General features: G+C 68.8%; 44 protein-coding genes (2 of these 44 cut by a window edge). 26 read left to right on the top strand and 18 right to left on the bottom strand.

Annotation, left to right across the window (positions count from 1 at the left end):
• From AB0M24_RS01840 to AB0M24_RS01830, 3 genes are all read left to right on the top strand, one after another.
• Nucleotides 1–1,023: the 3' portion of a hypothetical protein gene (locus AB0M24_RS01840; protein WP_363759490.1), read on the top strand. The gene continues 612 nt to the left of window position 1, outside the view; the window shows 1,023 of its 1,635 coding nt (coding positions 613–1,635); the start codon falls outside the window, past its left edge; it ends in the stop codon at nucleotides 1,021–1,023.
• Between the two features lie 14 nt (nucleotides 1,024–1,037).
• On the top strand, nucleotides 1,038–1,400 hold the full coding sequence (locus AB0M24_RS01835; protein ID WP_363759487.1) for a hypothetical protein: 363 nt from the start codon (nucleotides 1,038–1,040) through the stop codon (nucleotides 1,398–1,400).
• A 158-nt stretch (nucleotides 1,401–1,558) separates the two neighbouring features.
• The gene (locus tag AB0M24_RS01830; protein WP_363759484.1) at nucleotides 1,559–2,077 is read left to right on the top strand and encodes a GNAT family N-acetyltransferase; all 519 of its coding nucleotides are present in this window, start codon (nucleotides 1,559–1,561) and stop codon (nucleotides 2,075–2,077) included.
• On the opposite strand, the gene AB0M24_RS01825 is transcribed toward AB0M24_RS01830, so the two are convergent.
• Nucleotides 2,074–2,976, bottom strand: a complete 903-nt coding sequence (locus AB0M24_RS01825) for a S1 family peptidase (protein WP_363759481.1) — start codon at nucleotides 2,974–2,976, stop codon at nucleotides 2,074–2,076. The two genes, AB0M24_RS01830 and AB0M24_RS01825, sit on opposite strands and share 4 nt — an antisense overlap.
• Nucleotides 2,977–3,112: 136 nt before the next feature.
• On the opposite strand from AB0M24_RS01825, the gene AB0M24_RS01820 reads away from it, so the two are divergent.
• The gene (locus tag AB0M24_RS01820) at nucleotides 3,113–3,835 is read left to right on the top strand and encodes a dienelactone hydrolase family protein (protein ID WP_363759478.1); all 723 of its coding nucleotides are present in this window, start codon (nucleotides 3,113–3,115) and stop codon (nucleotides 3,833–3,835) included.
• Nucleotides 3,836–3,839: 4 nt separating this feature from the next.
• A complete protein-coding gene (locus tag AB0M24_RS01815) occupies nucleotides 3,840–4,442 on the top strand; it encodes a TetR/AcrR family transcriptional regulator (RefSeq protein ID WP_363759475.1) in 603 nt (200 codons plus the stop codon).
• Here the strand turns inward: AB0M24_RS01815 and AB0M24_RS01810 are convergent.
• The gene (locus tag AB0M24_RS01810) at nucleotides 4,429–5,280 is read right to left on the bottom strand and encodes a hypothetical protein (protein ID WP_363759473.1); all 852 of its coding nucleotides are present in this window, start codon (nucleotides 5,278–5,280) and stop codon (nucleotides 4,429–4,431) included. The genes AB0M24_RS01815 and AB0M24_RS01810 overlap by 14 nt on opposite strands.
• Nucleotides 5,281–5,581: 301 nt before the next feature.
• On the opposite strand from AB0M24_RS01810, the gene AB0M24_RS01805 reads away from it, so the two are divergent.
• From AB0M24_RS01805 to AB0M24_RS01795, 3 genes are read left to right on the top strand one after another with little or no spacing between them, the layout of a single operon-like run.
• Nucleotides 5,582–6,286, top strand: coding sequence for a PAS domain-containing protein (locus AB0M24_RS01805; protein WP_363759470.1), 705 nt, complete (start codon nucleotides 5,582–5,584; stop codon nucleotides 6,284–6,286).
• Complete coding sequence (locus AB0M24_RS01800) at nucleotides 6,283–7,206, top strand: ornithine cyclodeaminase family protein (protein ID WP_363759467.1); 924 nt, start codon at nucleotides 6,283–6,285, stop codon at nucleotides 7,204–7,206. Before AB0M24_RS01805 ends, AB0M24_RS01800 begins: the two co-directional genes overlap by 4 nt.
• Nucleotides 7,203–8,318, top strand: coding sequence for an alanine racemase (locus AB0M24_RS01795; RefSeq protein WP_363759464.1), 1,116 nt, complete (start codon nucleotides 7,203–7,205; stop codon nucleotides 8,316–8,318). The genes AB0M24_RS01800 and AB0M24_RS01795 overlap by 4 nt, the downstream gene beginning before the upstream one ends.
• Before the next feature lie 6 nt (nucleotides 8,319–8,324).
• Here the strand turns inward: AB0M24_RS01795 and AB0M24_RS01790 are convergent, their stop codons facing one another.
• Nucleotides 8,325–9,296: an NAD(P)H-dependent oxidoreductase gene (locus AB0M24_RS01790; RefSeq protein ID WP_363759461.1), complete on the bottom strand. Its 972-nt coding sequence runs from the start codon at nucleotides 9,294–9,296 to the stop codon at nucleotides 8,325–8,327.
• Between the two features lie 121 nt (nucleotides 9,297–9,417).
• On the opposite strand from AB0M24_RS01790, the gene sigJ reads away from it, so the two are divergent.
• Nucleotides 9,418–10,290, top strand: coding sequence for an RNA polymerase sigma factor SigJ (gene sigJ / locus AB0M24_RS01785; protein ID WP_363759458.1), 873 nt, complete (start codon nucleotides 9,418–9,420; stop codon nucleotides 10,288–10,290).
• On the opposite strand, the gene AB0M24_RS01780 is transcribed toward sigJ, so the two are convergent.
• Nucleotides 10,283–12,601, bottom strand: coding sequence for a hypothetical protein (locus AB0M24_RS01780; protein ID WP_363759455.1), 2,319 nt, complete (start codon nucleotides 12,599–12,601; stop codon nucleotides 10,283–10,285). The genes sigJ and AB0M24_RS01780 overlap by 8 nt on opposite strands.
• Before the next feature lie 61 nt (nucleotides 12,602–12,662).
• On the opposite strand from AB0M24_RS01780, the gene AB0M24_RS01775 reads away from it, so the two are divergent.
• Together AB0M24_RS01775 and AB0M24_RS01770 are read left to right on the top strand one after the other, a co-directional pair.
• Nucleotides 12,663–13,652 carry a LacI family DNA-binding transcriptional regulator gene (locus AB0M24_RS01775; protein ID WP_363759452.1) on the top strand — a complete coding sequence of 330 codons (990 nt, stop codon included), beginning with the start codon at nucleotides 12,663–12,665 and terminating at the stop codon, nucleotides 13,650–13,652.
• A 203-nt stretch (nucleotides 13,653–13,855) separates the two neighbouring features.
• Nucleotides 13,856–16,873, top strand: coding sequence for a S8 family serine peptidase (locus AB0M24_RS01770; RefSeq protein ID WP_363759449.1), 3,018 nt, complete (start codon nucleotides 13,856–13,858; stop codon nucleotides 16,871–16,873).
• Nucleotides 16,874–16,954: 81 nt separating this feature from the next.
• Here AB0M24_RS01770 and AB0M24_RS01765 read toward each other — a convergent pair whose 3' ends face one another.
• Genes AB0M24_RS01765 through AB0M24_RS01755 form a run of 3 tightly spaced genes read right to left on the bottom strand, consistent with a single transcriptional unit; the run spans nucleotide 16,955 to nucleotide 20,843 of the window.
• Complete coding sequence (locus AB0M24_RS01765) at nucleotides 16,955–17,554, bottom strand: hypothetical protein (RefSeq protein WP_363759446.1); 600 nt, start codon at nucleotides 17,552–17,554, stop codon at nucleotides 16,955–16,957.
• 39 nt (nucleotides 17,555–17,593) lie between these two features.
• Nucleotides 17,594–19,666: a tetratricopeptide repeat protein gene (locus AB0M24_RS01760; RefSeq protein WP_363759443.1), complete on the bottom strand. Its 2,073-nt coding sequence runs from the start codon at nucleotides 19,664–19,666 to the stop codon at nucleotides 17,594–17,596.
• Nucleotide 19,667: 1 nt separating this feature from the next.
• Entirely contained in the window at nucleotides 19,668–20,843 is a 1,176-nt protein-coding gene (locus AB0M24_RS01755) for a hypothetical protein (RefSeq protein ID WP_363759440.1), read from the bottom strand.
• A 389-nt stretch (nucleotides 20,844–21,232) separates the two neighbouring features.
• On the opposite strand from AB0M24_RS01755, the gene AB0M24_RS01750 reads away from it, so the two are divergent.
• Together AB0M24_RS01750 and AB0M24_RS01745 are read left to right on the top strand one after the other, a co-directional pair.
• The gene (locus tag AB0M24_RS01750) at nucleotides 21,233–21,628 is read left to right on the top strand and encodes a helix-turn-helix domain-containing protein (RefSeq protein WP_363759437.1); all 396 of its coding nucleotides are present in this window, start codon (nucleotides 21,233–21,235) and stop codon (nucleotides 21,626–21,628) included.
• Between the two features lie 119 nt (nucleotides 21,629–21,747).
• Entirely contained in the window at nucleotides 21,748–21,918 is a 171-nt protein-coding gene (locus tag AB0M24_RS01745) for a Sec-independent protein translocase subunit TatA (protein ID WP_363759434.1), read from the top strand.
• 55 nt (nucleotides 21,919–21,973) lie between these two features.
• On the opposite strand, the gene AB0M24_RS01740 is transcribed toward AB0M24_RS01745, so the two are convergent.
• A complete protein-coding gene (locus AB0M24_RS01740) occupies nucleotides 21,974–23,818 on the bottom strand; it encodes a S8 family serine peptidase (RefSeq protein ID WP_363759431.1) in 1,845 nt (614 codons plus the stop codon).
• A gap of 289 nt (nucleotides 23,819–24,107) precedes the next feature.
• Between AB0M24_RS01740 and AB0M24_RS01735 the strand changes: the two genes are divergently transcribed.
• On the top strand, nucleotides 24,108–27,947 hold the full coding sequence (locus tag AB0M24_RS01735; protein ID WP_363759428.1) for a TIR domain-containing protein: 3,840 nt from the start codon (nucleotides 24,108–24,110) through the stop codon (nucleotides 27,945–27,947).
• 1 nt (nucleotide 27,948) lies between these two features.
• Here the strand turns inward: AB0M24_RS01735 and AB0M24_RS01730 are convergent, their stop codons facing one another.
• Both AB0M24_RS01730 and AB0M24_RS01725 read right to left on the bottom strand, forming a co-directional pair.
• The gene (locus AB0M24_RS01730) at nucleotides 27,949–28,209 is read right to left on the bottom strand and encodes a hypothetical protein (RefSeq protein ID WP_363759425.1); all 261 of its coding nucleotides are present in this window, start codon (nucleotides 28,207–28,209) and stop codon (nucleotides 27,949–27,951) included.
• 14 nt (nucleotides 28,210–28,223) lie between these two features.
• Nucleotides 28,224–28,541 (bottom strand): helix-turn-helix domain-containing protein, encoded by a 318-nt coding sequence (locus AB0M24_RS01725; protein WP_363759422.1) that lies wholly within the window; start codon nucleotides 28,539–28,541, stop codon nucleotides 28,224–28,226.
• A gap of 63 nt (nucleotides 28,542–28,604) precedes the next feature.
• On the opposite strand from AB0M24_RS01725, the gene AB0M24_RS01720 reads away from it, so the two are divergent.
• Entirely contained in the window at nucleotides 28,605–29,069 is a 465-nt protein-coding gene (locus AB0M24_RS01720; protein WP_363759419.1) for a group II truncated hemoglobin, read from the top strand.
• Here AB0M24_RS01720 and AB0M24_RS01715 read toward each other — a convergent pair.
• Nucleotides 29,066–29,413, bottom strand: a complete 348-nt coding sequence (locus AB0M24_RS01715; protein ID WP_363759416.1) for an antibiotic biosynthesis monooxygenase family protein — start codon at nucleotides 29,411–29,413, stop codon at nucleotides 29,066–29,068. The two genes, AB0M24_RS01720 and AB0M24_RS01715, sit on opposite strands and share 4 nt — an antisense overlap.
• A gap of 59 nt (nucleotides 29,414–29,472) precedes the next feature.
• Between AB0M24_RS01715 and AB0M24_RS01710 the strand changes: the two genes are divergently transcribed.
• Nucleotides 29,473–32,172: an AAA family ATPase gene (locus AB0M24_RS01710; RefSeq protein WP_363759413.1), complete on the top strand. Its 2,700-nt coding sequence runs from the start codon at nucleotides 29,473–29,475 to the stop codon at nucleotides 32,170–32,172.
• 100 nt (nucleotides 32,173–32,272) lie between these two features.
• Nucleotides 32,273–33,022, top strand: a complete 750-nt coding sequence (locus tag AB0M24_RS01705; protein WP_363759410.1) for an SDR family oxidoreductase — start codon at nucleotides 32,273–32,275, stop codon at nucleotides 33,020–33,022.
• On the opposite strand, the gene AB0M24_RS01700 is transcribed toward AB0M24_RS01705, so the two are convergent.
• Nucleotides 33,023–33,970 carry a hypothetical protein gene (locus AB0M24_RS01700; protein ID WP_363759408.1) on the bottom strand — a complete coding sequence of 316 codons (948 nt, stop codon included), beginning with the start codon at nucleotides 33,968–33,970 and terminating at the stop codon, nucleotides 33,023–33,025. It lies immediately after the preceding gene.
• Nucleotides 33,971–34,299: 329 nt separating this feature from the next.
• Between AB0M24_RS01700 and AB0M24_RS01695 the strand changes: the two genes are divergently transcribed.
• Entirely contained in the window at nucleotides 34,300–36,720 is a 2,421-nt protein-coding gene (locus AB0M24_RS01695; RefSeq protein ID WP_363759405.1) for a CapA family protein, read from the top strand.
• A gap of 8 nt (nucleotides 36,721–36,728) precedes the next feature.
• Here the strand turns inward: AB0M24_RS01695 and AB0M24_RS01690 are convergent, their stop codons facing one another.
• Nucleotides 36,729–37,589 (bottom strand): hypothetical protein, encoded by an 861-nt coding sequence (locus AB0M24_RS01690; protein ID WP_363759402.1) that lies wholly within the window; start codon nucleotides 37,587–37,589, stop codon nucleotides 36,729–36,731.
• 26 nt (nucleotides 37,590–37,615) lie between these two features.
• Here AB0M24_RS01690 and AB0M24_RS01685 point away from each other — a divergent pair, with 26 nt between their 5' ends.
• The 6 genes from AB0M24_RS01685 (at nucleotide 37,616) to AB0M24_RS01660 (ending at nucleotide 46,472) form a co-directional block, all read left to right on the top strand.
• Nucleotides 37,616–39,679: a cache domain-containing protein gene (locus AB0M24_RS01685; RefSeq protein ID WP_363759400.1), complete on the top strand. Its 2,064-nt coding sequence runs from the start codon at nucleotides 37,616–37,618 to the stop codon at nucleotides 39,677–39,679.
• Nucleotides 39,679–40,911, top strand: coding sequence for a poly-gamma-glutamate synthase PgsB (pgsB, locus tag AB0M24_RS01680; protein ID WP_363759397.1), 1,233 nt, complete (start codon nucleotides 39,679–39,681; stop codon nucleotides 40,909–40,911). Before AB0M24_RS01685 ends, pgsB begins: the two co-directional genes overlap by 1 nt.
• Nucleotides 40,908–41,390, top strand: coding sequence for a poly-gamma-glutamate biosynthesis protein PgsC/CapC (locus tag AB0M24_RS01675; protein ID WP_363759394.1), 483 nt, complete (start codon nucleotides 40,908–40,910; stop codon nucleotides 41,388–41,390). Before pgsB ends, AB0M24_RS01675 begins: the two co-directional genes overlap by 4 nt.
• Before the next feature lie 10 nt (nucleotides 41,391–41,400).
• Entirely contained in the window at nucleotides 41,401–42,354 is a 954-nt protein-coding gene (locus AB0M24_RS01670) for a hypothetical protein (RefSeq protein ID WP_363759391.1), read from the top strand.
• A gap of 201 nt (nucleotides 42,355–42,555) precedes the next feature.
• A complete protein-coding gene (locus AB0M24_RS01665) occupies nucleotides 42,556–44,817 on the top strand; it encodes a cellulose binding domain-containing protein (protein WP_363759388.1) in 2,262 nt (753 codons plus the stop codon).
• The gene (locus AB0M24_RS01660; protein ID WP_363759385.1) at nucleotides 44,817–46,472 is read left to right on the top strand and encodes a cellulose binding domain-containing protein; all 1,656 of its coding nucleotides are present in this window, start codon (nucleotides 44,817–44,819) and stop codon (nucleotides 46,470–46,472) included. The genes AB0M24_RS01665 and AB0M24_RS01660 overlap by 1 nt, the downstream gene beginning before the upstream one ends.
• Here AB0M24_RS01660 and AB0M24_RS01655 read toward each other — a convergent pair.
• Together AB0M24_RS01655 and AB0M24_RS01650 are read right to left on the bottom strand one after the other, a co-directional pair.
• Nucleotides 46,469–47,494 carry a hypothetical protein gene (locus AB0M24_RS01655; protein ID WP_363759382.1) on the bottom strand — a complete coding sequence of 342 codons (1,026 nt, stop codon included), beginning with the start codon at nucleotides 47,492–47,494 and terminating at the stop codon, nucleotides 46,469–46,471. The two genes, AB0M24_RS01660 and AB0M24_RS01655, sit on opposite strands and share 4 nt — an antisense overlap.
• Nucleotides 47,495–47,562: 68 nt before the next feature.
• Nucleotides 47,563–48,000, bottom strand: a complete 438-nt coding sequence (locus tag AB0M24_RS01650) for a hypothetical protein (protein WP_363759379.1) — start codon at nucleotides 47,998–48,000, stop codon at nucleotides 47,563–47,565.
• A 118-nt stretch (nucleotides 48,001–48,118) separates the two neighbouring features.
• On the opposite strand from AB0M24_RS01650, the gene AB0M24_RS01645 reads away from it, so the two are divergent.
• Both AB0M24_RS01645 and AB0M24_RS01640 read left to right on the top strand, forming a co-directional pair.
• Complete coding sequence (locus AB0M24_RS01645; RefSeq protein ID WP_363759376.1) at nucleotides 48,119–49,378, top strand: hypothetical protein; 1,260 nt, start codon at nucleotides 48,119–48,121, stop codon at nucleotides 49,376–49,378.
• Nucleotides 49,379–49,479: 101 nt separating this feature from the next.
• On the top strand, nucleotides 49,480–52,182 hold the full coding sequence (locus AB0M24_RS01640; RefSeq protein ID WP_363759373.1) for a GH92 family glycosyl hydrolase: 2,703 nt from the start codon (nucleotides 49,480–49,482) through the stop codon (nucleotides 52,180–52,182).
• Here AB0M24_RS01640 and AB0M24_RS01635 read toward each other — a convergent pair.
• The 3 genes from AB0M24_RS01635 to AB0M24_RS01625 all read right to left on the bottom strand — a co-directional run.
• On the bottom strand, nucleotides 52,155–52,607 hold the full coding sequence (locus AB0M24_RS01635) for a GyrI-like domain-containing protein (protein WP_363759370.1): 453 nt from the start codon (nucleotides 52,605–52,607) through the stop codon (nucleotides 52,155–52,157). The genes AB0M24_RS01640 and AB0M24_RS01635 overlap by 28 nt on opposite strands.
• 21 nt (nucleotides 52,608–52,628) lie before the next feature.
• Nucleotides 52,629–53,891, bottom strand: coding sequence for an RICIN domain-containing protein (locus tag AB0M24_RS01630; protein WP_363759367.1), 1,263 nt, complete (start codon nucleotides 53,889–53,891; stop codon nucleotides 52,629–52,631).
• A gap of 229 nt (nucleotides 53,892–54,120) precedes the next feature.
• Nucleotides 54,121–57,671 carry the 3' portion of a glycosyl hydrolase family 18 protein gene (locus tag AB0M24_RS01625; protein WP_363759364.1) on the bottom strand. It continues 661 nt past the right edge of the window, so 3,551 of the gene's 4,212 nt are visible here — the last part of the coding sequence; the start codon falls outside the window, past its right edge — the gene reads right to left on this strand; its stop codon occupies nucleotides 54,121–54,123.

Raw genomic sequence — 57,671 nt, 5'->3', positions numbered from 1 at the left:
GACGCGTGGCTGACCGAGCGGCTGGAGGCCATCGACGAGACCGAGCGCGGCAATGTGACCGTGTACGACGGTTTCACGCCGTTCATCGGCCACGGAGAGCTGGTCTCCACGTGGTCGTTCGCGTTGCCGTCGCTGAGCAGTGACGGCGAGAGCGTGGTGCCGCTGGACGCCGTCGACCTCGTCAGCTTCGTGCAGGAGCGCTTGGCCGGCATCGGAGTCCAACCGGACGAGCTGCCGGGGCTGTTCCTCACCGAGCGGGCCTTCGTCAGCGGCAACGCGCTCGTCATGCACCCGGCGCTGCTGCCGGAGCGCGACCACGCACCCAAGCAGACGCTGGAGACCGAGGACCTGGCCCGGCTCGCCGCCCGCCCGCACGGTTCGGCGCGGCACTACCTGTGCGCGCAGGTGCCCTCGTGGGGCGGCGAGGTCGTCGCCAGCACGTTCCTGCACTTCTCCACCGACGGACGGCTGCTCTACCTGCAGTGCGACCGGACAGTGCTGGGACCGTTGTGGCAGCAGTACCACGACGTGGACCGGATCAGCCCGGTGCTCACCGCGGGCGCGGTCGGCCGGCTGCTGGCACGGGCGGCGAGCACCGTGCCGAAAGCGGTGCCGCTCGCTCCGGTCCGGGTGGTGCGCGACGCGACGTTCTACTGGCGCTGGCAACGGCACCGCGTGATCGAGCGGACGATCGCCGAGCAGGACCTCGGCTACAGCTACGGCGCCCGGTTCAGCGTCCGCGAGGAAGCCACGGACACCAACTACCACAACTACTTCCAGAAGACCGACGCCGCGAAGCACCTCAAGCTCATCGAACGGCACGTGCTGGCCGCGTTGCTGGACTTCCTCGACGAACGCGGCGTCGACACCACCGAGTTCCGCAACCGCCAGATGACGATCCTCAACCAGGGCATCATCCAGACCGGCGGCATCAGCAACGTCGGCAACCAGGCCGTCGGCAGCGAGGCCACGGCGACCGCGCAGTTCGCCACACCCGAGCCCGCGGCAGGGAAACCCGCGTGACAGAAGGGAAAGCAATGCCGGAAAGCTCCCCGAACTACGGCATCCAGCAGTCCGGCGGCACGATGAACGTCGGCAACCAGGCCGTCGGTCAGAACGCCCGCGCGGTCAGCCACGGACTCAGCTTCACCGCCGCGCCGGGGAACGCCGAGCTGATGACGCAGCTCGTGGAGTTGCTGGAACGCCACCGCGCGGAGGTTCCGGAGGAGGCTGCCGAGGCCGCGGAGGAGCTGCAGGACGAGCTGGACTCCCCCGAACCCGATCGCGGTGTGATCGCGCGGATTCTGGAGCGGCTGACCAACATGGTGAAGCCGGTCGCCCCGCTGGTCGAGACGGTCGGCGAGCTGACCAAGGCGATCGAGTCGTTCGGCGGCGCTTAGTTCAGGCCGTTCTCGTAGGCGAACACGACGAGCTGGACGCGGTCGCGCAGGCCGTCGCGCTCAACCCCCAGCTGAGCGCGACGGCACGACCGAGCCGGTCGTCGCCGGCCGCGACCTGTTCGACGTACGACTCAGGTCATCCGGCTAGCCTGTCGGGCGTGATCCTCACCAGCGCCCGCCTGACGATCCGGCCGTTCCGTCTCCAGGACGCCCAGACGCTCGCGGACTACCGGTCGGATCCGGACGTGGCGCGGTACCAGGGCTGGAGCACACCGTTCACGGTCGACGAAGCCACTCGACTGATCGCGGAAACGCCGGATCCCGCCGCACCGGGCTGGTACCAGTACGCGATCGACCTCGACGGCACCGTGATCGGTGATGTCGGCGTCAACACGCACGAGAACCTGATGCAGGCCGACCTCGGCTACACGTTCGCCACCGCGCACCAGGGCCAGGGTTATGCCACCGAGGCCGTGGGACGCGTGGTGCGACACCTGTTCACCGATCGCGGCCTGCACCGGGTGTCCGCGGAGTGCGACGCCCGCAACGAGCGGTCCGCCAAGTTGTTGACAAGGCTGGGTTTCCGGCAGGAGGGCCTGCGCGTCCAGCACACCTGGATCAAGGGCGAGTGGACGGACGACCTCCTGTTCGGACTGCTCGCTCAGGACTTCCGTTAGGGGATGCGGGCGCCGACCTGTTCCAGAGCTTCCGTCACGGGTTGGAAGAACGTGACACCACCGGACCGGCAGTCGCCGCTGCCGCCCGAGGTCAGGCCGATCGCGTCGCCGTTGCGGGAGAACAGCGGCCCGCCGCTGTCGCCGCCCTCCGCGCAGACGGTGGTCTGGATCAGGCCCGTCACCGCGCCTTCCGGGTAGTTGACCGTGGCGTTGAGACCGGTCACGCGACCGGAACGCAGGCCTGTCGTGCTGCCCATCCTCTGCACCTGGCTGCCGACCCGTGCCTCGGCGGCACGTCGGATCCGGACTGTGCGGCCGTTTCCGGTGTCGACCTCGCTGGGAGCGTTGGTGTTGCGGTTGTTGTAGGTGAGCAGGGCGAAATCGCCGTTGCCCGGGAAGGTCGACTCGGTGACGGTGGCAGCCGGACGCCCGCCCGCGGTCAGGGAGAGCTGGCGTCCCGCGGCCGTGCAGTGGCCCGCGGTGAGGATGCCGGGACGGTTGTCGTCGGTGATCACGTTGAAGCCGAGCGAGCAGCGGCTGTTGCCCGCGAAGATCGCGTCGCCCCCTTCGGCGAACAGGCGGAAGGTGCCGGACGTGCGTTGCAGGGTGGCGCCGTCGCCCATGGCCTTCACCGTGGACACCAGGTTGTCCCACCGCGCCCCGGTGACCGTGCTGTCGGCGGTGACGAGGACCTTGTTCGTGCTCGGGTCGACGGCCCACGCGGTGCCGGTGGTGGAAGCCTTCTCACGCAGCACCGCTGTCGCCTGGGCCGGGTCGAGCTTCTCCTGCGGTGCGGCCTGGCTGGCGGTGAACGTCGTGGCGGTGATCGTGACGGCCACCAGCCCGACCGCGGCCGCGATGGCCTTGGCCCTGCGGTTGTCGTCGTGGTGTTTGCCCATGTGCTCCCCTTTCGTAACCGCTTGTGTTCAGGGGTACGTATGGCGTGACTGTCCGGTTTAGGTTGCTGTGGACCAGTGACGCCGCTAGCCTGCAAAAAGCAACGATCGTTTCCGTTTGACGTTGGCAGGAGCCTCGATGAGCGACCTCGACCTGTCCGGACTCGCCGCCGAGCTCGGCGGCTCACCCTCGCTGCGCGGCTACCTGGCCACCCCGTCCGGAGAAGGCCCCTGGCCCGGCGTGGTGCTCTTGCACGAGGCGTTCGGCATCGACGACGCGATGCGCCTGCACACCGACCGCATGGCGCGCCTCGGCTACCTCACGCTCGCGGTCGACCTGTACAGCGAAGGCGGCACGCGCAAGTGCCTCGTGTCGACCATCCGGGCGATGCTGAGCGGCCGTGGTCGCGCGTTCACCGACATCGAGGTGGCGCGCCGCTACCTCGCCGAGTCCGCGCAGTGCACCGGGAAGATCGGGGTCATCGGCTTCTGCATGGGTGGCGGGTTCGCGTTGCTCACCGCCCGATCGGGCTTCGACGTGGCGTCCGCCAACTACGGCCAGCTGCCCAAGGACCTCGACGAGACGCTCAACGGCGCCTGCCCGATCGTCGGCACGTTCGGCCGCAAGGACTTCACGCTGCGCGGTGCGGCCGCGAAGCTGGAGAGCGCTCTCTCCAAGGCTGGCATTCCGCACGACGTCAAGGAGTACCCGAACGCCAGCCACGCGTTCCTCAACGACATCGAGAACGGCCCTCGGATGTTGCGACCGCTCGCCCGCATCACCGGCTTCGGCCCGGAACCGGAGTCGGCGGCCGACGCGTGGCAGCGCATCGAAGCGTTCTTCCGCACCCACCTCGCGTGAGCCCGTGCCCAGGCTCAGCGAGAAGACCCGCGCGGAACGCCGTCAGCACATCCTGACCAGCGCGTGGAAGTGCTTCTCCCGCAACGGCTTCCACGCCACGTCCATGGACGACGTGATCACCGAGACGGGCATGTCGTCGAGCGCGGTCTACCGGTACTTCCGCAGCAAGGACGAGATCATCGACACGACGACGGAGGAAGGGCTCACCAATGTGCGCGCGATGATCGCCGGCATCCTCGACCGGAACCCCTCCCCCGCCGAGACCCTGGTGCTGATCACCGCCGAGCTGGACCGCAAGACCGGCCATCCGGACCTCGACATGACGCGCATCGGCCTGCAGGCGTGGGCCGAGGCGTTGCGCAACCCACGCCTGCTCGGCCGCGCACGCGCGATCTTCTCCGACACGCTCGGCCTCCTCGACGAGCTGGCTCAACGGTGGCGCGACGCCGGCCACCTGCCCGCGGACGCCGACACCCGTGCCGCCGCGGCCACGCTGTTGTCCTTGATGCACGGGCTGATCGTGATGCACCACCTCGTCGAGGACGTGCCGGCCAACACCCTCCACACCGGACTCACCCTGCTCGGCACCGGACTCAGCCACCGCTGAGCCTGCGGCGCAACGCGACCGCGATGCCGCACCCGTCGCCGGGATCCAGCGCGGCGTAGATCAGTGCCTGCACGGACGTGACGAAGAGGTCGCGGTTCTCCCTGGTGTCCTCGGCGGCGCCCGCCACGTGCTGCGCGAAGCCCGACGTCTGCGCGGACACCATCATGCTGAGCTTCCTCGCGGTGACACCGGGACGGAACCGGACGTTCAGCAGCCGCAAGCCTTCCTCGTACACCGGCACCCAGCGCGAGGAATAGGCGTCCAGCATCTCGCGGTAGGCCTTCGTGGCCACGTTCTGCCACTTCGCGTCGATCGTCAGCGAGAGCTGGAAGAGCCAGTACTTCGCGAGCCGGATGCGCATCCGCAGGTCGTGGGTCGCGATCTTCGCGATGAGGTCGCCGAGGTCCAGCTCTCCCTTGCGCACCTTGGGAAGGTCCGCCAACGCCCGGCGCGGCCCGTAGTCCAGGAACGTGCCCCAGCGCGGTGCCGTGCAGGTGTACTTGATGAGGCACATGAAGAAGTTCGCCATGCCGCCGGGCCCGTCCCAGCGATCCTTGAACGCGCCCTCGCCGACACTGATGGTGCACGGCACCTCGGCCGCGACTCCCGCGGCGCGCTTCAGCACGATCTCGCGGGTCAGCCTGGCACCCGCGAGCTCGTCCCGGCTGCGCGAGTTGCGGCCGGCGAGCTGGTCCTCGATCTCCTTGAGCCCGCCCTCCAGGAACACCATCGTCGTGACGTACACGGACCGCCGCGGGTTGCGGGGATCAGCAAGGCTGGGCCGGGAGATGTGCTCGCCGAACACCTCCGGCCAGTCGACTTCGTCGTTGAAGTGCACCGAACCTCCTGGAGATCACTTCATTGCAGCACGGCGCGCAACCTCCTGAACAGGAGGATGACGGGCCCGATCACGTCCCCCATCGTGGAGTCACGTGGAAACGGCCCGAACCGGGGAGCTGACTATGGAAGTCACGGTGGACACCTCGTTGCTGACAGCCAGGGTGATCGAGATGCTGCTCGTCGTGCTGGCGGCGGCGGTGTGGGGAGTGCGGCGGCGTCCCGGCCCGCCGGAATGAGCTCCCGGTGGTGCGCACCACACGATGCTGCGCGGACTCCTGCCGTGTGTGACACTTTGTCCAATGCGTGACAGTTTGTCCACACGGAAGGAGCTGGCCGTCGTGCCAGACGTCTCGGGATCCAGTACCGCGGACGCCGTGTTCGCCGCCTTGTCCCCCGTGATCGCGGGCATCGTGGCGACGTTCGGCCGCAGCTGCGAGGTCGTGCTGCACGACTACCGCGACCAGGAGCGATCGGTCGTCGCGGTCGCCGGGTCCGTGACGGGCCGGCAGGTCGGGGACGCGATGAGCGAGATCGGGCTGCGCGTGCTCGCCGCCGGGGACGACGCCCAGAACGAGGTCGGGTACCTGACACGCGCACAGGACGGGCGCGTGCTCAAGTGCACGACGCTGCCGTTGCGCGACGTCGACGGGACGCTGATCGGCGCGCTGTGCGTCAACATCGACGTCTCGGCCATCAACCGCGCGACCGGTGTGCTGTCCGATCTGCTCGGACTGTCCACACCGGACGAACCGGAAATCCCTTCGACGAACTTCTCCGGCGATCTGGATCAGGTCGTCGAGTCGTTGATCGAACGCGCCGAACGTGCACACGCGGTGCCCGTCGCGGCACTGGGGCGCGACGATCGGCTGGGGCTCGTCCGGTCACTGCACGAGACCGGGGTGTTCGCGTTGCGGGGCGCGCCGGGACGCATCGCCGGACGGCTGGGCATCTCCCGCACCGGGCTGTACAACGACCTCGCCGAGCTGAAGAAGGACTCGCGGTGACCACCTTCCTCAGCGAGTCCGAGTCGGCCGCCCTCGTCGACGACGAGCTGGCGCTGGCCGCGGCACGGGAGGCGTTCCTGGCGACCGCTTCCGGGTCGACGTTCCCGGTCGTGATCGGGCACTCCTCCCTGCCGCAGAACAGGTTCACGCTCAAGTCCGGCGAGGCGGGCGACCTCGTGGGCGTGAAGATCGGCAGTTTCTGGCCCGGGAACACCGAACTCCCTCGGCACAGCTCGACGATCGTGCTGCTCGACCCCGCCACCGGCAGGCTGAGCGCCGTGGTCGAGGCAGCCGCCGCCAACGCCTACCGCACGGCCGCCGCCGACGCGCTCGCAGTGGAGACGCTGGCCCGCGCGGACTCCCGCACGCTGACCGTGATCGGAACCGGGCACCAGGCACTGCACGAGGTCCGTGCGGTGAGCCGGGTGCGGCCGATCTCCCAGGTCTACGTCGTCGGTAGAAGTCCCGATGCGGCAAGGGAGTTCGCCGCGCGGGTAGCCGCCGTGACCGGCCTGCCCGTGGAACCCGTCGACGCCAGGACCGGGGTCACCGCGGCCGACGTGCTCGTCACCGCCACGACCGCCCGCGAACCGCTGTTCGACGCGAGCTGGGTGGTGCCGGGTACGCACATCTCCGCGATGGGCGCGGACGGTCCGGGCAAGCAGGAGCTGCCGGTCGAGCTCTACCCCGGTGCCAGGCTCTTCTGCGACCTGCCTGATCAGTCGACCGCGATCGGCGAGTTCCAGCACGTTTCCGCGATGCCGATCGCGCTCGGTTCCGTGCTCGCCGGCGATGCGCCAGGCCGGATCTCGCGGGACGACGTGACCGTGTTCGACAGCTCAGGATTCGCCTTGCAGGACCTCACTCTGGCCGCCGCACTGCTGCGTCGCCGCGCCAGTCTTCCAGGAGACGCTTCATGACCACTTTGGACACTCCCGACACCCCGTTCGCCGTCGTGGACGCGGACAGGCTGGACCGCAACATCGCCCGGCTCCGCGACCACCTGGACCAGCTCGGCGTGCCGCTTCGCCTGCACGTCAAGACGTCCAAGTCCGTCGAGGTCGCCGAACGGGTCCAGGCAGGCGGGCCGATCACGGTGTCGACCCTCGCCGAGGCCGAGCACTTCGCGGACGCGGGGTACCGGGACATCCTGTACGCGGTCGGCATCGACCCGCACAAGCTGCCCCGAGTCGCCGCCCTGCTGCACCGCGGTGTCACGCTCACGGTGCTGCTGGACAGCCTCACCCAGGCCGAGAGCCTGGTCTCGTTCGCACACAACGAAAACCTCCGCGTTCCGGCGTTGATCGAGGTCGACTGCGACGGGCACCGCGGTGGCATCGCGCCCACCGATCCCGCACTCGTCGAGATCGGCCGGGCACTCGGCGACTGTCTCGCCGGTGTGCTCACGCACGCGGGCGAGTCCTACTTCGCCTACACACCAGACGCGTTGCGGAAGTCCGCTTCGAACGAGCGGGACATCGCGGTTGCCGCGGCTGACTCCTTGCATTCCGCCGGACTGCCCTGCCCGATCGTCAGCGTCGGATCCACCCCCACCGCGCACGCGGCCACCGATCTCACCGGCGTCACCGAGGCCCGCGCGGGCAACTACGTCTTCTTCGACCTGGTCATGGCAGGCATCGGCGTGTGCACCACCGACGACCTCGCGCTGTCCGTCGCCGTCACCGTGATCGGCCACCGGCCCGACAAGAACTGGATCCTCACCGACGGCGGCTGGATGGCCACCTCACGGGACCGCGGCACGCAGGTGCAGGCCGTCGACCAGGGCTACGGACTCGTCGCGAACCTGGACGGCACCCTGATCCCGCATCTGATCATGACCGGGGCGAGCCAGGAACACGGCGTCCTGAGCACGCGGGACAGCGAGCCGGTACCCGACCTTCCCATCGGAACCCGGCTGCGGATCCTGCCGAACCACGCTTGTGCCACCGCCGCTCAGCACGACCGCTACCATGTCGTCAGCGGCACGAAGCTCGACGTCGACGAGACGTGGACCCGGCACCGCGGGTGGTGACACCGCTCAGGGCACCAGGTCGGTCACCCCGCCGCCGGTGGCGATGTCGAGCGGCACCGAGACCTGGTCGTGCGTGACCAGCCAGCTCCCGTCGATCTTGCGGAAGCAGAACGTGGCGCGGACCCACATCCCGTCCGTCGCGATCCCGTTCCGCAACGTGCCGCTGAGCCGCCCGAAGCAGTGTCCGAACGCGACAGTGCCACCCGTCGTCAGCGTCAGGTCCCGCACCTCGTAGTCCAGTTCCTCGAACGCGTCGAAGGCTTCCGACCAGTTCTTCAGCTTGGCGTCGACGCCGGCGTGCTGCAGCGGCGGTTGCACGTCGAAGGAGACGACGTCCTCGGAGTACAGCCGCCCGAGGGCGTCGAGGTCCTTGGCCCTGATCCCGTCGACGATCCTGCCGACGTGCGCCCTGAGCTCGTCCTCGTCGGTGGACGTGCTGCGCAGCGGGCCGAGTGCGCCGCTCCAGGCGACGACCTGGTCGAGCAGCTTGTCCAGCGCGACGACGTTGTGCTCCCCCGGTTTCAGGGTGGCGAGGTTCTCGAACTCGGTGGCCAGCGGCAACGTCACCTGCACCGCCACGTCGGCCAGGTCCAGCGCCCCGCACACCAGCCGCAGCTGCTCGACGGCACGGGCTCCACCCACTCCGCCGTACGACACGAAGCCGATCGCCTTGTTCCGCCACTCGTCGCGCAGGAAGTCGAGCGCGTTCTTCAGCGCCGCGGGCGCGGAATGGTTGTACTCGGGCGTGACCACGACGAACCCGTCGAACCGCGTGATCGTCTGCGACCATGCCCTGGTGTGCGCGTGCAGGTACTCCCCGGGCAGTTCGTCCAGGTGCGGCAACGGGTGGTCGAGCAGGTCGACCACCTCGAACTCGGCGTCCCCGCGCCGTGCCGCCCGTTCCGCGACCCAGCGGGCCACCTGCTCGCCCCTGCGCCCCGGCCGCGTGCTGCCGAGAATGATGCCGATCTTGACCATGGGATTCCCTTCGTAGCGTTTCCGATCACTACGACGAGACGGCTCTCCGGAACGTCAGGCTGACGTTTCCCGGCGCTGCTTCGTCGGACAGGGTGAAGACACCGAACCGACGGGAGTGCTGATGACGGACGTGGTTCTCGAAGAGCGCCGCCACCTGATCAACCTCGCCTACCGCCTGCTGGGCTCGCTCGCGGAGGCGGAAGACGCCGTGCAGGAGGCTTATGCCCGCTGGTACGCGCTCTCCCAGCCACAGCAGGAGGCGATCGTCGCTCCTGGTGCGTGGCTGACCACCGTGACCAGCCGCATCTGCCTCGACCTGCTCGGTTCCGCGCGCCACCGCCGGGAGAGCTACGTCGGCTCGTGGATTCCCGAACCGCTGCCCGATCCCGCCGAAGGGCACACGGCCGATCCCGCGGACCGCGTCACGCTGGACGAGTCGGTCGGCATGGCGTTCATGGTGGCTCTCGAGTCGATGACGCCGGCCCAGCGCGTCGCACTCGTGCTGCACGACGTGTTCCGCTACTCGTTCGCGGAGATCGCCGAGATCACCGGCCGCACCCCTGCCGCGTGCCGCGAGCTGGCGTCCTCGGCCCGGCGCCGGGTCCGGGCGTTTCCTCCGCCCGCCGCTTCGGCGGGTCGTCAGACCGTTCTGGTGCGCGACTTCAAACAGGCGTGGGAGACCCAGGACATCGCGGCGCTCGTCGGTCTGCTGGACCCTGACGCCGTGTTCACCGCCGACGGTGGCGGCAAGGTCCTGGCGGCGCTGGAGCCGATCGTCGGCGGCGAGGAGATCATCGCGTTCCTCCTGCGGGTCGCCAACTCCGTCGTCGGCGACTTCTCGCTGCTCGAACGCACGGTCAACGGCCAGGCGGGACTGCTGGTGCGGTACCACGGGGTCATCTCGTCGGTCTACGCGTTCGACGTCGAGGACGACCGCATCACGCGCATCTGGGCCGTCCGTAACCCGTCGAAGCTGCGGCCGTGGATCAGCTGACGGCCTCGACGACCGTCTTTCCGCCTGGCCGGACCGCCACGGTCGTGTAGGTGTAGGTGACTCCGTTCTCCGTGCGGGTGTGGGCGGGGCGCTGCACGCCGTCCACCTTCACGCTCGGGTAGGTGCCGGTGAATCGCGCTTCCCAGACGTAGCCGCTACCGCCTTGGTTGGTCACCGCCGACTTCGTGCCGCCGTCGTGGCGCACGGTGAACTTTCCTCCGCCGATCGCGATGTCGGCTACCTCGAGCCAGTCCATGCCCTGGGGCAGACGGGACTGCGTGGCGAGCTTGTGCTCCGGCGCGTTCGGCACGACCCCGAGCAGGCCTTCGACCGTCTGGGACAGCAGGGTGAACGACACCTCGGGGTAGTCGCCGTTGGGTCCTTGGCGGGCAGCGACGTGCCTGGTGTCCCGGGCGTTGTAGACGTGGTTCATCCAGTACCAGGCGGTGTCCGGGCGGTTGTTGGCGAAGAACGTGTCCGGCAGGTAGGTGATCGCCTCGATGTTTGTCGGCTTGCCCGTTCCCCTGGCCTGCTGGTCGATGTAGTCGAGGTAGGCGTCGCGCCGTGGTCCGGGGTCGAGGATCTGCTTCATCGGCATGAACCAGCTGTTCTCCTTGCCCCAGCCCGTCAGCGCCTGACCATCCACTGTGTACGCGCGGACCATCGCCGCGCCGGAGCCGGTGCCTGACCAGGTGGTGTTGAAGTAGGTCCTGAGGTTTGCCGCCGCCTGGTTGAACTTCATCTCCGTGGTGGTATCTCCGCGACCGCGGGCGAGTGAGGCCATCGCACGGAACGCCTGGTACTGCGAGGCGATCGAGTCACCGGCCTCGGCCAGGGGCTCGTCGCTCTGCTCGTTGTAGCTCGCCGCGCCCTGGAAAATGCCCTTGCCGGTGCCTTCCGCGACGCCGTTGGGTTTGGCGGCGTCGTGCAGGCTGATGAAGTCCTCGGTCGCCCTGCGGTAGAACTCCCACAGCGCCGGGTCCCGTACGTACCTCTGGTCACCGCTCCAGCGGTAGGCCTGGTTCGCCTTCTCCACGAGCTCGAACGTCGCGGGGACCTCGCGGACGAACGAGTTCGGGTTCCTGTAGTCGATGCGCAGGTAGGTGTCGTTGTCGAAGTTCAACGCCCACACCGGGTAGTACTTGTGCTCCGGGGTGGACGACGCGGCGAACGCGTGTGTCATCGACAGGTTCTCGTCGTTGAGGCACAGCACCTGGGCACCGCCGAACTGGTGGACCATGTCGCGGGAGTAGTACCCGGTGCGGTGGGCGTATCCGGCCCAGTACGACGGCTGATAGGTCGCGGTGCCGGTGCCCGCGAGGGTTCGTTCGTCGACGTTGACCGGGCCGGTGGTGCCGGGCTGGATCACCCAGCTGTTCGCCTTCGCCTTGGCCCAGTTGAACATCTGCACGATCTGGGAGTTCGACGAGCTGATCGTGGGCGAGGCGGGGGCCGCCGGGGACACCATGAGGTCGTCCACGTTGACCCACCCCGTGCCCGCCTGGATCACGACCTCGACCTTGTCGCCCTGGGCGGTGGTGAACGGGCCGACGGAGTAGCGCGCGTAGTAGTCGCGGACAGGTAGCGTGGCCGTGCCCTTGGTGTCGCCGTTGACCTTGACCTTCAGCTCGCCTCCGCCGCTGGTGGCGATCCACGCCGACAGCACGTGCCTGCCCTGGCCTGCGATTGTCGTCTGGCTGATCGATTTTCCGGGGTCGAGGTAGGCGAGTTTCGTGCCGCCGTGCGGGTTGTTGGTGGCGGTGCCGGTGCCCGCACCGAACGTCCATCCCGTGGAGCCGTCCTCGAAGCCCGGGTTGGTGAACGGGAGCGGTGGCGGGGCTACCGCGGGCGCGATGGTGACGTCGTCGACGTTCACCCACGACTGGCCGGACTCGATGCTCACGTCCAGCACGTCGTTCTGGGCGACCGTGATCGTCGAGGTCTGGTAGCGGGTGTACGCGGTCTGCGTGGGGATCGCGCTTTCCGCGGTGATCGAGCCGCTCACGCGGACGACGAGCTTGCCGCCTGGCGCTGCCGCGGCGATCCAGGCTCCGACGGTGTACGCGCCCGCTTCCGCCGCGGTGATCGACTGGCTGATCGTCTTGCCCGCTCCCCCGTCGAGGTAGGCGAGGCCGGAGCCGGTGTGCGGGTTGTTCGTCGCGGTGCCGGTGCCGGCGCTGAACCGCCAGCCGGTCGGCCCGTTCTCGAACCCGCGGTTGACCAGGGTGAGCGGAACCGCCGCAGCAGCCGGCACCGACGAGACCAGCACCGCCACGACGACCGCGTACTTGCTCCAGCTCCTGCGAGGCATGCAAGCAGTCTGCAAGCTTTCACGCTGGCATTGCAAGTACGTCATTGTTAGCGTGATCGGCATGAAGGTCGGGATCACCGAGATCGCCGCGCTCGCGGGCGTGAGCGAGGCGACCGTGAGCCGGGTGATCAACCGGCGCAAGGGCGTCGCGCAGGCCACCCGCGAGGCGGTCGAGCACGCGATGGACGAGCTCGGCTACGAGCGCACGACGCCGAGCCGGTTGGTCGCGGTGATCACCGAACGCGTCTCGAACCCGTTCTTCGCCGACCTGGCCGAACGCATCGAGACGATCCTCGCGCCGCACGGCCTGAAGCTGATCGTGTGCCCTGCTTTCGCCGGCGGGGTGCAGGAACGCGAGTTCGTCGCCGAGCTCGCCGATCGCGGCATCGGCGCGTGCGTCTTCCTGTCCGCGAGCAACACTCTCGACGACGCCGATCCCGAGACGTTCTCGATCCTGCGGACGCGGCGCATCCCGTTCATCGCCGTCAACGGTGCCGTGCCGGGCCACGACATCCCGGTGTTCTCGACCGACGATGTGCTGGCCGCCTCTCTCGCCGTCGACCACCTGCACCGGCTCGGCCACCGGCGGATCGCGATGGTCTCCGGCCCCAAGGGCAACGGCCCGGCCGACCGCCGGGTGCGCGGTTTCGTGGAGGCGATGGAGAAGGTTCTGGGCATCGATGCCGCGGACTGGGTGATCCGCCAGCCCTACACGGTGGAAGGTGGCCAGGCCGCCGCTGCCCATGTCGTCCGCGCCGGTGCCACCGCCGTCGTGGCCGCCAGCGACTTCCTGGCGCTCGGCGTGATCCGCGGCGCGCGCCGGCACGGTCTCACGATCCCGGACGACCTGTCCGTGGTCGGCTACGACGGCACCATGATCACCGAGTTCGTCGACCCGCCGCTGACGACCGTGCGGCAGCCGTCCGACCGCATCGCCGCTCAGGTCGGCCACACGCTGCTCGCGTTGCTGAACAACCGCGACGTGCCGACCGGCGAGCTGCTCTTCGACCCCGAGCTGATCATTCGCGCCACCACGGCTCCGCCGCGCTAGATTCGATCTTCACGGATTCTCAACAGCATCTCCATCAGGACCTCGCGAAGTCCTGGATAGCGTCGCGATCTCGTTTGGGACAGATCGTTGACCGGGGAGGTTCGTTGTTTTCCAAGCAAATACTAGCGTTCGCCTTAGCCATAACACCCGTCGTTCCGGCCACAGCCGCGGCCGATGAGTCCACAAAGGACAGAGCGGGCGACGTGTTCGTCACTCTCGTCACCGGCGACCGGGTGGCGGTGCGCGACGGGAGAGCGGTATCCGTCGTGCGGGGCCCTGGTCGTGAGCGCATCCGGTTCGTCAGTGAGACCCACGACGGCAGGTCGTCCGTGATTCCCGAGGACGCGCTGGGACTCGTCGCGTCCGGGCAGGTGGACCGCAGGCTGTTCGACGTCACCGGGTTGATCGAGGCCGGCTACGACGACGCGCGGCGCAACACCACACCGGTGCTGGTGACCAAGCCCGCCGGTGTGCTGAGCGCCAGGCAGATCTCGGGCACCGACCTGACCGCGGCACAGGCGCCCAAGACGACCGAGGGCTGGCAGGCGCTGCTCCAGGGCGGCGGCAAGGTGTGGCTGGACGGCATCAGGCGGATCAGCCTGGACCAGAGCACCAAGCAGATCGGCGCGCCCGCCGCGTGGCAGGCCGGGATCACCGGCACGGGCGTCAAGGTGGCCGTGCTGGACACCGGGGTGGACGAGAAGCACCCGGACCTCGCGGGCAAGCAGATCGCCGAGCAGAACTTCACCCGCTCCCCCGGCACCACCGACACCATCGGCCACGGCACGCACGTCGCGTCGACCATTGCGAGCGGTGACGCGACGTTCCGCGGGGTGGCGCCGGACGTGCGGATCCTCGACGGCAAGGTGTGCGACGACCGGGGATGCCCGGACTCGTCGATCCTCGCCGGCATGCAGTGGGCCGCCGACCAGGGCGCCGACGTGGTCAACATGAGCCTCGGCTCCTCGGACACGCCGGGAGTCGACCCGATCGAGGAGTTGCTCGACAAGCTCTCCGCCGAGCGCGGCGTGTTGTTCGTGGTGTCGGCGGGCAACTCCGGCGCGGTGGGCAAGGAGACGGTCGGCTCGCCGAGCACGGCCGACGCGGCGCTGAGCGTGGGCGCGGTGGATCGCGACGAGACGCTCGCCGGGTTCTCCAGCAAGGGTCCGCGCAAGGGTGACGGCGCGGTGAAGCCCGAAGTCACGGCGCCCGGTGTCGGCATCGTGGCGGCGAAGGCGGGCACGACCGAGCGCGTCGAGATGTCCGGAACCTCCATGGCGGCGCCGCACGTGACGGGCGCGGCGGCGTTGCTCAAGCAGCAGCACCCCGACTGGAACGGCGCGCGGATCAAGGCGCAGCTCATCGCGACGGCGACGCCCAACGCGACGAACACCGCGTACGAACAGGGCGCCGGCCGGATCGACCTGGCGAAGGCGATCACGCCGGTCGTCACTGCGGACCCGGCGACGGTGCTGCTGGGCACGCACGACTGGCCGCACGACGACGACAAGCCGGTGACCGAGGAGATCACCTACCGCAACCCCGGCACGACCGAGGTCACCCTCGACCTGAGCCTGGACGTCAAGGCACCGGCCGGGATGTTCGCCGTGTCACCGTCGAAGCTGACGGTTCCGGCGGGCGGCACCGCGAAGGCGTCCGTGACCGGTGACAGCCGGGTCGGTTCGGAGGACGGCGGCTTCTCGGGTGCCGTCGTCGCGGCCGGTCCAGGATGGTCCACTCGCGCGCCGATCGGCCTGGTGCGCGGAGTCGAGATGTACAACCTGACCGTCAAGGTCACCGACCACGCGGGCAACCCGACCGGCAACCACTGGACGCGGATCACCGGCACCGACAACACCAGCTTCTTCCGCCTGCCCCAGGACCCGAGCGCGGTCGTGCGCGTGCCCAAGGGCAAGTACTTCGTGGACAGCCAGATGTTCGCCGCCGCGCCGGAGACCGCGGTCGACGTCCTGAGCTACTCCGAAGTGGACGTCAGCAAGGACACCACGATCGAGCTCGACGCCCGCCGCACGAAACCGATCGAGATCACCGCCGCCGATCCGGCCGCGCAGCAGAACCACGGTGACGTCAACCAGTTCCGCAAGACGCCGAGCGGCATCTCGTCGGTCAGCACGTACGCGCGGGCGGCCAGCGACCTGCGCCTCGCGGGCTTCGGTCCACGCCTGCCCGGCGCCTACCGAGTCGGCATCGGCGCCGGCCTCACCTCGGCCGACGGAACCCAGCACGCGTACGCGTTCGAGGAGCAGGGCATCCTGCCGACTGGCTTCACCAGGACCATCCGCAAGCAGGACGTGGCGCAGGTGAACACCAAGATCGGCCCGATGCCCGCGGGACGGCGGGCCAGCTTCGCCGTCAGCCCCGCCTTCACCGACGGCACCTCGTTCCCGTGGTTCTTCCCGGCGAGCCCGGGCACGGTGAAGTACGTCGTCAACAACGAGAAGGGCATCACCTGGGGCCGCACGTTCTACCAGGTGAACGGTGACGAGTACCCGCCGGAGATCTACTCCTACTCGCCCTACAAGTCCTACGCCGCCGGGAAGTCCTATGTGGAACGCACCAACCTCGCGGTCTTCGGCCCGTCGCTGAGCAGCGACTTCGACCTCGCCCGGCGCGGTGACGACATCGGCGTCAACGTGTCGCTGCTCGCCGACGAGGCAGGTGGGCGCGGCGACGCGGGCAAGTACGAGTCCGCGTCCACGAAGCTCTACCGGGACGGCACGCTGCTCGGCACCACGCCCTACCCGTCCAACGGCTACTTCCCGAAGGTGGGCGCGGGCGCGGCGACGTTCCGCGTGGAGAGCGAGATCGCGCGCAGCTCGTCCGAGCTCTCCACCAAGGTGTCCGCGGCCTGGACGTTCAAGTCGAAGACCACCGCGGACACGAAGTTCGCGAACGTTCCGCTCTCGGTCCTCCGCTTCGAGCCGGTGCTGTCCGACTCGAACTCGACGCCCGCCGGCGGGCTGCTGGCCGTACCGCTGTGCGTGCAGCAGTCGAAGAACCCCGACAACGGGCGGATCAACCGGATCGACGTCGAGGTGTCGTTCGACGACGGCAAGACGTGGCAACAGGTTCCGGTGGCTGGACGCACCGCGTTGGTGCGCAATCCCGGCGCAGGCTTCGCTTCGTTGCGGGCCAAGGTTTCCGACACCAAGGGCAACGGGTCCGAGGTGACGGTGATCCGGGCTTACCGGATCGGCTGACAGGTGTGGGGCGGGCCTGCCGTTCACGGCATCCCGCCCCTCGCCGCGGGGGTCGTCGTTCGCGGCGGCCCCATTTCGGTCTCAGAATCTCCAGGGGTCCGGATGCGGCTGGACCGCCGGGTTCTCCGACCACACGAGGCGCGCCTCCACGTCGAGCGACACCAGTTTCATCAGGCGGTCGACCATCCAGCCGTTCCACTGCACGTCCGTCGACTGCGGAATCCGGAAAGCAGGCAGATGGACCGGCACGGCGTCCGCACGGAACACCGACTTGCGGACCGTGCCGTCCCACTCCGGCTCCGACGACCTCTCCACGTCCAGGCAGTCGACCACCTTCTCGACCAGGAACACCAGCCACTCCGGGTCTTCGTGGCCGTCGATCACCAGCGGGCGCAAGGTTCCCGCAGCCTCGAAGTCCGCACGGAACCTCTCCGCGATTCGAACGCTCACGCACGGCGCCGCGTCGTCAGGCTTGAACTCGACCGGGCGCAGGGACCGTTCTCCGAGCCACTTGGCGTGGACAGGGTTCTGGTAACTGCCTGACGAGCCGGACAACTCCCAGCGGATCACATCGGTCAGATCACTGGTCTCGATGGACAACTCCCTGTAGGCGCCGCGTGCCTCACTCATGCCGGTGAGCAGGCGGTACACCGAGCGCTTCCGGGGAATGTCGGCCGTCACGCGGTCCAGTGTGGACCGCGTGACGGACCACCGCACGGTTCAGCGGCAGAGTTCAAGCTGGTTCCGGAGCTCCTCCACGTCCGCGCCGGGAAGTTCGAGCGCGGAGGAGAAGTCCCGCATCGCCAACTCCGACTGCTCGCACGCGAGGTAGGCCATGCCGCGGTTGAGCAGGACGTCCGGGTCCGCGCCGACCACGTCCAGCGCCAGCGTCAGGTCGTCGACCGCGATCTCGGCGTGGCCCAGCCGGAAGTGCGCCACCGCACGGTTGACCAGCGCGGCCGGATACCGCGGATCGCCCGCCAGCGCGGCGTCCAGGTGCGGCAACGCCTGTTCGGGCTGGTCCTGTTCGAGCTCGATGGTGCCGAGCATGGCGAGCAGCCGGGGCTCGTCAGGAGTCAGCTCCAGTCCTGCCACGACATCGGCGTGTGCAGCAACCGCATCCCCGCTCGCGAGCAGCGTTTCCGCGCGGGTCAGGCGGGTGTCGACGTCGCCGGGCTCCATCTCCAGCACGTAGTCGAAGTCGGCGAACGCGCCGTCCACGTCGTCGACCGCGAGGCGTGCGGTGCCCCGGTTGTAGTACAGCTCCGGGAACGGCGGCCCGATCTGCACGGCACGGTCGTAGTCGGCGAGGGCGGCGTGCAGGTCGCCGCGCTTGCGGGAGATCTTCGCCCGTTCGCTCAGGTAGTCGGTGTAGAGCGGGTCGAGGTCGATCAGCTCGGAGAACTCGTCGTACGCCTCGTCCGCTCGGCCCAAGGCCGCGTGCAGGCGGGCGCGGTTGTAGAACAGCTGCGAGCGGTGCAGCACCCATTCCTCGTCGTCTAGCTCGTCGTTCAGCCGCGCGATGCCGCCGTCGACGAGCTCCAGCGCGCGGGCCAGGTGGCCGCGGTGCATCTCGACCAGCGCGAGACCGTTGGCCTGGAACACCTCGTACGTGCGGCGTTCTGCGGGGTCGGGCAGCAACGAGGCCAGGGCGTAGGCGTTGTTCTGCCAGCCGACGGCGGTCTCGTGGTCGCGCGGTACGAAGAACCGGGTGTGCAGCATCGCGATGCCGTAGCTGGCCGTCATGTGGACCTTGGCGTCGGTGTACCGGGCCCGCAGGTCCATGTACAGCTCGAGTGACTCGGTCAACCTGCCCAGCGCCACCAGCGCGGACGCCGCGTGCTGGGTGAACCTGAGGTACAACTTCGGCTGGGCCACCGGGTCCGTGACCGCGCGGCCCCGCACCCCGAGATCCACGACGGCGGCGGAGAAGCCGATCTCGACGCAGAACTGGAACGCCCGGTCGAGCACCTCCTGGCCGCGGCCGTGCGGGTCGGTGCCCCGTTCGCGGTGGTAGGTGACGGCGCCGATCACCGTGCCCCAGTCGGCGCCGGGTTCCAGCTCGTCGGCGCGCTCGTCGTGAAGTCGTTGCAGCAAAACGGGATCAGCGGAACCGTAGGCGTCCATCTCCGCCCGGCTGTCGCTGGTTCCGTCGGATCGGACGTACGCGGCGACCAGCTCATCCTGCCCCCGGTCGTCCTGCTCGGGCGAGTCCGAGCACAAGGCATCCTCCGCGACGCGGTCCAGCACTGATGCCAGGTCCGCCGCAACGGAGTCCGCTGTGGACACAACGACCCGAAGAGTCGAAGGGTCGCAACGCCGGGCGAGCAACGCGACCAGCTCGCTCGTCGTCGGCTCGGCGGCGTGCATGTCCTCGAAAACAAGGCACAAAGGCACGTCCCCGGCCTCCGAACGCAGGCGCGCCAGGTCGATCAGGAACGTCACGACGCCCTGGCTCATGCACCGGATCATGTGCGCGCCGTAGAACCGCGTGCGCTGGGAGAACGGCCCGGCGGACGCGAGCGTCGACGGCGCGGGACCGATCAGCTCGGCCAGCTCGGGAATCCCGTACAGCAGCTCCACCTTGTGCCGCTCGACCAGGTCCGGCCAGCGCTTCTGGGCGTCGGGCAGCAGCGCGCGCAGGATCGTGTCCACGCCGGTGTACGGGCCGCGCAGCCGGTGGTGGCAGAGCGCCGTGATCACGCCGGCGTCGCCCAGGACTGACGCGAGGTGCCGCTGCCGGTCTGCCCGCCGGGCGCCCCGCAGGCGCAGATGCCGCTGTGGTGAGGGCATGTCAGCTCACTTCTCTTCCGATCCGGCGCTTGCGCCGGGCGAGGTGGGCGACCAGCGCGAGCTGGCCGACGTTGATCACCAGCGAGACGACCGCGTCCCAGAAGTAGAGGTCCAGGTGCCCGCTGCCGAGGTTGCGGCCGATGATCTCCACGTACTGCAGGACGATCGGGATCGAGCCGAAGATCGCGAGCCCGAGCATCACCACGATGCCCAGCAGCACGAACGGCCCGTACCAGCGGCCGGCTTTGCGGTCGTGTTCGGTCCACTGGCTTTCGTCCACCACGCGCTCAGGGCGGCGCAGAGCGCGCCACATCCTGTTGCGCAGCAAGGTGACGGCGGCGTCGTGCAGGTCGTGGCAGCGCAGCGCGGTGGAGAAGACGTAGTAGAGGTCGGTGCGCAGGTAGAGCTGGAACTGCCAGATCAGGCGCATCACGACGGTGAACCCCAGCGCGATCGCCACCCTGCCGGTCAACGACAACGCCCCGCTCGCATCACGGGTCACGTGCGCGAGCAGCCCCAGCAGGCCGAGCACGACGACGTCGGCGAGCATGCCCGACAGGAACGGCAGGTACCGCTTGCGGCTCTCGACGCTGAACAGGCCGTTCATCCGCGTCTCGAAGACGATGTACATGAACCGGTTGCTCATCCCGAGCTTGCTGGGCAGGCCGAGCCGCCGTCCCGCCAGCGTGTGGAAACCCTCGTGCAGGAACACCAGGGGCAGCTGGCCGAAGGTGATCACCACCTGCACCACCAGCGCGGACTGGACGAAGAAGAACTGGTGCGGGTCGGGCAGCAGGTCGTCGTGCCGAGCGCCGAGCACCAGCCAGGTCACCGTGATCGCGAGATAGACCAGCCAGGCCAACGGCGAGAACGCGGCCGCGCCGAGTTTCTGGAACCTGACCGGACGTGTCTCGGCGACGGTCTCACCGGTGCGCACGAACCCCAGTTCGTGCAACGTCTCCAGGAAGTCGTCCATGTCGATCGGCTCGCCGAACTCCGACTCGTACCACTCGGCGGCGCGCTCGGGCGACATCCCGTCGGCCATCCTGCCGAGCAGTGCGGCGCCGTCGGCGGGCAGTACCGCGTACGAACCGGTGTCCAGCCGGCCGACGACCGTTTCGTCCCCCTCCGGAACGAAGCTGAGGTCGTGGAAGAGCACTGGCGTGTCACTGCTCATGGCGCCTCCCGATGGCCGGGGGCCGCGCACGACGGCGCGGCCCCCGGTTCAGCTGATCAGGCCTCGACGCTGTACGGGCACTGGCAGGTGGCCGTCGTCAGGCGCACGTCGCCGGTGCGGCGCACGGTGATCTTCTTCATCTTCGACGTCGTCTTCACGTGTATTCCTCCCTCAAATCGCGCGGCGCGAATTTCGGCCGCACCAATTTCCTAACACGCCGAAGACCGCGTTCTGCGGCAGCAGAACAAGTTCAGAACACCAGCAGAACACCCCGATACGGGCCGTGAACAGTACCCATTCGAAATCCTGCTACCTCGTAGCCCGTTCAGCCGATGTGACGCCTGAAGTGCCGCGCCACGATCGAATACATCCAAGGGGAGGGAAAGAAAGTGGGGGACGTATACGCGCTGCTAGGACAGGAACTGCTGCGTCTGCGGCTCGAACGAGGACTGTCCCTGCGCAAGCTCGCCCGCCAGCTCGGAATGGCCGCACACAGTGGAATTGTCGACTATGAGCGAGGTGTCCGTATTCCACCTCCCGATCTCATGACCGCCTACGTGCAGGTTCTGCGACCGGAGGGAAACCGGCTGACGCAGCTGTACGAAGCAGCCATGGCCGATCGCGCGCAACAACGCGTTCTCAATTCGATTCAGCCGGAAATTCCCGACAGACCCGCCGACCTGGAATGGGTCGCGAAGCAGTACGTGGAACAGATCATGGCGTTGAACGACGTCGTGCGCGCCCTGGAGGAGCTCACCCGCGCGCTCACCGACGCGGTGGCCTGAAGCACCCATACCCGACAACCTGTCCGAACAGGACGGTGAGGCCGTATTCAGGCCAACGAAGTCCTTACGCGGCAAGGGATACAGTGATGAAGTCTGATCCCTTTCGAAGGACGTGAGTCATGGGCAACCTCGGCGCGACCGAACTGCTGATCATCGGCGTGGTGATCGTGTTGTTGTTCGGCAGCAAGAAGCTGCCCGAGATGGCCCGCTCGCTCGGGCGGTCCGCCAAGATCCTCAAGGCGGAGATCTCGGCCGAGACGCCGGAGGAGAAGCCCAAGACCACGCCCTGAACCTCCCGCGATCGCCCGGCCGGCGAGGTGGCCGGCCGGGCGATCACACCCTCAGTTACGAGGCGAGCGGAATGTCACCTCCGACGCCCCACTGGGTCGTGAACTGGCCGCGCACGTACCAGTTGCCCTCCCACGGCCGCCACACGGCGAGGTCGGTCACGCCGTCGCCGTTGAAGTCGCCGGGCACCGGAACGTCCCCGCCGACTCCCCACTGCGTCGTGCTGATCCCACGCACGTACCAGTTGCCCTCGGACGGACGCCACACCGCGAGATCCGCGACGGCGTCGCCGTTGTAGTCGCCCACAACGGGAATGTCGCCACCGATGCCCCACTGGGTCGTGCTGATCCCACGCACGTACCAGTTGCCTTCAGACGGACGCCACACCGCGAGATCCGTGATGCCGTCACCGTTGTAGTCGGCCGCAACAGGAATGTCACCGCCGATCCCCCACTGGGTCGTGCTGATCCCACGGACATACCAGTTGCCCTCAGAAGGCCGCCACACAGCGAAGTCCGTGACACCGTCACCGTTGTAGTCACCGGGAACGGGGATGTCGCCGCCGATGCCCCACTGGACGGTGCCGATGCCGCGCACGTACCAGTTGCCCTCGGACGGACGCCACACGGCGAAGTCCGTGACGCCGTCACCGTTGTAGTCACCGGGAACCGGGATGTCCGCGCCGATGCCCCACTGGGTGGTGCTGATGCCGCGGACGTACCAGTTGCCCTCCCACGGCCGCCAGACCGTCAGATCCGTGGTCCCGTCACCGTTGTAGTCGCCTTCCGGGGACCACCGGGTGAACAGCGAGTACAGCAGCCGGTTCGGCGAACCGGGTCCCGCGTCGCCGACCACGTTCGGCGTCGCGTTGCGGACGATCGCGTCGTGCACCCGTGCGGGAGGCGCGGCCGGGTGCCGCTGCAGGTACAGCGCCGCCACGCCGGCCACGTGCGGCGTGGCCATCGAGGTGCCGCTGATCGAGTTCGTCGCCGTGTCGCTGGTGTTCCACGACGACGTGATGCCGACGCCCGGTGCGAAGAGGTCGGTGCAGGTGCCGAAGTTCGAGAAACTGGCCCTGGCGTCGTTGGTGCCGGTCGCGTTCACGGTCAGGGCCTGCGCGACCCTGGCCGGCGAGGTCGAGCACGCGTCGGCGTTGGAGTTGCCCGCCGCGACGGCGTACGAGACGCCCGACGCGATCGAGTTGCGGATCGCCGTGTCCAGCGGGTCGAACGCGCCACCGCCCAGGCTCATGTTCGCCACCGCCGGCTTGACCGCGTTGGCGGTCACCCAGTCCACACCGCTGATCACGCCGGCGAAGCTGCCGCTGCCGGCGCAGTTCAGCACCTTGACCGCGACGAGCCGAACCGCTTTCGCCACACCGTACTCAGCGCCACCGATGGTGCCCGCCACGTGCGTGCCGTGGCCGTTGCAGTCGGTGTTGTTGCCGTCTCCGGTGGTGTTGGTGCCCCACGTCGCGCGTCCGCCGAACGTCGCGTGGGTGATGCGGATGCCCGTGTCGATCACGTAGGCGCGCACGCCCGCCGAGGTCGGGCCGTAGTTGTACCGCGCGTCCAGCGGCATGTTCCGCTGGTCGATCCGGTCGAGGCCCCACGACGGCGGGTTCACCTGAACGGCGTCCGCCTTGACGACCGCGTCCTGGTACACCGCAGCCACGCGAGGATCACGGGCCAGCGCCTTGGCGTTCGCCGCGCTGGTGTTGACCGCGAAGCCCTGCAGCGCGTGCTGCCAGCTCGCGGTCACGTTCCCGTTGTACTGCTTGGCGAGCGAGCCGGCACTCGCCGCCGCCACACCGTTGCGGAGCACGACCACGTACTGGTCCGCGATCGCCTTCCCCGCCGGTGCGGCGATGACGACCCCTTCTGCCGCCGAAGCCGTCGCCACCGTCGTCGACAACCCGGACGCGACAACGGCAATCCCTACAAGCGCACGCCGTATGGCGCGTCTGCCCGAGGTTTTCACAAACGCCCCTCTCGTTCGAGACAAGCCTTGTGCAGGTGCACGGACCGCGATCGGCCGATCGCGGAACGGATCCGTGCGCCCGACAGAGTGGTCGTCGGGGCCGGGGTTTCGTAACGGGGAAAACCGTTTTTCGGCCCAAATGACTCCGTCGGGACGAGCGGGGGCCGCGCATTCCGCCGCAGCGGTTGGTTTGGGAGGTAACGTTGCCGCCATGGCGTCGCTGTTCCTCAGTCACAGCGCTCAGGACCGCTCGGCGGTCGACGAGGTCCGGGCCCGGCTGGCGGTCGAGGGCTTCGACGCGATCTTCCTCGACTACGACCCTGACCACGGCATCCCCGCCGGGCGCAGCTGGGAGACCGAGCTGTACTCCGCACTGCGCCGGGCGGACGCGGTTCTGTTCGTGGCAACGGAATCCTCGGTCACCTCGCGGTGGTGCTTCGCCGAGCTGGCGCTGGCCAGGTCGACAGGAAAACCCGTGTTCCCCGTGCGGATGAGCAGCGGCGTCACGCACTCCTTGCTCGGCGACGTGCAGTGGGTCGACGTCACAGCGGAAGGCGACCTCGCCTACACGCGGCTCTGGACCGCGATGAAGACCATGGGCGTCGACCCGTCGAGCTCGTTCGACTGGGATGCCACGCGGTCGCCTTTCCCGGGTCTGGCGGCATACGGGCCGGCGGACGCGGCCGTGTTCTTCGGCCGCTCCGATCTGGTGAGCGATCTGCTGGCACGGGTGGAAGCGAGGCGAAGACAGCAGAGCCCGCCGTTCCTGACGATCGTCGGCCCCTCCGGCAGCGGCAAGTCGTCCGTCGTGCGGGCGGGGCTCGTGCCGCGGTTGCACCGGCGTCCCGGCTGGGTCGTGGTCGATCCGTTCCGGCCGGGTGCGCGGCCGATCTCCGCACTGGCAAGGGCTCTCGACATCGCGCTGACGGGCACCACGAACAACCGCACCGAGCTCGAACAGCGGCTGCGGGACCCCGCGCACATCGGCGAGCTGATGAAGGACCTCGCGGCCGGCCGGGGCGAGGTCACCGCGGTGCTGCTGGTGATCGACCAGGCGGAGGAACTCCTGCGCGGCGAGGACATCGCGCGGTTCGTGGAGATCCTGCGGCGGGTCCCGCGTGAAGATCCGCACGTCCAGATCGTCTGCACGTTGCGGTCGGAGTTCCTCGGGGCGATGGCGAGCGATCCGGATCTGGCCGCTCTGGTCCGCGAGCCCGTGGTCGTGAGCCCACTCCCCCGATCGCGGCTCCCGGAGGTGATCGAGGGACCGGCGCAACGGGCGGGTGTCAGCTTCGCTCCCGGACTCGTTCAGCGGATGGTCGAGGAGACCACGGCGGGAGAAGCGCTGCCGTTGCTCGGTTATGCGTTGCAGCAGCTGTACCAGCGACGGCAGCCGGACGGCTTGATCACGCTGGACGCGTATCTCGCGGTCGGCGGAGTCGAAGGCGCGCTGCGGCAACGCGCGGACGAGGTGCGGGAGGCATTGCGGGCGGCCGGGCACGGTGAGGTGATCATTCCGGCACTGCTCCAGCTGGTCACCGTCGACGAGCACGACGAGCCGCTCAGCCGGCCGGTGGCGATCGACGCTTTCCTCGCCGCCCAACGAGAAGTGGTCGACTCCTTCGTCGAGGCACGGCTGCTCAGCACGGACAGCGCGGGCGGATCCGCCTTCGTCCGGGTCGCGCACGAGACGTTGTTCTGGGCCTGGCCTCCCATCCGCGAGGCGATCACCGCGTCACGTCAGGCCCTGCGCACCCAGACCGAGCTCGAACGGCTGGCCCGCGACTGGGAGCGCGCACGGCGCCCCGACTCGTACCTGCTGCGCGAAGAACGGCTCGGCCTTGCCGCACAATGGCTCGCCGACCAGCACGGCGCTCACACGTTGCTGCGGGAGTTCGTCGACGCCTCGCGGACCCGGGATCTCGCCGGGCTGCGCCGGGAGTCCGAACTCGCCGCGAGCCGCGTGATGTCCCACCTCGGCAGCGACCCCGAGCGCGGCGTTCTGGTGGCACTGGCCGCGATCGAGGAGTACGCGCGGACACCGGAGGCCATCGCCGCACTCGACGCGGCCGTGCGCACCTCACGGCTCCGCGGTCACCTGCGCGGGCACGACGCGGCCGTGAACTCGGTGGTGTTCTCGCCGGACGGCACCCGCGTTCTCACCGCCTCGGACGACGGCACGGCACGCGTCTGGAACGTCGAGAACCAGCGCGAGATCCTGAAGCTGCAAGGACATTCGGCACCGGTGCGCTCGGCGGAGTACTCGTCCGACGGCACCCGTGTCCTGACCGCGTCGGAGGACAAGACGATCCGGGTGTGGGACGCGAACACCGGCGCGGTGTTGTTCGAACAGCAGCCCGATCCGTGGTCCGACACGCTCTACTGGGCGACGATCTCACCGGACGGAAAACTGATCGCCGCCGTGACGTCACACGGCCGGCTGGATCTGCTCAACGCCGCGGACGGCGCGAGGCTGTCGCACGTGAGCTTCCCGCCCGGTCGTTCCGGCATCTACCACGGAACGGACAGGAACAGGCGCTACACCGTGGCGTTCTCGCGGAACGGACTGCGCGTCGCCGCGGGCTCGCCGGACGGGGCGGCACACGTCTGGAACGTGAAGAAGCCGAAGAATCCGCAGCACGAGGTCACATTGGCAGGACACGCACCTCACGTCGCCGTGCACAGCGCCAGGTTCACGCCGGACGGGTCGTACCTCGTGACCACCAGCGCGGACGGCACCGTGCAGATCCAGGACATCGTCACGCGCGGTGAGCCCCAGGTGTTCGATCCGGCAGCGGGCCAGGTCTACGCCGCGGAGATCTCCGACGACGCCACCCTGGTCGTCGCGGCCACTCAGGACCGGACCGCGGTGCTCTTCGACGCGGAGCGGGGCACGGTGCTGGCTTCGTTGACAGGGCACGGTTCCGCGCTCCTCGCCGCGACCTTCTCCCTCGATGGCACGATGATCGCCACCGGTGACGAGGGCGGCGAGGTCCGGCTGTGGAGCACGGCCACCTGGGGCGAGGTGCTGCCGATCCCCCACGACGCCCCGGTGTTCTCGGCGTGCTTCTCGCCCGATGGCGCCCGGATCCTGACCACCTCCGGCAGGACCGCCACCGTCGTCAGCACCGAGGACGGGTCGCCGCTGCTGTCCCTCACCGGGCACGCCGAAGACGTGGTGTTCGCCGCGTTCGCTCCGGACGGTTCGAGGATCGTCACTTCGTCGTACGACTACAGCACTCGCGTCTGGAGCTCCAGCGGCGAGCTGGAGTACGAGATCTCGGGCCACGACAGCCCTGTGCAGATGGCGGCGTTCTCCTCCGACGGCACGCGCGTCATCACCTGTGCGGGTGGGCGCGGGATCGGCGGGTACGTCCTGGGCGGCGTCAAGGTGTGGGACGTCAGTGGCACCGGCCGGCGGAACAAGCCGACCCACCTCCGGTTGCCCGACATCGACATCCCGTCCGGCGAGGACGAGTCGGTGCGCTCCGCGATGTTGTCCCCCGACGGCACCCGCATCGTGGCTTCCGTCGGCAACGCCACCGCCCGTGTGTGGGACGCAGAGACGCGCGCTCTGCTGTTCACACTGACCGGCCACGAGAACCTGGTCAACTACGCGGAGTTCTCACCGGACGGGTCGTTGATCGTCACCGCGTCGGACGACAGCACCGCACGCGTCTGGGACGCGGCGGACGGCACAGAGCTGACTGTCCTGTCCGGACACCGGTCGAAGCTCGGCAACGCGCGATTCTCCCCGGACGGCAGCAGGATCGTCACGGCGTCGGCGGACGGAACAGCGCTCGTGTGGGACAGGGCCAGCGGGAAACCCGTCAGCGAACTGTGGCACGGCGCACGGCTGATCTGGGCGGACTTCTCCCCGGACACGCAGTACGTCGTCACCGCCGGTGGTGACGGCATGGCGTGGGTGTGGGACCACCTCCAGCCCGACGAGCTGATCTCCTTCGCCAAACGACTGGTGTTCCGCTCGCTCACCGCGGCCGAACGGCAGGAGTACGGCCTCCCGGAACGCCAGGAGGCCGCACCGGCCTGAGCTACTGCCCGAACTGATAGGCCCGCAGGACCGTCTGCCGCACCGAGTTGCCGCTCGCGTCGGTCGCGGCACTGCGCAGGCTGACGAACCCGTTGCCCGACGGATGCTCGGGCTGTGCCGTGTAAGCGTCGCCCGCCTGCGTCACAGGAGTCGGCTGCCACGTCTTGCCGTCGTCGTGGGAGATCGCGAGTTCGAACGCCGACACCGCACCCGTGTTGCCGCCCACCCGCGACGTCAGCGGAAACGCCCCGGACGGCGCCATCCTTCGGCCAGGACTCAAAGGGGCGCGATGTCCACACCGGTCCGGGAGGCTCGCCGCACACCCCAGTCGTACAGAGCCTGGAGTGCGGGTCCGAGACTCCTGCCTTCCTCGGTGAGCGAGTACTCGACGTTCGGCGGCACTTCCCGACGTGCCACGAGACCCGCGTCCTGCAGTTCGCGCAACCGCTGCCCGAACATCTTCTCGCTGATGCCGGGCACCTTGCGGCGCAGCTCGCCGTAGAAGTGCGGGCGTTCCTTGAGGTGGGCGAGGAGCACCGCGCGCCACTTGCCGCCGATGACGTCGAGAGCCAGCTCGACAGGACAGTGGTACACGGGCGCTCCTCACCGAAAAGTGCGTACTTGCCCGGCGTTGCGCCGGATGCTGGAGTGGGCTTCGTGATCAACGAGACCCCTTCTCTATACACCTGGGCCGGTGGCTCGGAGGCGTTGTTGCGCCTGACAGAGGCCTTTTATCGTCGCGTCGCCGACGACGAGCTGCTCGCGCCGGTGTTCGCCGGCATGGATCCCCAGCACGCCCGGTACGTGGCGTTGTGGCTGGGTGAGGTGTTCGGAGGGCCTGCCGCGTACACCGAGGAGCGCGGCGGCTACGAGTTCATGCTGGCCAAGCACCTGGGCCGGGCCATCACCGAACAACAGCGCCGCCGTTGGCTGAACCTCATCATGGACGCGGCGGACGAGGTCGAACTGCCGGCCGATCCTGAGTTCCGCGCCGCGTTCGTGTCCTATCTGGAGTGGGGCACGCGGCTCGCGGTGCAGAACTCGGCGACCGACGCCAAGCCGTTCCACGGAGCGCCGGTGCCGAAGTGGGGCTGGGGTGTGGCGCCGCCGTACCGGGGCTAAGGCAGCTCGACCACCACGCGGTAGGCGGCGGGTTCGGACGTGACGTGCAGTCCGGGGTCGTCGGCCATGCGCTGCAACGAGGCGCGCCACTCGGGGTTGGCGATGGCCGTGTCGAGCTGGGTGCCCGACGCCCACTCCGCGATGTGGACGAACCGCGTCTCGCTCGCGTCGGCGAGCGGCCGGTGCAGCCGCGAGCGCAGGAAGCCGGGCTGGGCCGACATGATCCGCGCGTTCTCCTGGTACACCTCGACGAAGTAGTCGGCCTCGCTCGCGGGCACGGTGTAGTGCTTGACCACGGTGACCGGCCCGTCGACGCCGGTCCTCGACTCCAATGCACGGCTCATGCACATCAGACAGGGCAAGTCCCGAACTTGTGACAGCGCAGGGCCTAGGCTCTGCACCCATGCTGGTCGGCCGGGACACCGAACGGGACCACGTCGAGCGATCACTGGGGCGTGCCGCCGATGGTCGCAGCGCGGCGCTGGTCGTGCGGGGTGACGCGGGCATCGGCAAGTCCGCTCTGCTCGACCACGCGGTGGCGACGGCCGACGGGATGCGGGTGCTGCGGGGTGTCGGCATCGAGTCCGAGGCGGAGCTGGCGTTCGGCGCGCTGCACCTCCTGCTCTACCCGTACCTCGATCGACTCGACGTGTTGCCCGGCCCGCAGGCAGCGGCGTTGCGAGGCGCCTTCGGGCTGAGCGGTGACGCGACCACGCCGTTCCTGGTGGGCGCGGCGACGCTGACGTTGCTCGCCGAACTGGCGGCGGAGAAACCGTTGTTGTGCGTGGTCGACGACGCGCAGTGGCTCGATCGAGGGTCGTCGGACGCGTTGTTGTTCGCGGCGCGACGGTTCCAGGTGGATCCGGTCGTGATGCTGTTCGGGGTGCGGGACACGGCCGTGCCGTTCCCCACGCCGGGCATCGAGGAGCTCCGGCTGACGGGTCTGGAGGCACCAGCCGCAGCGGGCTTGCTCGACGACCGCTGTCCCGGGCTGACGGCACCGATGCGGGCGCGGGTGCTGGACGAGGCGGCGGGCAACCCGCTGGCGTTGCTCGCACTCGGCGCGGCGGCGGAGCGGGAGGGCCGGGCGGAACCCGCGCACCAGGTCGGGCCGTTGCCGGTCACGCGCCGGGTGCAGGACACGTTCCGCGAGCAGATCGTCGGCCTTCCCGAGGCGTGCCAGACGATTCTGCTGGTCGCCGCGGCTGACCGGCTCGCAGGGATGGACGTCGTGCTGCGCGTCGCCCGTGCCGTCGGAGCGGACACCGCCGATCTGGACGCGGCCGAACGCGCGGGGCTCGTCAGCATCGTGGACGGCGAGCTGACGTTCCGGCACCCGTTGGTGCGCGCCGCCGCCTATCAGTGCGCCACGCACCACCAGCGCATCGCGGTTCACCGGGCGTTCGCCGAGGCGCTCACCTCGCCCGACGCGATGGACCGGCGCACCTGGCACCTCGCGGCGGCGACCACCGAGCCGGACGAAACAGTGGCCGCCGAACTCGAACGAACCGCGCTGCGAGCTGAGCAACGCGGCGGTGCGATGGCGGTGTCGGCCGCGTACGACAGGGCGGGCCGGTTGAGCATCGATCCCGAACTCAAAGCACGCCGGATCGCCAAAGCCGCGCTCGCTGCCTACGACGCCGGCAAACCCGACCGCGCCGCACGGCTCGCGGTGGAGGTCACGTCCCTCACCGACGATCCGAGTCTCATCGCGGAAGCCACGTTGCTGCGCGGGCAGATCGAGTACGAGCGGACCTCCCCCGAAGCCGATGCCGCGCTCGCGTGCGAGGCCGCGAAGCTGGTCATGGACAGCGATCCCGAACGCGCGTTGTTCATGCTGACCGAGATGATGTGCACCGGCCGCGACGCGGGCGCACTGCCACTGGTCGTCGAGGGCGGTCGGCTTCTGGCCCAGCTGAGCCTCAAACCCGGATCCGCGGCGCGGGCGAGTGCCGACGCGCAGATCAGCTGGGTCGAGGTGTTGAGCGGCAGACCGGAGAACGTCGGCGCGCTCCGGGAGATCCTCGCCGTCGGGCTGGAGCAGGACGCGGACAACCTGCACCGGGTCGTGGCAGGGTTCAGCGGCCTGATGCTCGCCGAGGACCAGGCCGCCATCGCGGCCATGGAGGTGTTGCTGGCCGAGGTGCGGGCGGGCGGCGCGCTGACCTGGATCCCCTACGCGCAGGAGGTCGCGGCGCTGGCCCAGGCGTTGCGCGGCGACTTCCTCACCGCGGGCACGTGTCTGGCCGAGGCGCTGGCGCTCAGCACCGAGTTCGGGATGACCATCGAGATCGCGGTGCTGAAGTCGATCTCCGTGTGGCTCGCCGCGGTGACCGCCGACGAGCCTCGCTGCCGGGAGTTGGCCGCCCAGGTGCTTCCGGTGCTGGAGGGCAAGCACGCCGTCTGCACCGCGCTGACGTACTGGGGTCTCGGCCTGCTCGATCTGGCGGCCGGGCGGTACTCGGCCGCGTTCGAGGCGTTGAAGACCGTGTGCACCGGCCCGGCCAGGAACGACTTCCTCATCCGCGCGGTCGCGGATCTGGTGGAGGCAGCCGTCCGGGACGGCGGCCCTGGTCGCGTCACCGACGAGTTCGCGGCGTTGCAGCGGTGGGCCTCGCACGTGGACAGTCCGGGCGCGACGGCGTTGCTGCGCCGCTGCCAGGCGATGCTCGACGACGACGAGGAGCGCTACCGCGAGGCGATCGAGCTGTGCGTCAGCCGGTTCGACCAGGCCAGAACGCAGCTCCTCTACGGCGAATGGCTGCGTCGCAAACGACGTCGTGGCGAGGCCCGCACCCAGCTCGACGCCGCACTGGCCGCGTTCACCCGCGCGGGTGCGTCCACGTGGGCGGAACGCACGACCAACGAGCTCACCGCGCTCGGCGAGCGTCCGGCATCGCACCAGGAACCGGACGATCCGCTCAAGAACCTGACGCCGCAGGAGATCCAGGTCGTCCGACTGGCAGCCGCGGGCCTGAGCAACAAGGAGATCGGCGCGCAGCTGTTCCTCAGCCCGCGCACGATCGGCCACCACCTGTACCGCGCGTATCCGAAGCTGGGCGTCACGAAGCGGATCGAACTGGCCCAGCTCAAGCTTGGATGACTTAACCGGTCGGTGCCCGCCTCCCCACACGCCAGTCACGTGACCGATGTGGAGCACCGCGCCCGAGTCCTAGCTTCTCCGGCAGCGAAAGGAGAGGCAGATGTTGCTGGAGAACAGGACCGCCGTGATCTACGGAGGCGGTGGCACGATCGGTGGCGCGATGGCCGACGCCTTCGCCGCCGAGGGTGCGCGGGTCTTCCTGGTGGGCCGGACGCCCGCGACGCTGGAGACCGTGGCGGACCGGATCCGCGCCGCGGGCGGTCAGGCCGAAACGGCGGTGGTCGACGCGCTGGACGCGTCCGCCGTGAACGACCACCTCGACGCCGTGGTGGAGAAAACCGGCAGTGTGGACATCTCGGTCAACGTGATCACGCTGGAGGGGATCTTCCAGCCGCTGGCCGACATCTCGACGAACGACTTCGTCGCGGCCATCAGCAAGGGCCTCACCACACACCTCATCACCACGAAGGCCGCGGCGAGGCACATGGTGAAGCAGGAGTCCGGTGTGCTGCTGTTCTTCGGCGGGTCGGACCACGCGAACATGCACCCCGGCATGGGCAACGTGCAGATCGGGTTCGACGCGATCGAGTCGTTGCGCAAGCAGTGGGCGGTGGAGCTCGCGCCGCACGGTATCCGCACCGTGACGCTGCTGACCGGCGGCGTGATCGACAGCTTCCCGGACGTCCCCGAGATGGAAGGCGCGAAGCAGAGCATCATCGACGCGTCACCGATGAAGCGCGCCGCCACGACGGCCGACGTCGGCAGCGTCGCCGCGTTCGTCGCGTCGGAGCACGGCCGCAGCATCACCTCGACGCAGGTCAACATCTCCTTCGGCGCCTGCTACGGCTGATCAGACTCTCCTGACGAGCCGGAACGCCTTGGCCAGCACGCCGTCGCCGGTGAGCACGGACGCTCCGTACTTGTCGCCCATGGTCACGGAGTTGTAGGTCTTGCGGCTCGAGATGAAGCGCGGCCGGCCTTCCGAGTCCACGCCGAGGTAGATCGCGGAGTGGTCGAGCAGCGGGCCGTCCGCGGGATCGAGGTCGAATGCCAGCACGTCGCCGGTCTGCAGACGTTCCAGCTGTTCGTCGGACGGCCTGGTGCCGGTGTCCGCGACGATCACCGCACCGGGCGCTCCGGACGTGAAGTCCCTGGCCTGCCTGGGAAGCCGGAAGCGCGAGGGCGCCCAGCCCAGCGGGAAACCCGACCGATAGCCGAACACCATCCGCAGGTATCCACTGCAGTCCAAGGAGTCCTTGCGGATGGTGTCGGCCGGCCGCACGACGCCGTTGTCGTACGTCCAGGACACGCCCAGGTAGTCGTTGAAGTCCGCGTCGCTCAGGCGCTCGCCGTCGACCAGCGGACCGAAGAACGCGCGGCCCGCGTACCGGATGCCCTTGTCGTCCCGCAGATCCGGGGTGTTCCTGCGGTACTGCATCGAGATGTCCAGAACGTCCGGTGAGCGGTCGGTCAGCGCGTTCTCCAGCCAGCGCCGGAGAACTGGATCTTTCTCACCGTCCACGCGCCACTGCGCCGGCGCGACTCTCACCCACTCCTGCGTGGTGACGGTCGCGGTGGTGACCTCGGGTTCGGCGAAAGTCCTGGCAGGGCCCCGGAAAACGGCCGTGCGCGCGCCGTCGGTGAGCGTCGCCAGCCTGTCCCCCAGCGCGTTGAGCACCAGCGTTCGAGGCGGATCGTCGACCCGGACGAAGTCGAGTCGACGTGGCATTTCCGCCCGCGCCGGCAGAATCGGCAGAGCGACGAGAACCGCGGAGACGAGCAATGGCAACGTTTTCATCGCGTCTGCCTGGACCTTTCTCGGCCACTAACCGTTAGGAAAGTTTCCTAACTAAGCGTTGTACTCGCCTCCGATATCCCGGTCAAGGGGCTGGCCGCCCCGGTACGAGATCCGAAAACGAACGGGACCATTCGATCATCCACAATGGATGAGACAAAGTCGCGTACACTTTTCGCAGGGCCTCTACCTGCACGGATGCGCGTCCGCGCGGGAACAGTACAGTAAGTAGTCTATTTCCGGCACCCCCGTCCGGCCGGTGCTTTCGAGACGGAGACGCGCCACCATGTGAACCACGCCGCCGCTACGCAGTCGATAGTTTGGACAGTCGGATGAATCGGCTCTGGCGGGCCAGGCCGGCGGTGCTCGCGCTGGCGCTGGTTGCTTTTCTGATCATGGTTCTGGTCGCCGCGTTTCGCACGATCGACGCGGCGAGCGGGTGCGACACGTGCGACGACAGCCGCAGCGTGCTCGGATTCTCGTTGCGGCTCAACGTTGTCGACGAGTCGGGTAGAAGCGTTCCCAACGCGACGGTGACCCTGCACGGCCAGAAGACCGAACGCCTGAACGGTGACGCGGACGGAACTGTCCGCACACCCGTGCTGCGCGGGCCGGTCCTCGCGGTCGTCGAGGCGCCGGGCCACCTGCCGGAGCCGGTCCCGCTCGGACAGTCCGATGTGGACGATCCGGTCACGGTGAAGCTTTTCTCCCGCAAGGAGGGCAGGCTCGCCCTGCACTCGGCCGGTGACGTCATGTTCGGGCGCAGGTACGCGGAACCGGACGAGGGCAGCTCACTCGTCCCGAACCAGGACCCGGCTCGCGGGGCCGAGCACGTGGTGTCGTCGTTCGCGCCCGAGTTCGCCGCGGCCGATCTCCGCACGGTCAACCTGGAGAGCGTCGTCAGCGATCTGCCGGCGGACAAGGCCTATCCCCAGAAGCGGTTCATCCTCAAGTCCGCCTCGGCGACCACCGCCGGACTCAAGGCGCTCGGCGTCGACTGCGCGGTGCTCGCCAACAACCACTCCCGCGACTTCCTGGACCAGGGCGTCGCGGACACCCGTGCCGCGCTGACGAAAGCGGGCATCGGGATGGTCGGCGCCGACGTGACGCCGGAGGGTGCGGCGGTGCCGTTCCGCAGGACCGTGAACGGCACCGGCGTGGCTGTCGCCGGATTCACCAGTGTCGACGGCGATTTCGTCAACGGCGCGTACCCGGACGCGAGCGAGGTTCCGACGCCGGAGGACACCTGGCGGTACGACGCGCGACCGTGGGGCTTCGGCGCCATCGCCACCGCACCGCGACGCATCGGCCAGGCGTGGGAGGTCTACCGCAAAGCCGAGAGCACCGCGCCGGACGCGGTGAAGGCCGACATGTGGAAGTCGCTCGTCGCCGTCTACCCCGAGCTGCAGGACTGGGTCGCGCGACGCGGCCACGGTGGCGCGGCCCGCTGGGACCCGATCAGCTCCCCCGCCCAGATCGCCGGGCTCGCGGCGGCCAACCAGCTCGTCGTCGTGCAGCTGCACGCGGGATTCCAGTTCCAGGACGCGGCTTCGGACAACGTGCGGTCGATGGCCCACGCCGCGGTCGACGCGGGCGCGGACATCGTGATCGGGCACCACCCGCACGTGCTGCAGGGCGTCGAGTGGTACAAGGGCAAGCTGATCGTCTACAGCCTCGGCAACTTCGTGTTCGACCAGAACTTCCTCGCCACGTTCGCGAGTGTCGTCGTGCGGACGGTGTGGGACGGCGACAAGCTGCTGGAAGCCCGGCTGCTGCCGCTGGAGCTGGTCGACTACCGGCCCGTGCCGCTCACCGGCGACGCGGCACGACGGGTGCTCGGCCGGATCTGGGAGCTCGGCCTGATGCCCGCTTCCACCGACCGCGACCGCACCGGTGCCGTGCGCGCGTACCTGAAACCGCCGACGCCTGATGTCATTCCCGCGCAACTGGTCGTCGAGCACAACACAGGACGAATCACCGCCGCGAGCACCCTCCCGGAGACCAGAACAGTCGCGGTTCCCGCGCACGGGGTAGTCGATCTCGCTCCGCCGGGCTCACTCGTCCGGCCGGTCGGCGGGGACGGTGTCGAGGTCGGACGCGACCTGTTCGGCTGGGGCCGGTTCGAGGACGAGACCGCCGACGGTGCCGTCGACTCGGCCCCGCACTGGAAGACCAATGGCACGACCCTGAGCTCACAGGTCGGACCTACTCCGCAGGGACAGCGTTTCCTGCGGTTGAGCGCGGCGGCGGGCAAGTCGGTGCAGACCCGTGCCATCGCGCGGATTCCGGTGCCACGACATCGGATCTACACCGGGGCCTCGACTCCTGCTGATCCCGACCCGTCCTACTCGGTCCGCGCGATGGTGCGCGGTACGGGTTCGGAGAGCGCGTATTTCCGTTTTGACGTTTACCACTTCCACGACAGCGACCCGACCGAGGACCCGGAGTCGGTCGTCCTCACGACGATCACCCGAGCCGTCGACGTGCCACCCGACGGAGGCTGGCACCAGGTCACGATCGACCTGAGCACCAGCGATCTGACCACGCCGGACGGCACCGGCAACATGATCATGATGTACGCCGGGCTGAACCGTGCACCCGACGGGCGGGCAGGCGCGTTGGACCTGGACGACGTGCGGTTCGTGGAGTGGCGAGCGGCGAGCGGGATGACGGGTGGGTTCGGCGCGTTCGACCTGGCCCGCAACCCCTCGGACGTGCCGAGACAGCTCCCCGCCGAGGTCAAACGTCCTTAGAGGACTGGTCAGCCAGCCGCGACATCGGCGTCCGCGAGTGCCTGTGAAAGTTCCGCGCGCGATGCAACCGACTCGCGCAGTCGTCCCGTCACTTCGATGTGGAGGAACACAAAGCCGTGTTCAGCAGCAGCTTTTCCCTGCACGTTCCTCGTCCCTTCGAGCTTCCCGCACTCGTCGTCCCAGCCGCGGCAGGTCGCGAGACCCGCCACCTCGACCCTGTCGGCCACCCGCCGCGCGGCCGGTCCCGGACGACCCTGCCCCGTCGACACCACGACGTCGGAGCCCGGCAGGCTCTGCGCGTCGAACCCGTGCAGCTGCACCTGCGGCAGCCCGCGTTGGGCGAAACCCATTGCCACAGCGTGAAAAAGCGCGTCGGTGTTGTGGGCGACGTCGGCCCGCTCGCCGGCGGCACGGCGGTGTGCTCCCGCGATCAGCACGACGGCGCCCGGCGTGCGTCGATACAGCTCGATGCCCAGCGCCTCCGTGTCGAGGTCCGCGTTCGGGTGCGGCACCTCGATCACGAGTCTCGGGGTGGTGGACCGGTCCGCCAGGAACATCCCCCAGCCCTGCTCGGCACCGGGTTTCGTGGTGGCGAGCACGAACTGTCTGCCGCTCGCCTCGTCCACTCCGGAGTCAACTGTGAAACCCAAGGGGCGCAGTCCTTCCGCCGAGGTGGCGGTGCCGTCCAGCAACGGCATCAACGCGTCGAGAGCGGTGTCGCGTTCCGCGGGCGTCGGCGCGCGGTAGGGCGCACTGGGCGAGAGGGCGTCGGCGAACTCCGCCGCGCGGTGCTCCAGGTCGATCTTCGGCGCCTGGTCCACGACGGCCGTGCAGCCGGCGAGCACCAACGCCAGCACCGCGATTCGCATGTGTCCCAACGTAGGGCGGAGAGGTCGTGAGCGAAAGCGTCGACCGGGCGAGTCTTGAACAACGCTGCGCGGAGGCCGGCTTCCCGTCCGGTGCGCGCGTGCCGCTGATCGTGATGTCGGTCGTTCTCGTGCTGCTCATGGGCTTCTGCGCCATGAGGTCGTCCGGCAAGCCCGACGGCTCACCCGTCGAAGTGGTCGCACGGTCGCACCAGTGGTTCGCCACGAACCTCGCCCACTCGGTCGGCGCGTCCGTGAACGAGGCGGTCGCGGACCTCGCGACCGCCGTGAAGCTGTACAGCGGCAAGGGTGATCGCACCGACGAGCAGACGATCGCGTTCTTCGCCAAGAACTGCCCGCACGCGCGAGGAGTCGCCGTCGTGGACACCACGGGCGGACTGCGCGCCTCGGCCGGTGAACCGGTGCCGATCGAGTCGGTGCCGCTCGACGACCTGTCGTCGGTCCCGGTCCGGGTGATGGCGGACCGGTACGGCGGGGTGCAGGCGGTGACGGCCGACGCGCTACCCGGCGGTGACCGCGTGGTCGTGGTGTCGAGCGATCTCACCATTCCCCCGGTGAGCGTGGACAGCCTGCGGTTGCCCGAGACGGTGCTGCTGGTCACCGACACCGGGGAAGTCGTCAAACCGCACGGCACCGAGACCGGCGCCGGTGAGCAGGAACTGGTCCAGCGCGCCGCGTCGGTGGCCGCGAAGGGCGAGAGCGGGCATCTCGTGGGCACGGCGGGCACCGGGCCGCCCACGCCCGACGCCCAGGCGACCGTGCCGATCGTGGCGTACGCGCCGCTGACCAGGGGACGGATCAGTCTCGGCATGTCGTTGCTGCTGGTGGGCGCCACCCCGCAGGCGGAGGCTTCTGGTGCCGGTGGAGGACTGCCCGCGGTGGTCGCGCTGCTCGGGGTGGTGGCAATCGCGGCTTTGGTGCTGCTTCTGGGACTGGTCGGTCCGGTCCGCAGGCTGCGCGAGGACGCGTTGGCCGTCGCGTCCGGGCAACCCGGCGCGCGGATGCGGCGGCAGTGGATCTCCGAGACGCACCGGATCGCGGCCGCGTTCCAGCCCGCCGAGCCTCGCAGACTGCCTTCCGCGGTGGTCGCGGTCGTGCTCGCCACGGTGATGCTGCTGGCCTGGTCCGCCGCCGTGCTCGGCACGATCGGGCGGCACGAGGTCCAGGTGCCGGGGCAGGCCGTGCAGGTCACCCAACGGTTGGCCGCGACGACGGCGACCGCGTTGCGCCGCAGCCTCCAGCAGAGCCTGACGGATCTGCGCTCGTTCGCCTCGCTGGTCGACGGCACCGACGTCGCCGACCTGCGGCCCGCGTTGCAGGAGCTGACCTCACGACGCGAGCGGTATCGCAGCGTCGCCGTCGTGGACCCGGACGGCCGGACCGTGGCGCAGGCGGGCCGCAAGCCGTTGCGGGCCGAGGAACCGCTGCCACCCGGTTCCGGCCTGCACCAGCAGAGCGTCGCGCACAAGGTCCCGCTGATCTACGCGACCGCGCCGTTGCCCGGCAGCAACTACGTGGTGGTCGGCGAGCTGGACGTGGTGAAGCTGTCGGCACTCGTGCGGCTGCCCGGTGGCGTCGGCCGGCTCGTCGACGGTGACCTGCGCACGGTCGCTGCGACCGTCGGTTATCAGGCGTGGGAGCCGCTCGCCGCGGAACCGTTGCGCGCCAGCGTGAGCGAGGCGTTGAAGGGTATCCCGGACCCGGCGGTGTGGGAGGTCGATGGCCGGACGTCCGTGGTCGCCTCGGCCGCGCTCTACGGCTCCAAGGACTTCAACGACCTGCAGTGGGCCGTCGTCGTCGAGCAGCCGGTGAGCCAGCTTCCGTTGCCGGGCAACCACATCCGGCGCACAGCGTGGCTAGCCGCACTGGTGTCCTCTGTGGTCGGACTGGTCGCGTTCGGCTGGTTCCTGCTCGTGCTCCTGCTGCCGTTGCGCAGGCTCGCCCGTTCCGCCGACCGGCTGGCGGCGGGAGACGTGTCGACCGTCATCTTCCCGCAGCGGCCGGACGAGATCGGCACGGTCGCGCGATGCCTGGAACTCCATCGCCAGTCAGTCGACGAAAGGCGGACGTGATGCACTTCCTGCACGCTGTCTACCTGATCGCCTGCGCCACCCTGCTGACCGGCGGAGTCGTGGAGCAGCGCAGGCACTACCGGAACCTGCGCCGGATCCGGACCAGGATCCTGGTCAACGGCATCCGCGGGAAGAGCTCGATCACCCGGCTGTGCGCGGGCGCGTTGCGCGGCGGTTCCCTTGTCACCGTGGCGAAAACCACCGGCACGGCAGCGCGGTTCATCCACCCGGACGCCACCGAGGAACCCGTCTACCGGAAGTTCGGCATCGCGAACGTCGTCGAGCAGATCGGCATCGTCCGCCGCGCCGCCGCCTACCGTCCGGACGCGCTGGTGATGGAGTGCATGGCCGTCGCGCCGGACCTGCAGGAGATCAACCAGTCCAAGCTGATCCGGTCGACGATCGGCGTGCTGTGCAACGTCCGCGAGGACCACCTCGCCGAGATGGGACCGACTTTGGACGACGTCGCCCGGTCGTTGTGCCGCTCGATGCCGGTCGGCGGCATCTGCGTCACCGCGGAGACCGAGCGGGTGTCGATCCTGCGTGCGGAGGCTTCTCGTCGACGGTGCACGCTGGTCGAGGTCTCGCCCGAGTCGGTGACCGATGCCGAGATGAGCGGGTTCTCGTGGATCACGTTCAAGGAGAACGTCGCCATCGCGATCGCCGTGGCCGAGCTGTGCGGGGTCGACAGAGAGCTTGCTGTGAAAGGGATGTGGGACGCGCCGCCGGATCCGGGCGTTCTGCGGGTGCACCGGTACCACGTGGACTCGCGCGAGGTGCGGTTCGCGAACGTGTTCGCCGCCAACGATCCCGAGTCGACGTTGATGAACATCGAACTGCTGCTGGAGCGCGGGGTGATCGAGCGGCCGCTGCACCTGGTGATCAACTGCCGGCCGGACCGCGTGGAGCGCAACGGCCAGATGGGAGCGCTGGTCGGGAAGCTCGACCCGCAACGGGTGGTGCTCATCGGCGAACCCACCCGCAGTGCGGCGCTGGCCATCCCGCGCTCGTGGCAGGGGCGGCTCGACGACCTGGGCGGGCGACGTGATCCAGCTGAGCTGCTGCAAGGGGTTCTGGGCACGGACGGCGAGTCGGTGTCGCTCGCCGCGATCGGCAACATCCACGGCCAAGGTGAGGTCCTGCTCGATCAACTCGAAGGGCTCACCCGCGCGGAACGCACGACCCAGCTCCACTCCGCCCCGCTCCCCCACGCAGAACGGACCACCCCATGATCAGCGGCACTCTGCAGCCCGAGGTGGCCACCCTGGGTCTGGCGATCGGCCTCGTCTTCTCCCTCCTCTGCTACCTCACCTCGAACCTCTCCCCCGGCGGCATGATCACGCCGGGCTGGCTCGCCCTCACCCTCGTCGAGGACTACCGGCGCGCGGCGATCGTCGTGCTCATGACCGCGCTGACCTACTTGGGCACCAAAGGTTTGCAGCGCGCCGTGATCCTCTACGGCAAGCGCCTGTTCGCGGCCGTCGTGCTGCTGAGCGTGCTGTTGCAGACGTCGTTGTTCATCCTCATCCAGAACGACTACCCGCTGCTGTACGTGCACGAGACGCTCGGCTTCGTCGTGCCCGGCCTGATCGCCTACCAGCTCGTCCGCCAGCCCGCGGGCGCGACGGTCGTGGCCACCGGGTCGGTCAGCCTCATCACCTACGGCGTGCTCGCCAGCGGTGTCCTCGTCGGTCTCGTCCCCACCACCTGAAGGAGCTGTGGTGTCCCGTCGACTCGCAGTCCACGTCGTCGTCCTGTGCACCGTGATCGCGTCGTCGGCCGCGGCGGTCACGCACCTGGCCACGCAGGACCGGCACCGGGCGTTCCGGCAGGCCGGGGCGAGCGTCCGCATCACGCCCGCGACCCCGGCCCGCGCGTACCGCTTCGAACGCCTCACCGCTCCCGCGCGAACAGTCGTCCGCGACGAGCGGGGTGTCATCGTCGCGACGTTCACCGATGGCGCGCGAACCGCCGTGATCAACGGGCCCACCCGCACGTTCCAGAACCCCACGCGCACCCAGGTCCAGGTGACCACGCCCGCGTGGGTTCGCCTGACGCCGGAACCATGGTCCGCCAACGCGGAGCACGCGGCGTGGCTGCGACCGTGGCTCTACGCGGCGATAGCGGATCGTGGCGACGACGTGCTCGCGGTGGCGGCGCAGTACCTCAACGGCGCGGCGCAGGCGACGGACGCGAAGGCCGTGCGGTTCCGCGGTGATGCCCGTTTCGGTCGCGCCGACTTCTCCGACTACTTGGGCGTCACGTGGTCTTTCCCCGGCGGCCCAACGGAAAAGCCCGAACCGGACGGGTACGGCGCACTCGACCCGGCGGGCTACGTGCGGATGGTCTACGGCTATCGCGCGGGCTATCCGCTGCGGTCGCCCACAGGTGCAGGAACGGGACTTCCCCGCACTCCGGCGGCGATGGCCGCACTCGACGCGGGCGCCGCCATTCCCGCCGACAGGCTCGCCCTGCAACCCGGTGACCTGGTGTTCCTCACGGACAACGGAACGGACGTCGACACGGTCGGGATCTTCTTCGGCCTCGACCAGAACGGCAGGCCGAGGTTCCTGTCCAGCCGCAAGCGCACCGACGGACCGGCGTTCAGCGACGGCGCGCTCTTCAACCAGGGCAACAGGAAGAGCCCCGCGCTGCACAGCGTCCGCCGCATCTAGCGAATAAGGATTCTGCAAACGTTCGTCAATTCCCTAATTCGCACCTCTGATTTTCACATACTCGAACCTCGTCACGAATTCGCCGCCAATCGTTGACTGGGGCGCGCTTTGCTATTCACAATTCCGCCCACGCCGCCCTTTCCCTGGAGGCCATTCGTGTCCCAAAGACAAAGTTTGCGACGAAGTGCCGTTCTCGGCGTCGTGGGAGCGCTCGCGACGGCAGGCATCGTCGTGCTCGTGAACGCGGCGGACGCGGCCCCCGGACCCGGCGCGCTCACCGGCCTCGACACCTCTGCGGCCAACCGCCGGGCACCGGTCAGCGGGCTCTACGACTGGTCGAAGGCCGGCTACCGGGGTGGCCAGAACCTGCCCGGTACCAACGAGATCAACCCGAGCGCCGCCTGCCAGATCACCGCGGCCGAGCTCGCGAGCCAGTTCAACGTCAAGCCGGACGACGGCCAGGACGACACGGCGGGTCTGCAACAGGCCATCGACTCGATCAAGACGAACTGCTCGCCGTCCGCGAGCTACACCAAGCTCAGCCTGATCACGCTGCCCACCGGCGAGCTGGCTGTGTCCCACGAGCTGCACGTGGACGCCGACTACCTGCTCGTCAAGGGCGCGGGCAAGGACGCCACGAAGATCACCTACCGACCGGACGCGAACACTCTCTACGACGCCCTCACCCCGGACGGCTCCGACTGGGACGAGGACGGCATGACCTCGGGCGCGGGCAAGGGCGGCTGGCTGTGGCCCGGCCGCGGCCTGTTCCGGGTGCAGTCGCGCGGTGTCGACCCGAGCTACGCCAGTGACTACGCGGCCGCTCCCGCCAACCGCAAGGACATCTTCGAGGGCACGATCAACGTCCACTGGAAGGCGGGCGCCAAGGTCGCGACCGCCGCGAAGACCGGTGACCGGACGATCGCCGTGCAGTCGGCGACCAAGATCAAGGCCGGCATGTTCGTGAACGTCCGCGCCGCGAACTCGGTCAAGTTCTACGAGCAGCAGAAGGCGACCGGCACCGAGTGGCCGATGCTGAACATGCACATGCGGCAGCAGATCTTCACCGTCACCTCGGTCTCCGGCAACACCGTGACGCTCGACAAGCCGCTGGAGTTCGACGTCCCCGTCAACTCCACTTCGGACGGTTCAGCGCCGATCGACGGCGCGGCGTACGACTCCAAGGTCTCGCCCCTGCTGGACCCGGTCGAGGGCGTCGGCTTCGAGGACTTCGGCTTCACGCAGGCGATGCCGGGCCTCGACCGCAACGAGGCGACCAACAACTACGGCAACATGGCGCCCGCGGCCGAGATGCACGGCATCGTCTTCAAGTGGGCGGCCAACTCGTGGGTCCGGGGCATCAAAGCCGAGATGACCGGCTCGCACCCGATCGTGACCGAAGAGGCGAAGAACCTCCAGATCGTCAACAACGAGCTCGACGGCTCGTGGAACAAGGGCAAGGGCGGCAACGGCTACTTCCGCGGCTCCCGCGTCTGGGACTCGCTCTACACCGGCAACACCTCGCGCAACCTGCGCCACTTCACCTTCCAGTGGTCCGCGGCGGGCAACGTCGTGATCGGCAACGACTTCGACTCCGACCTGAACCTGCACGGCGGCTGGGAACGCAACAACCTGTTCGAGCTCAACACGGTTCGCGTCTCCTACGCCCACCGCTCCGGCAACTGCCGGGCGAACTGCGGTGAGGAAGGCGGCGGCGGGCCGGACAACTCCAACTGGTTCCCGATCTGGTGGGGCGCGGGCAAGAAGGCCGTCAAGTGGTCCGGCGCGTCCGGTCCCCGCAACGTCTTCTTCAACAACACCATGACCAAGCAGACCGCGACCGGTGGGCCGTTCAACGACTACTACGCCGACCACTCGCGGATCTACCAGTTCGGCTGGAACGGCACTGCCTACCAGCACCTGGACGTGTCCGGCACCCCGATCGCCGACTGGGCCATGAACGAGCAGCGCGACTACACCGGCGGGCACGGCGTGGACGCGACGAAGACCGACTCGGCGGCGTCGCTGTTCCTCAACTCCATCAACGGCACTCCGCCGACCAGCACCACCACCACGTCGACCACGACCTCCACCACGACGTCGACGACCACCACAACCACCACGACTACGACCACCACCCCGCCGACCGGCGCGTGTCTTACCGCCAAGATCACCCAGACCTCGGTGTGGGACAGCGGTTACGGCGCCGACGTCACGCTCACCAACGGCTGTGCCGCCGCGACGACGTCGTGGACGGTCGAGTTCGACCTGCCGTCGGGCACGAAGGTCAGCAGCTCCTGGAGCTCGGTCCGGACGAGCTCCGGCCAGCACTACAAGTTCACCAACGCGAGCTTCAACGGCTCCATCAAGCCCGGCGCGACCGCGAAGTTCGGCTTCAACGCCTCGGGCACCGGGACGCCGACCGGCTGCACCGTCAACGGCAACCCCTGCGGAGGCAAATGATGAGAACGCTCGAGCTCGCCGTGGCGGCCACGACGGTGGCGGCACTGCTGACCGGCGGATCGGCCCAGGCGGCACCGGTGCTGAAGGCAGCGATCACCCAGACCTCCGTGTGGGACAGCGGTTACGGCGCGGACGTGACGATCACCAACTCCAGCGACACCGCGACGACGTCGTGGACCGTCGAGTTCGACCTGCCGTCCGGCACCGGGATCAGCAGTTCCTGGAGCTCCGTGCGAACGTCTGTCGGTCAGCACCACAAGTTCACCAACGCGAGCTTCAACGGCACCGTCAAACCCGGTGGCTCGGTGAAGTTCGGCTTCAACGCGTCCGGCAACGGCCTGCCGACGAACTGCACGATCAACGGCGCCTCATGTGGCGGCACCACTCCGCCCGCCGACACGCAAGCACCAACCGTGCCAACGGGTCTGCGCACCACCGGCGTGACGGCGAGCTCGGTGTCGTTGTCCTGGACGGCATCCACGGACAACGTGGGCGTCACGGGCTACGAGGTCCTGCAGGGAGGCGCGGCCACGACCGTCACCGGCACCTCGGCCACGGTCACCGGCCTGTCCCCCGCCACCGCGTACTCGTTCTCGGTGCGCGCCAAGGACGCGGCGGGCAACAAGTCCGCGGCGAGCACCGCCGTCAGCGCCACCACCAGCCCGGACACCGGTGGCGGCGAGACGGTCGACGTGTCCACGCCCGGCCAGCTCCAGGCGGCACTGGCGGCGGCCACCGAGGGCCAGACGATCAAGCTCGCGTCCGGCACCTACCGCGGCTCGTTCGTCGTGAACGCCCGTGCCGGCACCGCGTCACGGCCCATCACCCTGAGCGGCCCGCGCGACGCCGTGATCATCAACGACGGACCGTCCGGTGAAGCCCCGTCCTGCCCCGCGCCCACCGCGGGCTGGGACTCCGGCTACGGCTTGTGGATCTTCAGCTCGCCGTACTGGAACCTCACCGGGTTCACCGTGCAGGAGTCGAAGAAGGGCATCGTCCTCGACAACTCGCACCACACCACGATCGACTCGGTGAGCGTGCACCACGTCGACGAGGAAGCCGTGCACTTCCGCCGTTCCTCCGCCGACGGCGTCATCCGCAACTCGGTGATCACCGACACCGGCCTGGTCCAGCCCGGCTACGGCGAGGGCGTGTACCTCGGTTCCGCCAACTCCAACTGGGCCTGCCACGGCAACACCGGCGGCATCGACCGCAGCGACCGCGTCCAGGTGCTCGGCAACAGGATCGGCCCGAACATCGCCGCCGAGCCGATCGACGTCAAGGAAGGGACGTACGAGGGAATCATCCGCGGCAACACCTTCGACGGTCAGGGCATCACCGGCCAGAACTCGGCCGACTCCTGGGTCGACGTCAAGGGCATCGGCTACCTGATCGAGGACAACATCGGCACGTTCCGCAGCCCGGGCACGTTCGCCAACGGCTACGAGACGCACAACACCAGCACCACGCCGAGCCTGCCCAACGGCTGCGGCAACACGTGGCGCAACAACCGTTCCGACCTCGGCGGAGTCGGCCAGTACGCCATCAACATCACCTCGGTGTCGAAGTGCACGGCGCTGCCCAACGTCGTCTACGCGTCGAACACGGTGACCGGGGCGGTGAAGGGACTGACCAACGCCCCGGTCACGCCCTAGACCTCGTCCCAGCGAGCGGCGAAGCGGCGGCAGCCACCACCGACCGACCCGGCGTCGTTGATCGCACCGGCCTCGATGCACTTGGTGATCGTGCCGGTGCCGGGCAACAGCTCGGCACCGGCACCCGGCTGCCACCGCACCGCCAGGTAGGCGCCGCCGGGTGCGGCCGTCGACTCACCGACGACCACCCCGGCGTCGTTCACCGCCTTGGCGCTGGAGAACAGGCCGCCGACGGTGCCGAGGTCGGTGACCGTGACGGCCGGGCCGTCGAGCGACCACTTCACGGCGTGCTGGTAGTAGCCCGCCGTCTCGGCCCAGCCGACGACGACCGTGCCGGCGTCGTTGATCGCGACCGCGACGCTGTTGCGTCCGCCGGGCAACGCCGGGAGCGCGACCGCGGTGCCGTCGGCCTGCCAGAGCGTGGCGTGCGTGCGGTCGAACTCGTTGAGCCGGTCGGAGCTGCCGACCACCACGCCGCCCGCGCTGATGTCCCGCGCCGAACCCTGGTCGTGGCCGGGCAGGTGGCTCAACGTCGTGATGGTGCCGTCGGTGTTCCAGCGCACCGCGGTGCTCAGGCCGGAGAACCGTTCCGTCGCGTGGCCGACGATCACGCCGTCGTCGTTGACGCCGTTCGCGCTGGTGCTGTGCGGCTCGGCGGAGAACGCCGGCAACGCGCTGATCTGGCCGGATTCATCCCACCGCACCGCCACCAGCCCGGTGTTCACGCCTTGCGACGTGCCGACCGCGACACCCGCGTTGTTCACGGCGTTGGCCATGCCGGAGAAGTCACCGGGCAGCTTGCCGAGGCGCGTCGCCGTGCCGTCCGCGGCCCACCGCACGGCGTCGCGCGAGCCCTCCGAGTGCCCGACGAGCACGCCGGAGTCGTTCAAGCCCTTCACGTGGTCCCAGGTGGAGCCGGGAGCGAGGGGCAGCACGGTGGTGGCGGTCGCGGCGTGGGCCGGGACGACGCAGCCGAGCGTCAGGAGCGCGGCGAGCCCAGCCGCCGACACGGGTCTGTGCATGTGGTTCCCCAGTCGTCGAAGTGCGTTTCTCCGCCCTCCAACGCCGCGAGACCGCCGTCCGTTGACTTCTACGCGTACGGGTTGCGGCCTGACAAACCGCCCACCTTGCACGGCCCGTTGAACGCGTCACGGCAGACCACCACGGCGAAGTAGGTGATCGAGTCGCCGCTGATCGACCACTTCAGGTCGTTGTACGTCGTGTAGTCCTCTTTGTCGCAACCCGAGTAGTCGTAGCGGTGCGTCGGCGTCGTGTCCGGGTGCAGCGAACCGTTGTAGAAGAGGAAGTAGGCGTAGACCGGTTTGGCGTCGCAACCCCAGTCGGACACGATCAGGTCGATGTTCCCGACCGAGCTGCGGCCGGTCCAGTCGAACGTCGCGCCGGCGTACCCGTAGTCCTGCCCCGAGTAGATGAACTCCTGCGCGGCGGCACCTGCCGTGCCCGTGGTGATCCCGGCTGCTGAGAGCGCGACCATGACGGCGGCTGCGATCTTGCTTCTCCAACTCATGGGCGGCAGTCAACAGTGCTGCCGAGCGTCGGAGAAAGCCTTTGCACCTTGGCGCAAAACCTCCGCGACCGGACAGGTTCCTGTCGCCGGAGCCGCGCCGCTAGTAGCGTCCCGGGGCATGAGACGACTGCTCAGCGTCGCGTTGTCGTTCCTCCTGGTGGCCGTGGCCGCGCAGCCCGCGTCCGCGCACGGTGGCGACCAGCCGTTGCCCGGCTACACGATCGTCAACCCGCCGCTCGCCCCGGCGCAGGTCGGCGGCAAGCCCACCAGGGTGATCCAGGGCGTGCACAGCCACGCGGGCTACATCATCGAGGTGCCGCCTCGCTGGAACGGCCGGCTCGCGATGTGGGCGCACGGGTACCGCGGCCAGGGCAAGGTGCTCACGGTCGACGCGCCGCCGTACGGGCTGCGGCAGCGCTGGCTCGACGAGGGCTACGCCTGGGCGGCGTCGTCATACTACAGCAACAGCTACGACGTCCGCGCCGGCGTGACGACGACCCGCGAGCTGGCAACGCTGTTCGGCCAGAAGGTGCAGCGGCCCAAGAAGGTCTTCCTGGCCGGTGTGTCGATGGGCGGGCACGTGATCGCCCGGTCGCTCGAGCAGTATCCGGGCTTCTACGCGGGTGCGTTGCCGATGTGCGGTGTCGTGGGTGACCACGAGCTGTTCGACTACTTCCTGAGCTACCACCTGCTCGCGCAGGCGATCACGGACATCCACGCCTACCCGCTGCCGCCGGACTACCTCACCGCGGTGGTGCCGCGGATCCAGCAGGCGCTCAAGGGCAACGACCAGTTCCGTGCTCTTGTCGCCAACCTCTCCGGTGGTGCGCGGCCCGGCACCGACGCGGCCTACGCGTACTGGCAGAACTTCCTGTTCAACCTCGTCACCACCGGCGACACCCTCGCGGACAACCCGCTGCAGATCGCCACGAACACCGGCCTCCGCTACCGGCCCAACTCCCCTGTCGACGTGAACGCCGAGGTGCAACGGGTTCGTGCCGCGAACCCCGTCGCGCGCTACACGTGGGGGCTCACCGAGATCCCCGCGGTTCAGGGTCTGCCGAGTGCGCCCGTGGTGTCGTTGCACGGGATCGGTGACCTGTTCGTGCCGTTCAAGATGGAGCAGGACTACCGCGACGACGCCGCCCGGTTCGGCCGCACGCATCTGCTGGTGCAGCGGGCGATTCGCACCATCAACCACTGCGAGTTCTCGGACGCCGAGGTCGGGGACGCGTGGCGCGACCTGACCTCGTGGGTGGACCGGGGCAAGCGGCCGTCCGGTGACGACGTGCGCCGGACCGACGATCCACGCTACGGCTGCCGTTTCACCGATCGTCTCGCCACCGGTGGCACTCGGGCCCTCTTCCCTGCCTGCTAGAGGACCAAGCTCTCGCCGCCATCCAGTCCCGCGTGGCACGATCTCGTGCCCGCTCGGGCGATGACAACGTTGTCGTCGCTCGCCAGGAGAGAGGAAGGCTCATGTTCGGCTCCCTGCACCGACACGCCAGACGCTCGATTCCCCTGATGGTCGCCGGTCTGCTCACCGCAGGCGTCGTCACGGCGACACCCGCGTCCGCCGCACCACTTCCGTTGACACAGCACGTGAACCCGTTCATCGGCACCGACAACAGCAACTCGCCCAACCCGGTGCCGGGCGGCGCGGGCGGCAGCACCTACCCCGGCGCCGTGGTGCCGTTCGGCATGGTGCAGTTCAGCCCGGACACGCCGACCGCGTCGCCCTCCGGCTACCGCTACAGCGACACGAGCATCCAGGAGTTCAGCCTCACCCACTTCAACGGCGCGGGCTGCGCGAACAACGAGGACCTCGGGATCCTGCCGATCACCGGCAACCTCTCGTCGTCGCCGGGCACGAACTGGACCGGATATGCCGGCAGCTACACGAAAGCCAACGAGTCGGCGTCGCCCGGTTACTACAAGAACCGGCTCGACACCTACAACACCGGCGTCGAACTCTCGGCGACCAAACGCACCGGGTTCATGCGGCTGACCTACCCGAGCACGTCCACCGCGCGCGTGCTGATCAACAGCAGCCGCAGCGCGACCGGCAACCGCAGCGGGTCGATCGCGATCAACGGCAGCCAGCTCACCGGGACGTTCACCGGCGGTGGCTTCTGCGGGTCGTCCAAGACCTACCAGCTCTTCTACGCGATCCAGTTCGACCGCGCGCCGACCGGGTTCGGCACGTGGCTCGGCGGCACGGTCTCGGCGGGGTCCGCGTCGACGAGCGGGGTGAACTCCGGCGGCTACCTCACGTTCGACACGTCCGCGAACCCCGTGGTGCAGCTGAAGGTCGGCGTCTCGTTCGTCAGTGTGGCCGGCGCGCAGGCGAACCTCGTCGCCGAAACTCCTGGCTTCGACTTCGCCGGAACCCGCACTGCCGCCGACACCGCGTGGAACGACGTGTTGAACCGCGTGCAGGCGACGGGCGGGACCGCCGCCGACCTGCAGAAGTTCTACACCGCGCTCTACCACGTGTTCCAGAACCCCAACATCGCAAGCGACGTCAACGGCCAGTACCGCGGCTTCGACCAGACCGTGCGCACGGCGTCCCACACCGTCTACCAGAACTACTCGGGCTGGGACATCTACCGTTCGTGGGCCTCGCTCATCGCGTTGCTCGCCCCCGCGGAAGCCAGTGACATAGCCAAGTCCATGGTCCTGGACGGCCAGCAGGGCGGCCTGCTGCCGAAGTGGTCGCACAACAGCAACGAGCACTTCGTGATGACCGGCGACCCCGGACCGATCATCGTGTCGAGCCTCTACGCGTTCGGTGTGCGCGGCTTCGACACCGCGGCCACTCTGGCGTTGATGGACAAGAGCTCCAACGGCGGCACGACGCAGGGCCAGGCGATCCGCGGCCGCCAGTCGGGCTACCTCAGCAGGCACTACGTCACCGAGGACCCGTCGGACTCGCTGGAGTACTCGGCGTCCGACTTCGCCGTCGCCCAGTTCGCGCAAGCCCTTGGTGACACGGCGAAGTACAACACCTACATGACCCGCGCGCAGTGGTGGTCCAACGTGTACAACCCGGAGTCGGGCTACGTGCAGAAGCGCAACGCCGACGGCTCGTGGGCGTGGCCGGTCACCCCGGCGAGCCCGACCGGCTACACCGAGGGCAACGCGTCGCAGTACACGTGGATGGTGCCGTACAACTTCGGCAGCCTGATCAACCTGATGGGCGGACCGCGCACCGCGATCCAGCGCCTGGACCACCACTTCACGCAGCTCAACGGCGGCCTTTCGCTGCCGTACTTCTACATCGGCAACGAGCCGGAGCACGGCGTGCCGTGGGCGTACAACTACGCCGCCTACCCGCAGGGCACCAGCGCCGCGGTGCGCCGGGTGATGACCGAGTCGTTCACGACGGCCGCCGGTGGGCTGCCCGGCAACGACGACCTCGGCGCCACCTCCGCGTGGTACGTCTGGGCCGCGATGGGCATGTACCCGCCCACTCCGGGTTCAGATGTTCTCGCTTTGCACGGGCCGTTGTTCCCGTCCGTCACGGTCACCAGGCCTTCGGGTGTGCTGCAGATCAACGCTTCCGGCGCCGGGGCTCAGTACGTGCAGAGCTTCAACCGCAACGGGGTCGCCTCCTCCCGGTCCTGGCTGCGGTACGGGGACATCTCGGGCAACGCCACGCTGAACTTCGCGATGGGTTCGTCGCCCAGCGCCTGGGGCACGGCCGCTTCTGACGTGCCGCCATCGTTCAACGACGGCTTCACTCCCCCGGCTCCCGCCCCTGCTCTGGGCACGAACCTGGCGCTGGGCAAGCCCACCACGGCGTCGGAGCCCTGCAACGCGAACGAGGCCGCGGCGAAGGCGTTGGACGGCAGCCTGTCCGGCAAGTGGTGCTCGCTGGCGGCGACGAAGTTCCTCCAGGTCGACCTCGGCTCGGCGCAGAACGTCGGGTCGTTCGTGCTGAAGCACGCCGGGCTCGGCGGGGAGAACACCGGCTGGAACACGGGTGCGTACAACGTCCAGACGTCGCTCGACGGCACGAACTGGACAACGGTCGTCAACGTGTCCTCGGTGCGCGCGAGCCGTTCACACCACCCGATCACGCAACGGCAGGCGCGGTACGTCCGGCTGAACGTCACCACGCCGACGAACAACGGCAACACCGCCGCGCGGATCTACGAATTCGAGGTGTACAGCTCATAACAGATCTCGGTCCAAGGCTGGGACGGATCGTGAGGACCGTAGATCTCCCAACGGGTTCCCGTGGTTCGGAGGCTGTTCGCGGCGCACCAGGTCAGCACGGCCTGGTGCGCCGCACCGAGCTCATCGTAGGGTCCAATGTGGACCGTATGGGCGACACGTGCGGCGGGGAGTTCTGACGCCACCACTCTGCCGGTCAACGGGCACGGCACGGTCAGCTCGACACCGACCTCGACGTTCGGTGCGTCGTCCCGGTACAGCATGATGTTGCGGCACCCGCTCGTGATGCCGCCCGCGCGCAGGCACGCCCACACCTCGTCGAGCATCGGCTGCCAGAGCCGCGGGAACTCAGCCCAGGTCGTCGTCGCCGCGACCACGGCGGTCGGCCGGGCCGCGACCACGGTGACGTTCACCGGTGCAGTGGTCACGGCCCGATCGTACGACCGCGGTCAGGCGATGCGGAACGACTGTGCGGCGCTACCGTTGCACGCCGCCTGCACCAGCTGGACCTCGTCGGCGCTCGAGCCGCCGGGCACCGTCAGGCACTTGCCGCTGTGCCGCGCGACCAGGTGGTAGTAGCCGCCGCCCTCGGACACCGGCTGCCACTGCTGGTTGTTGCCGCCGCCGTACGTCCACAGGTGCACACCCGCGCCATCGGCGAGCGACACCCTGGACACGTCGAGCACCAGCGCCGCGTTGGTGCGGTTGTCGGCCCGCGTGTAGCCACCGGACGTCGGCTGGAACCGGAACTGCTGCGCGGTGGTGCCGTTGCACGAGTACTGCTGGATCACGGTGCCGTTCGTCGATCCGGCAGCCTTCGCGTCGACGCACTTGCCGTTCGCCTTGTTGACCACCGGGTACCAGGCCGTGGGCGAGATGCCACCGGGGTCCTGCGTGCCGCCGCCGAGCCCGCGCAACCCGTCGAGGATCAGCTTGTTCTGCTGCGCGCTCTCGAACGTCGACGACAACGCGGTGTCGGTCGCGTAGTTCATCTTGTTGTGGCCGAAGTTCGCGTACAGCATCTTGTAGTTCTTGTTGGTCCAGATGATCGGGAAGTCGCCGGAGTACCAGATCTCGCCGGGGTTGTCGCCGACCGGGAACGTCGACTGGTCGAGCGACGCCAGCACGGTGATGTTCGGGTTCTGCCGGAGGTTCTTCTCCCACGAGTACCACTCGCTGGCCGACGACAGGATCGTGTCCGGCAGGTTCGCGGTGGCCGGGTTGCCGTGGTTCTCGATCCGCAACGTCTCCGCGGTCGGCGCCCAGCTGTTGCGCGAGAAGCGACCGGAGCCGAGGAACTCGTCGTGGTACCACCGCATGTACGGCTGGTCCTCGGCGTCGGAGTAGGCCGAGACGTGGAAGCCGAAGTACGCGCCACCCGCGTCCAGGTACCGCTTGAAGCCCTCGTACTGCTGCTGGGAGTGCGGCTTGTCGTCGAGGAACATCACGACCTGGTACTGCCCCGGCGTGATGGAGTTGAGCAGGTTCCAGTCCTTCGTCGCGGTGTAGGTGTAGCCGTTCGCGGCGGCCTGCTGCGGGAACCAGACGTTGGCCTCGCGCGCGAAACTGCGGTGCGCCTGATCGGCCGGCTCGGTGTAGAAGGCGAGCACCTTGAACGGGGCGGCGGCCTGGACCGGTGCCGCGACGGAAGCGGCTATCAGTGCGGTCGCGGCCAGCAGTTTCCAGGCGCGCTTGAAGAAGCTCTTCGGCACAGGGGTTTCCTTTCCGGCGCGGCGGCAGGGGTCCGCACTCGGATTAAGGCACAGCCGAAGATGGGTGGTCCAGACCTTTTGGTGCCGTTACGGAGACCGGAAGAACGACCGGAAAGCACAGGGGGACAAAAGGGACTGCCCGCCACTCCCGGAGGAATGGCGGGCAGAGAACAGAGCACTTGCCCTCACCACTCCCGGAGAAGTGAGCGGGCAATCCCACTACCAAGAACTACCGGGTCGGTCCCAGCCGGGTCCAGGGGCTCGCCGGGTTGGCGGCGTCCGGCGTGTCCCCCTTCGTCCAGTACTTCGCCTTCCAGTAGAACCCGTTGTACGACACCACGGTCCGCGTGATGCCGTTCGGACTGCCCGCGACCATGGCAGTGCCGATACCACCGCTGTTCCGAGGCTCGGCCACGAAGTCGAACCGAGCCCAGCTGCTGCCCGCCGCGAACGACACCAGCTGATAAGCCTTGCCGTGCTCGGGCTCACCGCTGATGACCTTGCCGGCCGCGTCGACCAGCTGCCACCACTGACCAGCCGCACCATCGCAGTCGCGCACCGAGAGCGAGCCGAGCAGCCGGTCCGCGGACAGGCACGGGTCCCGGCCGCTGGTGTCGGACTTGACGTGGAACCACGCCTGCCCGTTGTCGCGGCTGTCGAGGCTCACCGACCACAGCTGGCTCTTGGCGTCACCGGCGTTGCGCGCCAGCGTCGCCGCGCTGCTGCCCGCCGCGTGGTCGAGCAGGCCGCCGCTCGCGCTGTCCTCGAACTTCCACTTCGTGCCCGTCTTCCACATCCCGAACGGCGCGACGGCCGGGTTGTAGGTGCGGTCGGCCTTCCAGTCCTCGGCCTGGCACGCGGGAACGTTCGTGCCCCCGGTGTCGGGGCTGACCAAAGACGTGCCCTTGCGGCCCTCCGAAGAAACCCCGTAGCTGTTGTTGCCGATCTTCAGCACCGTGTTCAACGGCCCGGTGATCGGCAGGTAGTACTTCAGCCCGATGTCCCGGGACTTGCCCGAAGCCAGATCCTCGCAGTAGCCCAAAGTCAGCTTCAGCCGGTGGAAGTCGCCCTTCAGCCCGCCCGCGTTCGGACCCTGGTGGCCGGGCGTGATCGCGTCCTTCATCTCCTGCCACGCCTCGTCCTTCACGAGCGCCGAGGTCGAGGTCGGGATGTCGAACGAGATCTCGGTGCCGGCGGGCAACGTCTTGCCGCTGCGGTTCGTGATCCGCAGCTTCGGCTGGATCGGCCACATGTCCTTGACGTCGGTCGGGTAGTCGGTGAGCTCGACCGAGACGTCGACGACCTGCTTGGGCGGCGCGACCGCACCGGACGGGTCGGTCCTGGGTGTGGACGAACCGAGCGCGTTGGTGAGCCGCGTCGTCAGGTCGTAGCCCATGCCGTACTCACCGTTCGAGCGCTTGGTGTAGTCGCCGGCGAGCTCCCAGATCATCACGCCGCCGAGGCCCTTGTCCTTCACGTAGGCGGCCTTGGCGTCCAGGGCGCGTTCGTCCTCAGTGGACAGGAACACCTTCTTGTCGGAGTTCCACAGCCAGCCCGCTTTGAGCGTCGAGTCGTACTTGCCCTGGTAGGTGCCGGTGAGCTTGTTCTCCGGCTTGCCGGTGTCGAGCCCGTACGCCGACAGGTAGCCCGGCGAGACGCCCTGGGCGAGGTTGCGCGCGTGCCACATCGGGTTCGAGCCCGCCGCCACCTCACGACCGCGATCCGTGTCGTGCCAGACGTTGTCGATGCCGACCGCGCCGTTGCCGCACGGCGTGGTGGTGCCGGGCGAGTTGCCGCCCGTGCCAGTGCCGGGCGGGCACGCCTTCTGGTCGGGCAGTGCGGCCGTGCCCCACAACCCGTCCGTGCCGCCTTCGACGCCGCGCCAGCCTCGGGTGTAGTACGGGATGCCGAGGTTGATCCGCGACGGCGCCAGCTTGCCCCGGTAGTAGTGGTAGCTCCAGTCCAGGTTGAAGTAGCCGTTCTTCTGGTACTCGGGCTCGCGGTAGACGCCGGCGGACGTCAGCTCGTTGTCCTTGCCGTCGTCGTAGAGCGGTGCCTGCGGGCCGACGAAGTGGTTCCACGAGCCGTGCAGGTCGTAGGACATGATGTTGACGAAGTCCTGGTACTGCAACGCCTGCCCCGCGTCGAGGCCGCGCACCAGGTAGCCGGAGCCGGACACCGCCGAGGTCAGCAGGTAGTAGCGGCCCTTGGCGGCCGCCGCGTCGTCGAGCTTGGCGCGCAACGTCTTCATCAACGCCGCGTAGCCCTCGGCCAGGTGCGGACGCAACGGGTTCGCGGTGGTCCAGTCGTTCGGGTTGCCGGAGTTCGGCAGCGCCGTCGGGTACTCGTAGTCGATGTCGACGCCGTCGAACCCGTACTTGCCGAGGAACGCGACGACCGAGTCGGCGAACGTGTCGATGGCCGGCTGGTTCGCCCAGCCGGTCGACGGATCGCGCTGCGACCGGGTGGTCATGGCGTAGAAGCCGGTCGACTCCGCCCAGCCGCCGACGGAGATCAGCGTCTTCACCGCCGGGTGCTTCTTCTTGTAGCGCGTCAACAGGTTGAAGTGCCCCTTGTACGGCAGCGACTCGTCCATCTCGGCGCCGCGGAAGCCGGGCCAGGTCATGCCTGTCGCCGGGTTCTTCGCGTCGTCGGGCCCGACGGAGATCCTGTTGTTGTCCACCCGCGCGAACGCGTAGTTGAGGTGCGTGACCTTGGACCACGGGATGTTGTTCACCAGGTACTGCGGGCTGTTGTCCTGCCCAGCGCGCCACCCGGTGAAATAGCCGACCGCGCGCCGCGTGCGGTCGTTGCCGACCCACTCCACGCCGTTCGTGTCGTAGACGTCGCAGTACCGGGCCTTCGACGAACCCGTGAGGCCTTCCGGACGGCAAGCCGCGTGCTGGTCACCCGAAGACGGCTTGGTGCCGCGGTTGTCGGCGGCGGTGTCGAACGGCGCACCGGCGCTCAGCCGCGGATCGTTGGCGGGCACTTCTTCCGGCGTACCACCGGATCCCGGCGTGTCGCCGTGGTAGACGTACTTGTTCAACGCCTCGACCGCGGACATCGGGTTGCCGTCGCCGTACTGGTCGATCGCGAGGAAGTTCGCCTTCTTCCGCGCGGCCGGAGCGCAGAACCGCTCGGCCCGGTTGAGCGCCTTCTCGTTGTCGTTCTTGTAGGTCGGAGCGACCGGTGCGTCCCGGAAGTGGTTCATCACGAACAACCGCCGGAAACCCTTCTCCTCGGTGCTCAGCGGGATGTTGTCCCATCGGCTGTAGCACCGCCAGTCGGAGTCACCGGAACCCGGACCCATCGACCAGTAGTTCTCCACGGTCCACTGCGACTGGGCCATGAACCCGAGCTTGTTCTTCGCGTTGTCCTGGTTCGCCGCGGCGTTGTCCTGGGTGAACAGCAGCAGCCGCTTGCCGCTCGCGACCATCGAGCTGACGGTCGGCCAGCCCGCGTTCCACACGTTCTCCCGGTCGGGCCGGAACACGAGGTCCTTGAAGGTCCCGTTCTCGCCGAAGAGGCCGGAGAGCGCTCCATCGAGCTGCTCGGCGGTGACGTAGTCCTCCAGGAAGACGCTGACGATCGCGTTCCTGTCCTCCCGCAGGTAGTTCCCGATGTCGGTGAACAGCTTCGCCGCCTCGGGACTCTCGTCCAGACAGCCCTTCAACACCGGGATGTCGTGGCAGAGCCGCACTTTCCCGTTCTCGAAGTGCGCGTCCATCATCAGTCCGCGGGCACCGGCCTTGAGCTGCGCGGTGGTGCTGTGCGGCT

It is taken from the genome of Lentzea sp. NPDC051838, from assembly GCF_040681245.1.
Lineage (GTDB): Bacteria > Actinomycetota > Actinomycetes > Mycobacteriales > Pseudonocardiaceae > Lentzea.
The sequence above is the reverse complement of the archived record's forward strand: the minus strand, read 5'-3'. Positions and strand labels throughout refer to the sequence as shown.

Bases quoted from the DNA above. Each gene is read 5' to 3' on its own strand.
- AB0M24_RS01835 (WP_363759487.1), top strand. From the start codon at position 1,038: ATGCCGGAAAGCTCCCCGAACTACGGCATCCAGCAGTCCGGCGGCACG.
- AB0M24_RS01825 (WP_363759481.1), bottom strand. From the start codon at position 2,976: ATGGGCAAACACCACGACGACAACCGCAGGGCCAAGGCCATCGCGGCC.
- AB0M24_RS01820 (WP_363759478.1), top strand. From the start codon at position 3,113: ATGAGCGACCTCGACCTGTCCGGACTCGCCGCCGAGCTCGGCGGCTCA.
- AB0M24_RS01805 (WP_363759470.1), top strand. From the start codon at position 5,582: ATGCGTGACAGTTTGTCCACACGGAAGGAGCTGGCCGTCGTGCCAGAC.
- AB0M24_RS01795 (WP_363759464.1), top strand. From the start codon at position 7,203: ATGACCACTTTGGACACTCCCGACACCCCGTTCGCCGTCGTGGACGCG.
- AB0M24_RS01790 (WP_363759461.1), bottom strand. From the start codon at position 9,296: ATGGTCAAGATCGGCATCATTCTCGGCAGCACGCGGCCGGGGCGCAGG.
- sigJ (WP_363759458.1), top strand. From the start codon at position 9,418: ATGACGGACGTGGTTCTCGAAGAGCGCCGCCACCTGATCAACCTCGCC.
- AB0M24_RS01780 (WP_363759455.1), bottom strand. From the start codon at position 12,601: ATGCCTCGCAGGAGCTGGAGCAAGTACGCGGTCGTCGTGGCGGTGCTG.
- AB0M24_RS01775 (WP_363759452.1), top strand. From the start codon at position 12,663: ATGAAGGTCGGGATCACCGAGATCGCCGCGCTCGCGGGCGTGAGCGAG.
- AB0M24_RS01760 (WP_363759443.1), bottom strand. From the start codon at position 19,666: ATGCCCTCACCACAGCGGCATCTGCGCCTGCGGGGCGCCCGGCGGGCA.
- AB0M24_RS01755 (WP_363759440.1), bottom strand. From the start codon at position 20,843: ATGAGCAGTGACACGCCAGTGCTCTTCCACGACCTCAGCTTCGTTCCG.
- AB0M24_RS01745 (WP_363759434.1), top strand. From the start codon at position 21,748: ATGGGCAACCTCGGCGCGACCGAACTGCTGATCATCGGCGTGGTGATC.
- AB0M24_RS01735 (WP_363759428.1), top strand. From the start codon at position 24,108: ATGGCGTCGCTGTTCCTCAGTCACAGCGCTCAGGACCGCTCGGCGGTC.
- AB0M24_RS01730 (WP_363759425.1), bottom strand. From the start codon at position 28,209: ATGGCGCCGTCCGGGGCGTTTCCGCTGACGTCGCGGGTGGGCGGCAAC.
- AB0M24_RS01715 (WP_363759416.1), bottom strand. From the start codon at position 29,413: ATGAGCCGTGCATTGGAGTCGAGGACCGGCGTCGACGGGCCGGTCACC.
- AB0M24_RS01710 (WP_363759413.1), top strand. From the start codon at position 29,473: ATGCTGGTCGGCCGGGACACCGAACGGGACCACGTCGAGCGATCACTG.
- AB0M24_RS01705 (WP_363759410.1), top strand. From the start codon at position 32,273: ATGTTGCTGGAGAACAGGACCGCCGTGATCTACGGAGGCGGTGGCACG.
- AB0M24_RS01700 (WP_363759408.1), bottom strand. From the start codon at position 33,970: ATGAAAACGTTGCCATTGCTCGTCTCCGCGGTTCTCGTCGCTCTGCCG.
- AB0M24_RS01695 (WP_363759405.1), top strand. From the start codon at position 34,300: ATGAATCGGCTCTGGCGGGCCAGGCCGGCGGTGCTCGCGCTGGCGCTG.
- AB0M24_RS01690 (WP_363759402.1), bottom strand. From the start codon at position 37,589: ATGCGAATCGCGGTGCTGGCGTTGGTGCTCGCCGGCTGCACGGCCGTC.
- pgsB (WP_363759397.1), top strand. From the start codon at position 39,679: ATGCACTTCCTGCACGCTGTCTACCTGATCGCCTGCGCCACCCTGCTG.
- AB0M24_RS01675 (WP_363759394.1), top strand. From the start codon at position 40,908: ATGATCAGCGGCACTCTGCAGCCCGAGGTGGCCACCCTGGGTCTGGCG.
- AB0M24_RS01660 (WP_363759385.1), top strand. From the start codon at position 44,817: ATGAGAACGCTCGAGCTCGCCGTGGCGGCCACGACGGTGGCGGCACTG.
- AB0M24_RS01655 (WP_363759382.1), bottom strand. From the start codon at position 47,494: ATGCACAGACCCGTGTCGGCGGCTGGGCTCGCCGCGCTCCTGACGCTC.
- AB0M24_RS01650 (WP_363759379.1), bottom strand. From the start codon at position 48,000: ATGAGTTGGAGAAGCAAGATCGCAGCCGCCGTCATGGTCGCGCTCTCA.
- AB0M24_RS01645 (WP_363759376.1), top strand. From the start codon at position 48,119: ATGAGACGACTGCTCAGCGTCGCGTTGTCGTTCCTCCTGGTGGCCGTG.
- AB0M24_RS01640 (WP_363759373.1), top strand. From the start codon at position 49,480: ATGTTCGGCTCCCTGCACCGACACGCCAGACGCTCGATTCCCCTGATG.